Annotated in this window: 56 protein-coding genes (1 of these 56 only partly in view); 27 read left to right on the plus strand and 29 right to left on the minus strand. The window is 69.5% G+C overall.

The window, feature by feature from the left end; genetic code table 11:
- Nucleotides 1–146 precede the first annotated feature (146 nt).
- The 3 genes from ADK36_RS14760 to ADK36_RS50155 all read left to right on the plus strand — a co-directional run bounded on the left by ADK36_RS14760 (nt 147) and on the right by ADK36_RS50155 (nt 3112).
- The gene (locus ADK36_RS14760) at nt 147–629 is read left to right on the plus strand and encodes a hypothetical protein (RefSeq protein ID WP_234329765.1); all 483 of its coding nucleotides are present in this window, start codon (nt 147–149) and stop codon (nt 627–629) included.
- Between the two features lie 90 nt (nt 630–719).
- Complete coding sequence (locus tag ADK36_RS14765) at nt 720–1451, plus strand: hypothetical protein (protein WP_159391155.1); 732 nt, start codon at nt 720–722, stop codon at nt 1449–1451.
- Nucleotides 1452–1948: 497 nt separating this feature from the next.
- Entirely contained in the window at nt 1949–3112 is a 1164-nt protein-coding gene (locus tag ADK36_RS50155; protein ID WP_234329766.1) for a TIGR02391 family protein, read from the plus strand.
- A 513-nt stretch (nt 3113–3625) separates the two neighbouring features.
- Here ADK36_RS50155 and ADK36_RS14775 read toward each other — a convergent pair.
- Nucleotides 3626–4090, minus strand: coding sequence for a hypothetical protein (locus ADK36_RS14775; protein WP_048585428.1), 465 nt, complete (start codon nt 4088–4090; stop codon nt 3626–3628).
- A gap of 283 nt (nt 4091–4373) precedes the next feature.
- Here ADK36_RS14775 and ADK36_RS14780 point away from each other — a divergent pair, with 283 nt between their 5' ends.
- The gene (locus tag ADK36_RS14780) at nt 4374–4997 is read left to right on the plus strand and encodes a DUF6000 family protein (RefSeq protein ID WP_048585427.1); all 624 of its coding nucleotides are present in this window, start codon (nt 4374–4376) and stop codon (nt 4995–4997) included.
- Nucleotides 4998–5211: 214 nt separating this feature from the next.
- On the opposite strand, the gene ADK36_RS48855 is transcribed toward ADK36_RS14780, so the two are convergent.
- A complete protein-coding gene (locus tag ADK36_RS48855; protein WP_159029292.1) occupies nt 5212–5541 on the minus strand; it encodes a hypothetical protein in 330 nt (109 codons plus the stop codon).
- Nucleotides 5541–6023 (minus strand): hypothetical protein, encoded by a 483-nt coding sequence (locus tag ADK36_RS14785; protein WP_159029291.1) that lies wholly within the window; start codon nt 6021–6023, stop codon nt 5541–5543. Before ADK36_RS14785 ends, ADK36_RS48855 begins: the two co-directional genes overlap by 1 nt.
- Before the next feature lie 256 nt (nt 6024–6279).
- Between ADK36_RS14785 and ADK36_RS14790 the strand changes: the two genes are divergently transcribed.
- Together ADK36_RS14790 and ADK36_RS14795 are read left to right on the plus strand one after the other, a co-directional pair.
- The gene (locus ADK36_RS14790; protein ID WP_425315349.1) at nt 6280–7365 is read left to right on the plus strand and encodes a tyrosine-type recombinase/integrase; all 1086 of its coding nucleotides are present in this window, start codon (nt 6280–6282) and stop codon (nt 7363–7365) included.
- A gap of 378 nt (nt 7366–7743) precedes the next feature.
- Complete coding sequence (locus tag ADK36_RS14795) at nt 7744–7923, plus strand: hypothetical protein (protein ID WP_048585425.1); 180 nt, start codon at nt 7744–7746, stop codon at nt 7921–7923.
- 100 nt (nt 7924–8023) lie between these two features.
- On the opposite strand, the gene ADK36_RS14800 is transcribed toward ADK36_RS14795, so the two are convergent.
- The gene (locus tag ADK36_RS14800) at nt 8024–8785 is read right to left on the minus strand and encodes a phosphoglyceromutase (protein ID WP_030050298.1); all 762 of its coding nucleotides are present in this window, start codon (nt 8783–8785) and stop codon (nt 8024–8026) included.
- Between the two features lie 200 nt (nt 8786–8985).
- On the opposite strand from ADK36_RS14800, the gene ADK36_RS14805 reads away from it, so the two are divergent.
- On the plus strand, nt 8986–10263 hold the full coding sequence (locus ADK36_RS14805; RefSeq protein WP_053197843.1) for an MDR family MFS transporter: 1278 nt from the start codon (nt 8986–8988) through the stop codon (nt 10261–10263).
- A 179-nt stretch (nt 10264–10442) separates the two neighbouring features.
- On the opposite strand, the gene ADK36_RS14810 is transcribed toward ADK36_RS14805, so the two are convergent.
- Nucleotides 10443–10871, minus strand: a complete 429-nt coding sequence (locus tag ADK36_RS14810; RefSeq protein WP_053197845.1) for a DUF2000 domain-containing protein — start codon at nt 10869–10871, stop codon at nt 10443–10445.
- Nucleotides 10872–10920: 49 nt separating this feature from the next.
- Between ADK36_RS14810 and ADK36_RS14815 the strand changes: the two genes are divergently transcribed.
- On the plus strand, nt 10921–11730 hold the full coding sequence (locus ADK36_RS14815) for a helix-turn-helix transcriptional regulator (RefSeq protein ID WP_053197847.1): 810 nt from the start codon (nt 10921–10923) through the stop codon (nt 11728–11730).
- A 19-nt stretch (nt 11731–11749) separates the two neighbouring features.
- On the opposite strand, the gene ADK36_RS14820 is transcribed toward ADK36_RS14815, so the two are convergent.
- On the minus strand, nt 11750–12262 hold the full coding sequence (locus tag ADK36_RS14820; protein WP_048585421.1) for a YbjN domain-containing protein: 513 nt from the start codon (nt 12260–12262) through the stop codon (nt 11750–11752).
- Nucleotides 12255–13595 (minus strand): D-inositol-3-phosphate glycosyltransferase, encoded by a 1341-nt coding sequence (gene mshA / locus ADK36_RS14825; RefSeq protein ID WP_048585420.1) that lies wholly within the window; start codon nt 13593–13595, stop codon nt 12255–12257. The genes ADK36_RS14820 and mshA overlap by 8 nt, the downstream gene beginning before the upstream one ends.
- 241 nt (nt 13596–13836) lie before the next feature.
- Here mshA and ADK36_RS14830 point away from each other — a divergent pair, with 241 nt between their 5' ends.
- The 3 genes from ADK36_RS14830 to ADK36_RS14840 all read left to right on the plus strand — a co-directional run bounded on the left by ADK36_RS14830 (nt 13837) and on the right by ADK36_RS14840 (nt 17487).
- A complete protein-coding gene (locus tag ADK36_RS14830) occupies nt 13837–14655 on the plus strand; it encodes a class I SAM-dependent methyltransferase (protein ID WP_199830179.1) in 819 nt (272 codons plus the stop codon).
- Between the two features lie 173 nt (nt 14656–14828).
- Entirely contained in the window at nt 14829–15902 is a 1074-nt protein-coding gene (locus tag ADK36_RS14835; protein ID WP_053197849.1) for a C40 family peptidase, read from the plus strand.
- A gap of 283 nt (nt 15903–16185) precedes the next feature.
- Nucleotides 16186–17487: a PP2C family protein-serine/threonine phosphatase gene (locus tag ADK36_RS14840; protein WP_048585418.1), complete on the plus strand. Its 1302-nt coding sequence runs from the start codon at nt 16186–16188 to the stop codon at nt 17485–17487.
- A gap of 159 nt (nt 17488–17646) precedes the next feature.
- Here ADK36_RS14840 and ADK36_RS14845 read toward each other — a convergent pair whose 3' ends face one another.
- The 3 genes from ADK36_RS14845 to ADK36_RS14855 form a co-directional block, all read right to left on the minus strand.
- Nucleotides 17647–17979: a DUF2516 family protein gene (locus ADK36_RS14845; RefSeq protein WP_030052179.1), complete on the minus strand. Its 333-nt coding sequence runs from the start codon at nt 17977–17979 to the stop codon at nt 17647–17649.
- A 162-nt stretch (nt 17980–18141) separates the two neighbouring features.
- Nucleotides 18142–18855 (minus strand): hypothetical protein, encoded by a 714-nt coding sequence (locus ADK36_RS14850; RefSeq protein ID WP_048585417.1) that lies wholly within the window; start codon nt 18853–18855, stop codon nt 18142–18144.
- 119 nt (nt 18856–18974) lie between these two features.
- Complete coding sequence (locus ADK36_RS14855) at nt 18975–19655, minus strand: helix-turn-helix domain-containing protein (protein ID WP_053197851.1); 681 nt, start codon at nt 19653–19655, stop codon at nt 18975–18977.
- Between the two features lie 260 nt (nt 19656–19915).
- On the opposite strand from ADK36_RS14855, the gene ADK36_RS14860 reads away from it, so the two are divergent.
- From ADK36_RS14860 to ADK36_RS14885, 7 genes are all read left to right on the plus strand, one after another.
- Entirely contained in the window at nt 19916–20698 is a 783-nt protein-coding gene (locus ADK36_RS14860) for a TnsA-like heteromeric transposase endonuclease subunit (protein WP_053197852.1), read from the plus strand.
- Nucleotides 20664–22748 (plus strand): Mu transposase C-terminal domain-containing protein, encoded by a 2085-nt coding sequence (locus ADK36_RS14865; protein WP_078942740.1) that lies wholly within the window; start codon nt 20664–20666, stop codon nt 22746–22748. The genes ADK36_RS14860 and ADK36_RS14865 overlap by 35 nt, the downstream gene beginning before the upstream one ends.
- Nucleotides 22739–23626 (plus strand): TniB family NTP-binding protein, encoded by an 888-nt coding sequence (locus ADK36_RS14870; protein WP_338060781.1) that lies wholly within the window; start codon nt 22739–22741, stop codon nt 23624–23626. Before ADK36_RS14865 ends, ADK36_RS14870 begins: the two co-directional genes overlap by 10 nt.
- Nucleotides 23623–23775, plus strand: coding sequence for a hypothetical protein (locus ADK36_RS51220; RefSeq protein ID WP_338060782.1), 153 nt, complete (start codon nt 23623–23625; stop codon nt 23773–23775). Before ADK36_RS14870 ends, ADK36_RS51220 begins: the two co-directional genes overlap by 4 nt.
- Entirely contained in the window at nt 23775–24689 is a 915-nt protein-coding gene (locus tag ADK36_RS14875) for a hypothetical protein (RefSeq protein ID WP_048585414.1), read from the plus strand. The genes ADK36_RS51220 and ADK36_RS14875 overlap by 1 nt, the downstream gene beginning before the upstream one ends.
- A 31-nt stretch (nt 24690–24720) precedes the next feature.
- Nucleotides 24721–25419: a Clp protease N-terminal domain-containing protein gene (locus tag ADK36_RS14880; protein WP_234329767.1), complete on the plus strand. Its 699-nt coding sequence runs from the start codon at nt 24721–24723 to the stop codon at nt 25417–25419.
- Between the two features lie 329 nt (nt 25420–25748).
- Nucleotides 25749–26462 carry an N-acyl homoserine lactonase family protein gene (locus tag ADK36_RS14885; RefSeq protein WP_053197853.1) on the plus strand — a complete coding sequence of 238 codons (714 nt, stop codon included), beginning with the start codon at nt 25749–25751 and terminating at the stop codon, nt 26460–26462.
- 63 nt (nt 26463–26525) lie between these two features.
- Here the strand turns inward: ADK36_RS14885 and ADK36_RS14890 are convergent, their stop codons facing one another.
- Entirely contained in the window at nt 26526–30239 is a 3714-nt protein-coding gene (locus ADK36_RS14890; protein WP_053197855.1) for a helix-turn-helix domain-containing protein, read from the minus strand.
- Between the two features lie 132 nt (nt 30240–30371).
- On the opposite strand from ADK36_RS14890, the gene ADK36_RS14895 reads away from it, so the two are divergent.
- From ADK36_RS14895 to ADK36_RS14905, 3 genes are all read left to right on the plus strand, one after another.
- Complete coding sequence (locus ADK36_RS14895) at nt 30372–31580, plus strand: acyltransferase family protein (protein WP_048585411.1); 1209 nt, start codon at nt 30372–30374, stop codon at nt 31578–31580.
- 118 nt (nt 31581–31698) lie between these two features.
- Entirely contained in the window at nt 31699–32703 is a 1005-nt protein-coding gene (locus tag ADK36_RS14900; protein ID WP_048585410.1) for an alpha/beta fold hydrolase, read from the plus strand.
- A gap of 95 nt (nt 32704–32798) precedes the next feature.
- On the plus strand, nt 32799–33734 hold the full coding sequence (locus tag ADK36_RS14905; RefSeq protein ID WP_048585409.1) for an NAD-dependent epimerase/dehydratase family protein: 936 nt from the start codon (nt 32799–32801) through the stop codon (nt 33732–33734).
- 198 nt (nt 33735–33932) lie between these two features.
- Here the strand turns inward: ADK36_RS14905 and ADK36_RS14910 are convergent, their stop codons facing one another.
- Complete coding sequence (locus ADK36_RS14910; RefSeq protein WP_048585408.1) at nt 33933–34280, minus strand: winged helix-turn-helix transcriptional regulator; 348 nt, start codon at nt 34278–34280, stop codon at nt 33933–33935.
- Between the two features lie 51 nt (nt 34281–34331).
- Between ADK36_RS14910 and ADK36_RS14915 the strand changes: the two genes are divergently transcribed.
- Nucleotides 34332–35225, plus strand: coding sequence for an NAD(P)-dependent oxidoreductase (locus ADK36_RS14915; protein ID WP_048585407.1), 894 nt, complete (start codon nt 34332–34334; stop codon nt 35223–35225).
- Here ADK36_RS14915 and ADK36_RS14920 read toward each other — a convergent pair.
- Nucleotides 35185–35748 carry an HAD domain-containing protein gene (locus ADK36_RS14920; protein ID WP_053197857.1) on the minus strand — a complete coding sequence of 188 codons (564 nt, stop codon included), beginning with the start codon at nt 35746–35748 and terminating at the stop codon, nt 35185–35187. The genes ADK36_RS14915 and ADK36_RS14920 overlap by 41 nt on opposite strands.
- 201 nt (nt 35749–35949) lie before the next feature.
- Here ADK36_RS14920 and ADK36_RS14925 point away from each other — a divergent pair, with 201 nt between their 5' ends.
- Nucleotides 35950–36792 carry a nitroreductase/quinone reductase family protein gene (locus ADK36_RS14925; protein WP_053197859.1) on the plus strand — a complete coding sequence of 281 codons (843 nt, stop codon included), beginning with the start codon at nt 35950–35952 and terminating at the stop codon, nt 36790–36792.
- Between the two features lie 44 nt (nt 36793–36836).
- Here the strand turns inward: ADK36_RS14925 and ADK36_RS14930 are convergent, their stop codons facing one another.
- From ADK36_RS14930 to ADK36_RS14960, 7 genes are all read right to left on the minus strand, one after another.
- Nucleotides 36837–38870: a HelD family protein gene (locus ADK36_RS14930; protein ID WP_053197862.1), complete on the minus strand. Its 2034-nt coding sequence runs from the start codon at nt 38868–38870 to the stop codon at nt 36837–36839.
- Nucleotides 38871–38926: 56 nt separating this feature from the next.
- On the minus strand, nt 38927–39553 hold the full coding sequence (locus ADK36_RS14935) for a TetR/AcrR family transcriptional regulator (protein WP_053197864.1): 627 nt from the start codon (nt 39551–39553) through the stop codon (nt 38927–38929).
- Nucleotides 39554–39632: 79 nt separating this feature from the next.
- Nucleotides 39633–41822: a phosphotransferase family protein gene (locus tag ADK36_RS14940; protein WP_053197866.1), complete on the minus strand. Its 2190-nt coding sequence runs from the start codon at nt 41820–41822 to the stop codon at nt 39633–39635.
- Nucleotides 41823–42069: 247 nt separating this feature from the next.
- Nucleotides 42070–42843: an HAD family hydrolase gene (locus tag ADK36_RS14945; RefSeq protein WP_048585401.1), complete on the minus strand. Its 774-nt coding sequence runs from the start codon at nt 42841–42843 to the stop codon at nt 42070–42072.
- A 29-nt stretch (nt 42844–42872) separates the two neighbouring features.
- Nucleotides 42873–43763 carry a winged helix-turn-helix domain-containing protein gene (locus ADK36_RS14950; protein WP_053197868.1) on the minus strand — a complete coding sequence of 297 codons (891 nt, stop codon included), beginning with the start codon at nt 43761–43763 and terminating at the stop codon, nt 42873–42875.
- A 190-nt stretch (nt 43764–43953) separates the two neighbouring features.
- Nucleotides 43954–44853: a FadR/GntR family transcriptional regulator gene (locus tag ADK36_RS14955; RefSeq protein WP_053197870.1), complete on the minus strand. Its 900-nt coding sequence runs from the start codon at nt 44851–44853 to the stop codon at nt 43954–43956.
- A 45-nt stretch (nt 44854–44898) separates the two neighbouring features.
- Entirely contained in the window at nt 44899–45783 is an 885-nt protein-coding gene (locus ADK36_RS14960) for a winged helix-turn-helix domain-containing protein (protein ID WP_053197872.1), read from the minus strand.
- Between the two features lie 186 nt (nt 45784–45969).
- Between ADK36_RS14960 and ADK36_RS14965 the strand changes: the two genes are divergently transcribed.
- Nucleotides 45970–46158, plus strand: a complete 189-nt coding sequence (locus tag ADK36_RS14965) for a hypothetical protein (RefSeq protein WP_048585397.1) — start codon at nt 45970–45972, stop codon at nt 46156–46158.
- A 36-nt stretch (nt 46159–46194) separates the two neighbouring features.
- On the opposite strand, the gene ADK36_RS14970 is transcribed toward ADK36_RS14965, so the two are convergent.
- Entirely contained in the window at nt 46195–47163 is a 969-nt protein-coding gene (locus ADK36_RS14970) for a GntR family transcriptional regulator (protein ID WP_199830180.1), read from the minus strand.
- 154 nt (nt 47164–47317) lie between these two features.
- On the opposite strand from ADK36_RS14970, the gene ADK36_RS14975 reads away from it, so the two are divergent.
- On the plus strand, nt 47318–47497 hold the full coding sequence (locus ADK36_RS14975; protein WP_048585395.1) for a hypothetical protein: 180 nt from the start codon (nt 47318–47320) through the stop codon (nt 47495–47497).
- Nucleotides 47498–47782: 285 nt separating this feature from the next.
- Here the strand turns inward: ADK36_RS14975 and ADK36_RS14980 are convergent, their stop codons facing one another.
- The gene (locus tag ADK36_RS14980) at nt 47783–48406 is read right to left on the minus strand and encodes a hypothetical protein (protein WP_048585394.1); all 624 of its coding nucleotides are present in this window, start codon (nt 48404–48406) and stop codon (nt 47783–47785) included.
- 205 nt (nt 48407–48611) lie between these two features.
- Between ADK36_RS14980 and dtd the strand changes: the two genes are divergently transcribed.
- Nucleotides 48612–49037 (plus strand): D-aminoacyl-tRNA deacylase, encoded by a 426-nt coding sequence (gene dtd, locus ADK36_RS14985; protein WP_030052154.1) that lies wholly within the window; start codon nt 48612–48614, stop codon nt 49035–49037.
- A 34-nt stretch (nt 49038–49071) separates the two neighbouring features.
- Here dtd and ADK36_RS14990 read toward each other — a convergent pair whose 3' ends face one another.
- From ADK36_RS14990 to ADK36_RS15015, 6 genes are all read right to left on the minus strand, one after another.
- Nucleotides 49072–50037 (minus strand): YgfZ/GcvT domain-containing protein, encoded by a 966-nt coding sequence (locus ADK36_RS14990; RefSeq protein ID WP_048585393.1) that lies wholly within the window; start codon nt 50035–50037, stop codon nt 49072–49074.
- 10 nt (nt 50038–50047) lie between these two features.
- Nucleotides 50048–50485 carry a Fur family transcriptional regulator gene (locus ADK36_RS14995; protein WP_048585392.1) on the minus strand — a complete coding sequence of 146 codons (438 nt, stop codon included), beginning with the start codon at nt 50483–50485 and terminating at the stop codon, nt 50048–50050.
- A 15-nt stretch (nt 50486–50500) separates the two neighbouring features.
- Nucleotides 50501–51076: an FABP family protein gene (locus tag ADK36_RS15000; RefSeq protein ID WP_048585391.1), complete on the minus strand. Its 576-nt coding sequence runs from the start codon at nt 51074–51076 to the stop codon at nt 50501–50503.
- A 241-nt stretch (nt 51077–51317) separates the two neighbouring features.
- On the minus strand, nt 51318–52169 hold the full coding sequence (locus ADK36_RS15005) for a hypothetical protein (protein ID WP_053197875.1): 852 nt from the start codon (nt 52167–52169) through the stop codon (nt 51318–51320).
- Entirely contained in the window at nt 52166–53056 is an 891-nt protein-coding gene (locus ADK36_RS15010) for a hypothetical protein (RefSeq protein ID WP_234329768.1), read from the minus strand. The genes ADK36_RS15005 and ADK36_RS15010 overlap by 4 nt, the downstream gene beginning before the upstream one ends.
- Nucleotides 53053–53808, minus strand: coding sequence for a hypothetical protein (locus tag ADK36_RS15015; protein ID WP_234329769.1), 756 nt, complete (start codon nt 53806–53808; stop codon nt 53053–53055). Before ADK36_RS15015 ends, ADK36_RS15010 begins: the two co-directional genes overlap by 4 nt.
- A gap of 171 nt (nt 53809–53979) precedes the next feature.
- Between ADK36_RS15015 and ADK36_RS15020 the strand changes: the two genes are divergently transcribed.
- Nucleotides 53980–54342, plus strand: a complete 363-nt coding sequence (locus ADK36_RS15020) for a DsrE family protein (protein WP_053197877.1) — start codon at nt 53980–53982, stop codon at nt 54340–54342.
- Between the two features lie 27 nt (nt 54343–54369).
- On the opposite strand, the gene ADK36_RS15025 is transcribed toward ADK36_RS15020, so the two are convergent.
- Nucleotides 54370–54504 carry the 3' portion of a DUF3099 domain-containing protein gene (locus tag ADK36_RS15025; protein ID WP_048585388.1) on the minus strand. 126 nt of this gene lie beyond the right edge of the window, so only the last 135 of its 261 coding nucleotides appear in the window; the start codon falls outside the window, past its right edge; its stop codon occupies nt 54370–54372.

Raw genomic sequence — 54504 nt, forward strand, 5'->3', positions numbered from 1 at the left:
GGACGGGGGCGGGGGTAGAGACGGGGGCGGGGGTAGAGACGCGGGCGGGGGAAAGGGACGGGGCAGGGCCCTTGGTCAGGTTGTGGATCTCCAGGGGTGACCTTCAGGCGTAACAACTCTGTGGCGGTTGCACAGAGTCCTGCCTGATGATCGAGCCCATGGATGCTGTCGTTCAGCGAGTGCGGACGTCGTGGACGAAGAGGTCGCGCGGCGGCCCTGAAGCTGCCCGGAGGAACGCCGCCCCGACGGCCTTCCCGCTGCCTGAGCGCCTGAGTTGTGCGCTGCACGAGGTTGCCATGGGGGAGTCCGATTCCTTCGAACCGCGTATGCGGGTGGGGGATCTGTCGGCCCCCGGGACAGTCCTCCGCGAGGTCGACGGGCTGCTGCGCGTGGATCCACCAGAGGTGACCATGTTCGGTATGCCTCGACGCAACCGGCGTCCGCCTGCTGTTCGTCTGGCTCCCGGCGAGTGGCTGCAGTGGCAGATCAACTACCGGTTCGTCGGCAGTTGTGGCGGGGACTGGTCCTATCGGTTGGATACGTTCAACATCCTCTACGGCCCTGCGGAGCGCGACGTGTTCCTCAGAGTGTCGACACGGCGTGTGGATGAGCGTCGTTCTCTCCGCTGAACTCCGCGGTATCTGAGCGCTCTTGGGCCCTTGCAGGCGTGAGTATGTGTACTCATGTGCGCAGTTGTCAGCATCCTGCAGGGTGCGTGCATGCGATCGATATCTCTCCCCAAGCCTGCGCTGGTGGCCGCCCTGGGCTGCGTGCTCCTTTCCGGCTGCGTACTCCTGTCCGGCTGCGGCACTCAGAACGCCACCGCCGATCAGACCCCCGCAGGCGAAGCCGTCCCGTCGGCAACCCCGCTGGGGGCTTCACCGAGCGCCGGCGATCCGGAGCTACGGTTCCTTGAGTTGATGAGACGGATCCTGCAAGGCTGCGCTCCGGACGCCCCCGACGGCAGCGGTGGCGCGCCCAAGCCCGAGGACCTGCCGGGTTACGAGGGTGAGCCCACACCGAGGTACGGGCCGGGCGAGACCCCGCCGTCTGTTCCGGGCGACGAGGCGGATACACCGGTTCCCGCCGACTCCACCGGGCCCAGGCCGGTCAAGGAAGTACCGCTGACCGGTGCCGAGAAGTGCAACGGCAGCGAGCACGCAGAGCGCGTCAGCGGGGCGTTCAAGAACACGAGGACATCCGCCTGCGAGGCGATACACCGGAAGCTGACAGATCTTGACTACCCGGCATCACGGATCCACCAGATGCCGGACCACGCGGGCGCGCCCCGCGCCAGGCTCGACTTGCGCCTGATGGGCGGCCACTTGGCCTTGGAGATCACCGGCACCGGCAACGGGGTGATCGTCGAAGCGTTCGGGGCTCCGGAGACGGAGGACGTCAAGGTGACCGATGTGAGGCGGAAGCAGCAGCTGGACGCGCCTACGTCCTGACCGGGTCGCACGGGTCGACAGCGGCAAGGGGCAACGACAAGCCCCCCACCGGCGAAGAATCCGCAGGCAGGGGGTTTGATCAGTCAGGGGTGCCCGGCTACTTCTTCTTGCCCTGGGTCTAGCCGGGGATTTTGGTGACCTGTGTTTTCCCTGTTCAGGGACGGTGGGTTTGTGTGCCTGGTGGTCGTCGTTGGTCATCTTCGGCCCCTGTTCAGCGGCCTCGGACGGCCCAGAGACGGCCCAGCGTTGCCGCGCTTGCCTGAGGGGGGGACCTCTCGATGCGTCCCCAGTCTGGCTCTGTGCCAGGTGGTGGGAGACCGCAAGCCGTGCACAGAGCAGGGGGTCTGATGTACGCGAGGGAATACGCCGCCACCCCGTAGCAGCACGGCCCGCAGTGCACGATGCTCGTGATCAGCTGCACCAAAACCCCAACCGACGAGGCAAGGCACGGTAGTAGCCTGCGGGAATCGCTCAAACTAGGACGCCGGGGGCAGCACGTGATCGTTCGGACCATCGCGCCAGAGGGTATGCCGCGCCCGACGGGAGATGAGGGCCACGTCCTCCTCGACGCGATCTGGGCGTACTTCAGCGAGCACCGTCGCTGGCCGGTTTTCGACGACATCGACCGCACGTTGTACGCGCAAGGCCTGCAGTTCGAGGAGGTCGTACAGCAGCTGTGTCCTGCACTGCTGCTCGGAGTTGCCTCCGACCTCTCGCAGTTGCCGCAGGGCTCACAGGATCTGGCCCTGACCATCGCTGGCGCTGCGAACTGCACCGGCACCGGACTGGCCATCGACCAATTCATCAAGATGGTGCAGACAGCGGCCGACATGGAGCCTGCCTGGCTGCCCGCGGACCGCGGTGATCTGCCATGGATGCAGCCCGGAGACATTGGGTGCCGCCTCCCGACGAGCCTGAGGGCCGAGATACTCCTCGCGGAGGCCGCGTTTACCGCCGCCGCGATCGGGATGCGTGAAACCTGCTTCCGTGGTGGAAGCATCAACCGGGAGCAGTTGGACTGGTCGCTCAACTTCGACCGGGGCATCCGGCCGTTCGCTGACGTGCAGCGGCTGGAGGACTACTGGCGCATTCGCGAGCAGGTGTTGGGGCCCGAGCGGACCGAGGTCGACAATCGGCCCTTCTCGATTCAGGGCGCGTCGCACAACCTGGCGGCTTGGTCGCCAGAAACGCCAGCCATCCCGGCCCCTGCCGAGGAGTCACCGAAGCCGCTGACGGTCGAGTGCGTCCTGCACCCCCTGATTGCGGAGGTCGCTGCCGAGCGGTACGCCCGAGGCTCCTACAACGACGCGGTGATGAGTGCATACAGGGCAGTGGAGTACCGCATACAGCGGCTGCTCGGCAGCCATGTGGTCGGCATGCCGCTGATGAGCGATGCGCTGGCGGGCAATCCACCGAGGATCAAGGTGACCCGGTCTACAAGCCCAGGCTCGCTGGACAGCGAGCGGAAGGGCATGCACTTCTTGTTCATGGGTGCTGTGGGCGCACTGCGCAACCCTCGGGCTCATGGTCCGGACGAGGCGGACGACCGCGACGAGGCCGACGAAATGTTGGCGTTCGCCAGCTTCCTCATGCGGCGCCTCGACATCGAGGAGGCGGAACGCCAGAAGGCCGCCGAGGTGGAGGCCCAGTCGGCGCAGTGATCACGCACCAACTCGTTAGAAGCGCGACCACCGATTTCGGAGAGTGGCTGGGTGATCTGCGGGCTGAGCTGCGACTTCGCGGACCGAGGAAGCAGGCGGCTACTCGACCGCGAGGCACCGGTGTTGACCGTGACTGACCCTGCATCTGGCACGGTTGTGGCACGAACCCCAGCCAACGGCAGTCAGCCACGACGGCGGGTGCGCCGAGCGACCAGGCGCGCGTGTGTCTCGCTGCACCCCTACGGGCCTCAGCCACGCTATCGGGCTTTTTGTCGAGCAGAGTAAGCGGCTACGGCCGGCCCGCGACGACGATCAGAGCCCTCAGCTGGGGAAGCTGCGGTCACCTGGTGCTGGTTCGGGCGCTGACCTGCGTGAACGATCGGGATGGGTCCTAACTGGGCCGGGCTGCTTTCACCGTGATTCCCCGCTGTTCCCCGCCTCATCTGGTGCGCTTATGGTGCGGCGCACGGCTCTGACGGGCTGTCCCTACGTGCAGACGTGTTGGCAGGCGCATCAAAGGTGGCGCTTGGACGCTCTGACCAGTCGGCTGATGTCGTCGCGGGTCTTCACCCTTCGCTGGTCCAGTTCGGTCCTGCTGTCTGTCTTGGGCAGGGCTGTGACGTCCGCGAGTACAGCTTCTGCCGCCTCGCTCAAGGCGTCGTCATCGGTGAGCATCTGAACTCGGAACAGGGCTTCTTGGGCGTTGGAGCGCAGGTCGTAGGCGCGGACTCGCACCACGCTGGGGTCCTCGTGTGGTGGTTGTTCGTGTTCGCAGAACCAGAGATGCACCAGGCAGCGGCGGTAGTTGATGAGTGCGCCGGCGTAGGCGGAGTAAGCATCGAGTCGCTCCTGCCGGAGCCTCTCATGGCGGGTGAACTGATGCCCCTTGTCGGTGGTGCGCTGCTGAAACGCCAGGGTGAGCCCCGAGCCGAGCAGGGTCCCCAGAACGGCTATGGCACTGGCGATGATGGTCTCCACACCCAAAGCTGATCACGTATCGCCGACTGGGCGCAGTACCCGCTCTGCGCTCCCGCCAACACGCTTTCCAACTGTGGTGGTGGGGAGCTGGGCGGTGTGCAGGGGCGTTCACCTGCGTTCATGGGCGGCTGGCGGCCGGTACGGAGACGGCTTCGAGTCTCGCCTGAACGGCCGTGAACGGGGCTGAATGAGACGGAAACTGAGACGGATGGTCACGCAGCGCTGAGGGGCCCGACCTGCCAATTTACTGGTCTGACAGCTTCGCCCATACGAGGATGCTGCCATGCGCCGCGCAGACGAAGAGGAAGAGCCCCTCAAGTTGATCCGCCGCTACGTCACGCCCGACCGGCGGTACCTCAAACTGGGCGGCAGCCTCCTCGGGATGAGCGAACGTGACCGAACCAAGTTCCTCCGGAAGCTGGGCCAGGCTGCCGGTGAGATCAGTCCTCGTGAACTGGACACGCTGCTTGACCGAGGGTGGCGTGAGCGCACGACGGCAGCCTGGCTCGTCGCCGTGGCCGGCAGATCCGAGTTCCGGGATCGTCTCGGCGAACTCCTGCTCGCCAGTGAAGGGCCCTACGCGGGGCAGGCGTACTGCGTCGCTCTGGCCGTCTTCGGAACCCGGGCTGATGCTGACCTCTTGGTCGCTTACCTCGACCGCTACCTGCGTCGCCCCGACCTCTACTACGACCAGACGGCCGCCCTCGGCGCGCTCCTGTTGCTCGACGCCAACCTCGGTGCTGACTACGCGGCCCGTTTCCTTGCACCTGAAGGACTCTGGCAGCAGTGGATCGACGGGCCGCCTAGCAAGGACCGCGAGGCCCCAGACCGCTATCGCGAATTCATCGGCGAGCTCTGCGCTTTCGCTGATGAGGCTGCCGAGTTCTGCCCCGACAGGCTGACATGAGTCCCTCGCCGAGGGTGGTCACCACCATCGCCCAGCGCGTTGTGCCCTCAGCTTGGGAAGCTGCGGTCATTTGAGGGCGGCTCGGGCGCTGACCTGGGCGAAAGCCCAGATTGCACCCTCCTTACGCTGAGCCGCTTTCACCGTGATTTCCCGCTTTTCCCCGCTCTATCTGGTGCGCTTGTGGTGCAGCGGAGGGCCAAGGGCACGAGCGTCCTTACTCAGCCACATCGTCGGTTCGCATAAGAGGCACCGTGGGTGTGCTGCTGCCCTGTTCCTGCGACGCTGGCGGCATCTCATTCTCGATGATTCTCCTTAGTTCAGCGAACTGATCGCTAGTAAGGAGCTGGGCATCGGAAATATTGATCACCCGCCCATTGCCTTCAATCGTGATGTTTGTCCTCTGGTCTCTGACAGATGCGAAGCGTGCCTCCTCGGCCTCGCGCCGTGATCGGCTGGCAATTCGCAGGGTGAAATAGGCGAACGCTGCAGCCAAGACGGAGCCAGTGGCTGCTCCCACCACGGCAATGAAATCAGTAGCTTCCATCACTCTTCCACCTCAGCGAGCACGGTGCTAGCACCTGTAGTGATTAGGGTGATCGCGAAGAACCAGAGCGAAAGTTCCGCCATGACATCGCGACGCACTTCAGGGTCATTCGCAGCGTTCGGAGCCACCGCGTCTGCATACAGGAATGACGTCAGAAAGAACAGGCCGATGTTCGTGAACGTCAAAATGGCATGGAGGAAACGATGTTTGTTGCTCTTCTTCATGAAGGATTGCCCAACTGCCGCCGCAGTTAGACCAGCAGACACGATATAGAGCTCACCGTGGCTAATGAGATCAGAGAACGACCGGTCTCCCTGGCGAGTAGCGTCAATTAAGTAGCCAGCCGCAATTGGGAGTACGGCGAAGATGACGCTGAAAAATGCCCAGTGAAGAACCTTCATCCAGGGGTCATGCGCGCTGGTAGTGCCGGCGGCCGTCGCTGCGCCGCTCGTCTGTGGAGTCTCACCGTCTGCGGTTGTCACAGTGATGACCGCGGACGGCTCCCCCGTAGCCGGGTGTGAGCCGCCCGTGGAAGCTTGCGCCGCCTGAGTTGGCGGTGTTGGGCTAGTCATCGATGCCCCCGCACCCTCTGGAACCTAGTCCGAACGTTTGACGCACAAGCGTCCCCCCCCCCATCTCCCTCAAGTCACCTTCAAAGGGCCCTAGTTCAGAGACTGAGGAAGGAGTCTACCCACGGGGCTGACTGCCAACGGGCATCGTTCGGGGCACATACCATCTATGTCGTCACGGTCATTACGGGCGCCTGAACATGGACGCACGCTGGGGCGAGCTTCGGTGCGTGGTGGTGGCGCGGAGATCGGCGTACAGCTTCTCGCTGGCAGGACCGTACCCGAGAGCTGGGTGACCCACGCGCCGGATCCGAATACCCAGGCTTCGATGGAGTCTCAGCTTCGGCTGCACGCCTTTCCGTACCTGGGCTCGCGTCCTCTCGGCTCCTTCCAGCCTGCTCACATACGTGACTGGGTGAGGCAGCTACAGGAGAACGGTGTCCGTGGCTCGTACGCTCGGACGATCTACTCCAACGTGCGAGCAGCTCTGAGCGCGGCCGTGGACGACGGGCACCTTCCCCGTAACCCGTGCGCTGCACGCTCGGTCCGGCCGCCCACCGTGGACAACAAGCGCGTCGTCCCGTGGACAGCGGAACGGGTCTTCGCCGTCCGGGCCGGCATGCCCGAGCGGTACCAAACCATGGTTGACCTGGGCGGCGGTTGCGGGCTTCGTCAGGGCGAGATCCTGGGCGTCGCCGTCGATGCCATCGACTTCGCGGCGAACACGCTCCACGTGGTCCAGCAGCTGAAGCTGAGCCGCAGCAAGCCCGTGTTCGCCCCGCCCAAGGGCGGCAAGCTGCGGGACGTACCGCTTCCCGGGCCGGTCGCCGATGCGCTCCGGGAGCACATGAAGCGGTTCCCGCCGGTCGAGATCACCTTGCCGTGGAAGGTGGCAGACGGGCCTCCGGTGACCAAGCGACTGATCTTCACCGGGCCGCGTGGTGGGCACGTCTGGCGGACTTCCCTCGACGGGGAGGTCTGGAAGCGTGCGCTGGCCTCGGCCGGGGTGATCCCCGAGCGCAAGCCGGGTGGGTCGTACGCCGAGTCCCGCGAGAACGGCATGCACGCCCTCCGCCACTTCTATGCCTCGGTGCTCCTGGACGCCGGGGAGAACATCAAGGCCCTCGCCGAGTACCTCGGTCACTCAGACCCGGGCCTGACGCTCCGCGTCTACGCGCACCTCATGCCGTCCAGCCAGGAGCGCACGCGAAATGCGGTCGCTCACGCATACGAAGAATTTAGGCACAGAATCTGAGCATCGCTGGTTTCCGGGGCTCTAAAAGAGAGCCTCCGATGCCGCATTCCCCACCTGGTTTGCAATCTTGCAAGCGAGCAAGATTTGGGGGTTACAACCCGGTGCAAGATTGCACATCCAGGGACAGAGAGTCTTCCTCGACAGGCAGAGTCCTCGCTGTTCAAGCCGCTGAACAAACCATCCAACTCACGGAACGCCACGACCTTCGACTTTTCTACTGTGGAAGTAGAATCCATCTCCTAGCTGCGCGTTTGTCCTGCGAAGCACAACTGTGAAAAAGTCTCGCCACATGCGAATGCCGCCCGGCCAGGGGCGGCATTCGTTTCCATTTCCGCGTTCGGAAGCCGTAACAAGAAACCGAGCACAGAAGGAGGCCTCATGGTCCCACGCCTGAGTGTCACCGTCGACATCTCCCCGCGAGACCTGCCACTCCCACTCATCGGCGTAGCCGGCGGTGCCCTCGCCCTCTGGGCCGACGCTCCCCCCGAGATCGCCCTCCCCGTTGCCCTACTGATCGTCCTCGACATCCGCGTCCACCGCTGGCGTCGCCCCACCTGACGGCCCGATCCAGCAGCTGACGGCCCAGAGACGGCCCCAGCACAGCAACAAGGCCCCTACCCGTGGAGAAACCGCAGGTAGGGGCCTTGATCAGTTCCGGTTACTTCTTCTTGCCCTGGTTCTTGACCGCCTCAATAGCCGCCGCAGCAGCCTCCGGGTCCAGGTACTTCCCTCCCGGGGTCACCGGGTTGAAGTCGGCGTCGAGCTCGTAGTAGAGCGGGATGCCCGTCGGGATGTTCAGGCCCGCGATGTCGGCGTCGGAGATGCCGTCGAGGTGCTTGACCAGGGCGCGGAGGCTGTTGCCGTGGGCGGCGACGAGGACCGTCCGGCCGGTCAGGAGGTCGGGGACGATGCCGTCGTACCAGTACGGGAGCATGCGGACGACGACGTCCTTCAGGCACTCCGTGCGGGGGCGCAGCTCCGGGGGGATGGAGGAGTAGCGCGGGTCGGACGCCTGGGAGAACTCCGAGTCGTCCTGGAGCGGGGGCGGCGGGGTGTCGTAGGAGCGGCGCCACAGCATGAACTGCTCCTCGCCGAACTCGGCGAGGGTCTGGGCCTTGTCCTTGCCCTGGAGGGCGCCGTAGTGGCGCTCGTTCAGGCGCCACGAGCGGTGGACCGGGATCCAGTGGCGGTCGGCGGACTCCAGCGCGAGCTGCGCGGTGCGGATCGCGCGCTTCTGGAGGGACGTGTGGACCACGTCGGGGAGGAGGTCGGCGTCCTTCAGGAGCTCGCCGCCGCGGACTGCCTCCTTCTCGCCCTTCTCGTTGAGGTTGACGTCCACCCAGCCGGTGAACAGGTTCTTCGCGTTCCATTCGCTCTCGCCGTGGCGGAGGAGGATCAGCTTGTACGGTGCGTCGGCCATGCGTCTGAGCGTAATCCAAGGCTTTGGCCGGGTGCGCCCCCCGCCCGAAGAGCGGACGGTTGACGGGATCTGTTAATTGAGTGGCCTCGTCGAGCTCCACGCTTGTAAGTTGCGTATGCCGCATTGGGTTCTTACATCCGTGCATGCGTCAGTGCTTACGTCCGTGCTTCATCTGCGCTTACATCCGTGGGGGATCCTCCATGCCCGTCGCCGCCCTGAGACGTGCCACCCGAGAGACCGTCTCCGGGCTCCCCCGCGAGTTCTGGTGGCTGTGGACCAGCACGCTGGTGAACCGGCTGGGGGCGTTCGTCGCCACGTTCATGGCCCTTTACCTCACCCTCGACCGTGGGTACTCCGCCACCTACGCCGGTCTCGTCGCCGCCCTCCACGGGCTCGGTGGCGTGATCTCCTCCCTCGGTGCCGGCGTCATGACCGACCGGCTCGGGCGGCGACCCACTCTGCTCGTCGCCCAGGCGTCCACCGCGGTCTCCGTCGCACTGCTCGGGTTCATGCACCACCCCGTCGCCATCGCCGCCGTCGCCTTCCTGGTGGGTGCGGCCTCCAACGCCTCCCGGCCCGCCGTGCAGGCGATGGTGGCCGACATCGTGCGGCCCGAGGACCGGGTGCGCGCGTTCTCCCTCAACTACTGGGCCATCAACCTCGGGTTCGCCGTCTCCTCCATGGCCGCCGGGTTCATCGCCGAGGTCAGTTACCTCTCCGGGTTCCTGATCGAGGCGGGGATGACGGCCGTCTGCGCGGTCGTGGTGTTCGTGAAGCTGCCGGAGTCACAGCCCCGGCACACCCGTACGGAGAAGGGCGGTGACGAGGTCCGGCTCGGGACGGTGCTGCGCGACCGGCGCTTCATGGGCGTCGTGGGGCTGTCCTTCCTCGTCGCCCTCGTCTTTCAGCAGGGGTCGGTGGGGCTGCCGGTGGCCATGGGCGAGGCCGGGTTCTCGCCCGCCGACTACGGCCTCGCCATCGCCGTCAACGGCGTACTGATCGTCGCGCTCCAGATCCCGGTCACCCGGTTCATCGAGCGCCGGGACACCCGCCGGATCCTCGTCGTCTCGGCCCTGCTCGTCGGCTACGGCTTCGGGCTCACCGCGTTCGCCGGGTCGGTCGGCGTCTTCGCGCTGACGGTGTGCGTGTGGACGCTGGGCGAGATGCTGAACGCGCCCACGCAGACCGGGCTCGTGGTGCGGCTGTCGCCCGCGCACGGTCGGGGGCGCTATCAGGGCATGAACACCATGTCCTGGTCGGTGGCGGCCCTCGTCGCGCCCCTGATGTCCGGCCTCGTCATCGACCGGTTCGGTGCGGAATGGCTGTGGGGGCTGTGTGCCGTGATCGGGACGGTGGCGGCGGTCGGGTACGGCGCCCTGATGCGCCACCTGCCGGCGCAGGAGCCCGCCGCCGACGGAACCCCGGCCGGGACGAAGCCTGAGACGACCGCGGCGAAGCCCGAGGGCAGCCCTGCCTGACGGGCCGACGGGCCGACGGGCCGACGGGCCGACGGGCTGGCGGGGCGACGGGCCTGACAGGCCGACGCGCCTGACAGGCCGACGCGCCTGACGGGCCGACGCGCCTCGCGGGGGCGCCGCCCCGTGCACCGGCCATCCGCCCGCGGCCCCGCGGCCCCGCCCCTCCCCCCTCCGCCCCCTCAGGGATGCATCCGCGCCCCCTTCATCACCTTGTCCACCGCGTTCCTCGGCCCATACACCGCGATCCCCACCAGATCCAGCCCGTCCGTCGACACGGCCCGCACCGCTGCCCGGTTGTCGCGGTCGTTGCCCGTGGTGAAGAGGTCGGAGGTGAACAGCGCGCGCGGCAGGGCGCGGGACAGCACGCGCGCGTGGGCCGTCGTCAGGGTCTCCTTCGTGCCCTCGAAGACCAGCACGGGCTGGCGGAACATCGGCAGGTAGCCGACGCCGTCCGCGTCCTCGTAGGGGTCGCCGATCACCTCGGGGAGCTGGGTGCCCAGGCCGCTGACCAGGAACGCCGTGACGTTCAGCCGTTGCCAGATCTCCAGGTCCTCGCGCAGCAGGACGGCGATCTTGGTGTCGAAACGAACAGGTGCCTCATCGCTCATGCGTCGAGACTGGCGGTCGCCGTACGACCGCGTCTTGTACGTTCTTTGCATGGCCGCCGCTCGGAACCGCCAGGAAGTCTCCGCGTGGCGCCCCTCCGTACCGGGCGTCACCGAGGTCTTCCACGCCCACTTCACCGAGTACGCCTATCCGATGCATGTGCACGAGGCGTGGACGCTGCTCATCGTGGACGACGGGGCCGTACGGTACGACCTCGACCGGCACGAGCACGGCACCCCGCACGACACCGTGTCCCTGCTGCCGCCGCACGTCCCGCACAACGGCTCCCCCGCCACCCCGCACGGCTTCCGCAAGCGTGTGCTGTATCTGGACAGCAGCCGGCTCGGCGAGGACCTGATCGGCCGGGCCGTGGACTCCCCCGACCTCCGCGACCCCGTACTGCGGCTGCGCGTCGGCCAGTTGCACACCGCTCTCGCGCACCCCGGTGACGAACTGGAGGCGGACAGCAGGCTGACCCTCATCGGGGACCGGCTGCGCGCGCATCTGCGGCCCGACGCCGTCACGGACGACATACCGCGGCGCGACCCCGCCCTCGCCCGTCGGCTGCGCGAGCTGCTCGACGAGCGCGTCGTGCGGGGCCTCGCCCTCGACGAGGCGACCGGGCTGCTGCACGCCCATCCCGCCCATCTCGTACGGTCGTTCAGCACCGCCTACGGCATCGCCCCGCACCAGTACCTGATGTCCCGCCGGGTCGATCGCGCCCGGCGGCTGCTCCTGGAAGGCCGGTCGCCGGCCGAGGTGGCCACCGCTACCGGCTTCTACGACCAGTCCCATCTCACCCGCCACTTCCGGAAGCTGGTGGGGGTGCCGCCGGGGCGCTATCGCGACAGCGCGCGCTGAGCGTCGTACGGGCCTGAATTCAGTCGGCCGGACGCTGGGTCAGATGAGCGAACGCGTCCAGGTTGCGCGTCGACTCGCCGCGCGCCACCCGCCACTCGTACTCCTTGCGGATCGCGGAGGCGAACCCGAGCTCCAGGAGGGTGTTGAAGGCGCCGTCCGCCGCCTCCAGGACCTGGCCGAGGAGGCGGTCGATCTCGTCGGGGGTGACGGCCGAGAGGGGCAGCTTGGCGGTGACGTAGATGTCGCCGAGCCGGTCGACGGCGTAACTCACGCCGTACAGCTTGAGATTGCGCTCCAGGAGCCAGCGGTGGACGCCGGGCTCGTTCTCGTCGGGGTGGCGGATGACGAAGGCGTTGAGCGAGAGGGAGTGGCGGCCGACGAGGAGGGAGACCGTCGTCGACAGCTTGCGGGTGCCGGGGAGCTTGACGACGTAGTTTCCGGGGGCGGGCGTCTCCCAGTCGAGGTCGGCGTCCTTCAGGGCTCCCTCAAGCACCTGCGCGGCGACCTGCGTCGCCTTCTGTGCGTCAGCCATGGTGGGAGCGTACGCGACGCCTGTGGGCCTGGGTCGCTGCCGTGTAGACGTCCGCCGTGGCGGCGGCCGCGGTGTCCCAGCCGAAGGACTGGGCGTGCCGGGCCGCGGCCTCGCCCATCCGCGGGGCGAGGTGCGGGTCGTCGGCGAAGGCGTGGAGCACGCGCGCGTAGTCGGCCGGATTGTGGCCCTGGACCAGGAAGCCGGTACGGCCGTCGCGGACCGCCACCGGCAGGCCGCCCACCGCCGCAGCGAGGACGGGTGTGCCGGCCGCCTGTGCCTCTATGGCCACCAGGCCGAAGGATTCGCTGTACGACGGCATGACCAGCACGGATGCCGCGCGGAACCAGTCCGCGAGCTGCTCCTGGCCGACGGGTGGGCGGAACCGTACGACATCCGCGATGCCCAGGCGGGCGGCCAGCTTCTGGAGGCCTTCGGGCTTGGCCATGCCGCTGCCGCTGGGGCCGCCGACGATCGGCACGAGGATGCGGGAGCGGAGGCGGGGGTGCTCGTCCAGCAGGACGGCTACGGCGCGCAGGAGGACGTCCGGCGCCTTCAGGGGCTGGATGCGGCCCGCGAACACGGGGATCAGCGCGTCCTGCGGGAGGCCGAGGCGGGCGCGGGCGGCGGCTCGGCCGTCGGCGGGCGAGAAGCGGGTGAGGTTGACGCCGGGGTGCACCACGGCGACCTTGTCGGGGGTGGCGGCGTAGTGGCGTACGAGTTCGTCCGCTTCTTCGGCCGTGTTGGCGATGAGGCGGTCGGCGGCCGTGACGATCTGGGTCTCGCCGATGACGCGGGCGGCGGGCTCGGGGGTGTCGCCGTCGGCGAGGTTGGCGTTCTTGACCTTGGCCATGGTGTGCATGGCGTGCACCAGGGGGGCGCCCCAGCGCTGGGCTGCCAGCCAGCCGACGTGGCCGGAGAGCCAGTAGTGGGAGTGGACCAGGTCGTAGTAACCGGGGCGGTGGCCGGCCCACGCCTGCATCACGCCGTGCGTGAAGGCGCAGAGCTGGGCGGGGAGGTCCTCCTTGTTGAGGCCCTCGTAGGGGCCGGCGTCGATGTGGCGGACCAGGACGCCGGGGGCCAGCTCGACGACGGGCGGGAGGTCGGCGGCTGTGGTGCGGGTGAAGATCTCGACCTCGATGTTGATCGCGGCGAGGCGCTGCGCGAGCTCGACGATGTAGACGTTCATGCCGCCGGCGTCGCCGGTGCCCGGCTGGTGGAGCGGTGAGGTGTGCACGGAGAGCATGGCGACGCGGCGCGGGCGGCGGTGCGGCAGGCGCAGCCGCGGGTGTGCCGCCGGAGAGCGACGCCCGAGCCTGCTGACGTACTGGCTCACGTGGCGTTCCTCCTTGCTGCGGGCATGCCGGCCGGAGGGTGCGGACGCCCTCCAAGGCGGTCCAACGCCGGAGAGAGGGGTTCCCATTCCGGGCGCGGGGGTTTTTGCCGAGGCATTACCGGGGGTCGCTCAACTGTTCGGGGTGGGGGTGCGTTGGGGGCCTGGGCGTCGGGGGTCGGGCCGGTGCGCCGGTGCGGGTGGCCGGGACGGGGTGTCGGAGCGGGCGCATACCCTCTTGTGCATGACCTCCCGCGCCTTCGCCCGACCTGTGGGCACCGTCACGCGTGGGACCACCAATCCCAATCGGCTGCGCCGGATGGACCGCTGGATCGCCCATACGCATGGTGCTGAGCTGCGGCGGGCCGCCGATCCCGTCGCGGTCGATCTCGGGTACGGCGCCGCTCCCTGGACGGCCGTGGAGTTGCTCGGTCGGCTGCGGTCCGTCGCGCCCCGGGTGCGGGTGGTCGGTGTGGAGATCGAACCGGCGCGGGTGCTGGGCGCGAAGCCGTACGAGCGGGAGGGGCTCGTGTTTCGGCATGGGGGGTTTGAGATTCCCGTGGCTGAGCGGCCGCTGCTCGTGCGGGCGGCCAATGTGCTGCGGCAGTACGAGGAGGGCGAGGTCGGCGGGGTGTGGGAGCGGCTGTGCGCGCGGCTCGCGCCGGCCGATCCGGTGGGCGGTGCCCGTGGGGGGCTGCTTGTCGAGGGGACCTGTGACGAGATCGGGCGGCGGCATGTGTGGGTCGCGCTGGGGCCGGAGGGGCCTCGTACGGTGACGTTTGCCGCTCGGTTGGGGTCGCTGGAGCGGCCGTCGGATCTGGCCGAGCGGCTGCCCAAGGCGCTTATTCATCGCAATGTTCCCGGTGAGGCGGTGCATGCCTTTCTGCGTGACTTCGACCGCGCCTGGGCGGCTGCCGCGCCCTACGCGTCGTACGGCGCCCGTCAGCGGTGGATCCGGGCGGTGCGGGCGCTTGCCGTCGACTGGCCGGTGGTGGACGGGCCGGGGCGGTGGCGGCAGGGGGAAGTGACGGTGCGGTGGGAGGCGTTGGCGCCGTCGGCCTGAGTCGGTGACCTGCGGGGAACGATCTCCGGGAGTTCTTCGTCACAAAGACGGGGAGATCGTCATGACGGGGAGGGAAAGGGGGGAAGCAGACCTCTGTCACTTTCCGCGCCGACGTGGCACGATCCCCCGGAGCTCGTAAGTTACTGACGGGACATCAGTTTGGGGGCAGTGGTATGGGTTCGGGCAAGCACGGCCTGATCGCAGCGGCCGTGACCGTCGTCTGCGCGGTCACCGTTCTGGCGGCACCAGGCACGGCGTTCGCGGCACCTTCCCCCACCCCTAGCCCGAGTGCCTCCTCGTCCACCGTGACCAACCAGGACCTTGAGGCCGTTCGCAAGAAGCTGGAGAAGCTCTACCACGCCGCGGCCGTCGCCACCGACGAGTACAACGCCGCCGAGGAGGCGGCCGAGAAGCAGTCCTCCGAGATCGTCGCGCTGGCGAAGAAGATCGTCGAAGGCCAGGAGAAACTGGCCGAGTTGAAGAAGCGCGCGGGCGCCGCGGCCGCCGCCCAGTATCGCTCCGGCGGGCTGCCCGACGAGGCCCATCTGCTGCTCAGCGACGACCCGCAGGCATTCCTCGACGGCACGGGCCGGGTACTCCAGGGGCAGCGCGCGACCAAGGGGCTGCTGGCGGAAATGACCCGCACCCAGCAGGACTTGGAGCAGTACGCCAAGGACGCCTCCGCCCAGTGGCAGAAGCTGGAGACGGGCCGCAAGGCCAAGGCCACCGCCAAGAAGAAGATCAAGAAGCAGATCGCGGCGGCCGAAAAGCTGGAGTCCCAGCTGGAGGAGGAGGAGAAGGAGCGCCTCGCCAAGCTGGAGGCGCAAGCCGCGCACAAGGCGCAGACCGCCTGGCTGGACTCGGGCATCCTGAAGGACATCAAGGGCAAGGCGTCGGAACAGGGCCGCAAGGCCGTCGAGTACGCCACCGCCCAGCTGGGCAAACCGTACGAATGGGGCGCCGAGGGCCCGGCGACCTACGACTGTTCAGGACTCACGTCACAGGCCTGGGCCAGCGCGGGGAACGGCATTCCGCGGACCTCGCAGGAGCAGTGGAAGCAGCTCAAGCGGATCGACATCGAGGACATGCGCCCCGGCGATCTCATCATCTACAACGACGACGCCAGCCATGTCGCCCTGTACGTCGGCGACGGCGCGATCATCCATGCCCCGCGACCTGGGCGGACGGTGACGGTCGCCGGGGCCGGTTCGATGCCGATCCTCGGGGTGGTTCGACCCGATGCATGAGTGTTGAGGGTGACTTGTGACGGGTGAGCCGTGACTCCCGCCACGTGACCCACCCCACGCCCTGTCGCCCCCAAACGCAGCACCGACGTGACGTTCGTCATCCCTGACCGTCCCCCGCCGTGTCCAACTGCGGTACGGAACGCGGCATATGACAGAGGCCAGCGTCGATGCGGCGTGCTCTACACCATTCCGTTGCGGCGCCGACAACCGCTATGGTCCCCGTCGGTGGATCGAGGACCCTCGTTCCCACCATGCCCTCGGGGGGAGGGAAGGAACTCAGACGATGCCCGTACCCATACCGCGGCAGAGAGCGATCCCGGCCGTGGAGAGTGGTCAGGCGCAGGCCGCGTCCCCAGGCGGCACCTCCACGGAAGAGGCCCCGCGTAAGGAAGCAACGGTCGAGAACACCGCCCACACCAACCTGACGCTGCTGCTGATCGAGGACGATCCCGGCGGCTCCGCGATCGTGCCCGAGCTGCTCGACTCGGCCGGCAAGCCGATCCGCGTGCGCACCGCCCGCAACCTCACCGAGGCCGAGCGGCTGCTCACCGACGACGTCCACTGCATCCTGGTGGACCTCGCGCTGCCCGCGCCCGGCCGGACCGACGACGAGGACGAGCTGGGCGTACTCAAGCACGTCCTGGAGCTCGCGCCCCGGCACGCCGTGCTCGCCCTCACCGCCTCCGGCGACACCGAGCGCGCCGCGGAGGCCGTGCGCGTCGGCGCCCAGGACTACCTCTTCCGGGACGAGCTGGACGGGCGGCTGCTCAGCCGGGCGATCCGGTACGCCGTGGAACGGAAACGTTCCGACACGGCCGAGCGACGACTCGCCGAGGGCCGGATGCGGGCCCAGGAGAACCGTCGTCTGGAGCGCGGTCTGCTGCCGACGCCGCTGCTGGAGGGCTCGTCGCTGCGGTTCGCCGCGCGGTATCGCCCGGGCAGGTCGCGTGCGCTGCTGGGTGGTGACTTCTACGACGTCGTCCGTACCGCGGACGGCACCGTACACGCCATGATCGGCGACGTCTGCGGCCATGGGCCCGACGAGGCGGCGCTCGGCGTGGAGCTGCGGATCGCCTGGCGCGCGCTGACGCTGGCGGGGCTGTGCGGCGATCAGCTGCTGGGCACGTTGCAGCAGGTCCTTGAGCACGAGCGGGCCGACGACGAGATCTTCGCGACGCTGTGCACGGTGGACATCGCGCCGGACGGCCGGCGCGCCGGGCTGTGCCTGGCGGGCCATCCGTCGCCGCTGCTCGCCCGGCCGGGGCGGGCGGCCCGGCTGCTGCCGTACGACAACAACGGGCCCGCGCTCGGGCTGCTGCCCGGGGCTCGGTGGCCCAGGATGCAGGTGGAGCTGGGGCCGGAGTGGTCCCTGATGCTCTACACCGACGGCCTGATCGAGGGGCGCGTCGGTGACGGTCGGGAGCGGCTCGGGCAGGACGGGATGGTGTCCATGGTCCGTCGGCAGCTGTCCGAAGGGCTGCGCGGGGAGGCGCTGCTGCGGGCCGCGGTCAATGAGGTCCGGGACCTCAATGGGGGCGAGTTGGCGGACGACGTGGCGGTGTTGTTGCTCGACCGGACGCTGTGAGCGCGACCACGCGGTGCGGGTCGCGCCGCGTAGCCAGCTGCGGGTTCGTTATGGCTGGTCACACCCACGCGGTGGAGCAGGCGGGCGAGTGCTGCGGTGGAGCCGCGAACTGACACGGCCCCGCGCCGCTGGAAGAGGGCGTTGCCCTACGGGCGCGGATCAGCGGCCGCCGTTCCAGGGGCCGTAAGGGCCGTCGCTGCTGGAGCCCTTTCTGCTGCGGCCGCCGCCCGGCAGGCCCTTGATCGCGGGGCGTACGTCCACCATGTAGACGATCGTCGCGATGAGGCCGATGATCGGCAGGAACGACAGGATGTTGAAGATCAGGTTCACCACGAAGGCGAGCCCGAGGACGATCATCCAGAACGGCTTGGTCTGCTTGTCGGCCGCGCGATAGGCGTCCTCACGGCGGATGGCCGCGTCGATCAGCGCGAAGCCGCTGAAAAGGATCAGGGCCATGCTCAGCAGCCACATGAACCCCGCGAAGCCCTGCATCAGCACAACGTCCACCACCTGGCTCGGCTCGTACCTACGCGGTCACCGTACCCGCAACCGCGGGACCGCTACCCGAACAACGGGCCGAGCACTCGTTAAGTGCCCGGCCCGTGCCTGAGGATCCCGTTTCACCCGCCCGTGTTACTTGGGCGCCGCCTGGCGTTACTTGGCGGGCGGAGTCGTCTTCTTGGCGGTGGTCTTGCGCGCGCCCGTGGCCTTCTTGGCCGGGGCCTTCTTCGCCGCGGCGGCCTCGGCGGCGGGCGCGGTCCCGGCCGGCTTGGCCTCGACCTTGTCCGCCTTGACCGCCTTGTCCTCCTTGACCTCGACCGGCTCGGCCTTCGGCTCGACGGCGATCGCGAGGTCCTCGATCTCCTCGGCCGCCTCGCCGCGCCAGGTCTTCACGGCCTGCTCGCCGTGCTCGGCGACCTTCTCGTAGGTCTCACGGGCCTTCACCGCGTACTCGGCGGCGACGCCGATGGTGCGCAGCGCGATGTCCTGGGCGCTCTCGCCGAACTTCTTCAGATCGGCGTCGAGGTTGCTGCCGAACTTCTTGAAGTCCGCGTCCAGGTTGGTGCCGAGCTTCTTGATGTCGGCGTCCAGGTTGCTGACGAGGTCGTTGACCTTGCTCTGGAAGCTCTCCTGAGCCTCCTTGGCCTTGGCACCTGCCTCCTTGGCACGGGCCGTGGCCTTCTCCTGGACGGCCTTCGGGTCGGTGTTGCGAACGGCCTCGAACCGGGCCGGCGCCTCGGCGCGCAGCTGCTCCACCAGGCCGGGCACCTTCCGGGCCTGCTGAAGGGCCAGGTCGGCGGTGCCGGCCGCGAAGTAGAGCGGGGTCGGGTCGCTGAGGGTCTTACGCAGGTCGTCGGTGATGGCCATGGTGATGGTCCTCCCGGGTTGCTTTGAGGTGAGGGTTTTGGGTCCCGCGGTCGGCCGGACGCCGTGCGCCGACGGAGGTCGTGCGTACGGTCGTGTACGGCAGCTGGTGGTCAGCCGGCCTACTGTTGCGGGTCGATCGGGTTCTCCGGGTCGGCGTCACTGCCGTCGGACGTACGGGTCGTGCGGGTCGGGCGTGTCGTGCGGGTGCTGCTGGTCTTGCGCGTACGGCGCGCGGCGGGCTTGCGGCCACCGTCGGCCGTGCCGTTCGTGCCGTTGGTGCCCTTCTTGCCGTTCGTGCGGGTCGTACGGCTGCGGCGTACGGCGGTGTCGCTTTCGTGCGCGTCCGCCGCGCCGTCGCTCTGCTCGGTGTCCACCGTTTCGTGGCCCGCCGAGACGGCCTCGGCCGCCCGCTGGAGTGCCTCGGCAGCCTCGTCCGCGTCGGGGGATATCCCGAACCCGTTCTCCTTGCGGAAGGATTCGTAGATCTGGAGCAGCACCTGCTTCTGCCGCTCGTTCAGCGTGGGATCGGCGAGTATGACGGCGCGCGTCTCCACCTCGTCCCGGTCCCGCTCGGCGTCGAGGATGCCGGCCCGCACGTACAGCGTCTCGGCGGAGATCCGCAGCGCCTTTGCGACCTGCTGCAGCACCTCCGCGCTCGGCTTGCGCAGCCCGCGCTCGATCTGGCTCAGATACGGATTGGACACCCCGGCGGCATCGGCGAGTTGCCGCAGCGACAGCTGCGCGGTGCGCCGCTGCTCGCGCAGATATTCGCCGAGATTGCCGACGTTGAGCGATGCCATGTCTCCACCTTGCCTCACCGTCGCTAACTATTGCAAGCACCCGCTTGCAAAAGTGCGCCACGCCACGTGTCCTCTGCCCCGAGCGGCAGCTCGTGTCCTGTCTCCGTGATGTCCGGGCAGTCTCGGAGATCTCCGGGAATCCGAGTTGACGTCTCAGTCATCTCCGGGCATTTGGTGGGGTGTCTCGGTCTTCTCCGGGTACGCCGCTCTGGTTGTACCTACGGTCGTTGTGGCTGGTCGGCGTCGTCCCGGAGGCCCGGATGGATGTGAGTGAGGTGGCGGCGGAGGACATCGAGCTGGAGTACGTCAGCGCGGGCGGGGTCCGTGAGCGCGGGCCGCTGGGGCGTCTGTGGTCGGTCCGGTTCGAGTCGGTACGGCCTGAGCGCCGGTTTCCGGCGTTTCGGGGTCAGGGCAACTGGTGCGGCTGGTACTGGTCGGCGACGTGTGGCGGGCATGTGGGCTACGAGTCGTGGCTGGAGCGGGACCGCTTGATGCTGCTCGACTTCGATCCGCTGGTGACGGGCATGGCATCGCAGCCCTTCCGGCTGTCCTGGATTGGGCCGGACGGGAAGCGGGTGCGGCACACGCCGGACTTCTTCGTCCGCCGCGCCGATGGCACGGCCCTGGTGGTGGATGTGCGTCCGGATGAGCGGATCGAGCCGCAGGACGCGGTGAAGTTCGCAGTGACTGCGGCGGCCTGCCAGTCCGTGGGCTGGGACTTCGCACGCGTCGGGGCTCCGGATGCGGTGCTGATGGCGAACGTGCGGTGGCTGGCCGGCTACCGGCATCCGCGGGTACACCGCCCTGAGGTCGCCGGTCGTCTGGTGGACGTGTTCGCTGACGGTTCCGGTCTGCTGGACGGGGCTCGGAGTGTGGGTGATCAGATCGCGGTGCTGCCGGTGCTGTTCCACCTGCTCTGGCGCCGGATTCTGACCGCGGACTTGGAGACCGGGCTGCTGTCGGCGGACACGCGGGTCCGGCTCGGCCTGGTCCGGGAGGGAGGCGGGGATGCCGTCGCGTCCGCGACTGCTGCGAGCGGGTGACCTGGTCCGCTTCGATGGGCGGCTGCACAGGGTCGCCGCGTTGGCGGGGACTGCGGTCCGGCTGGTCGACGAGGGCCAGTCGGCGAGCGTGGTGATGCTGGCCCACCTACTCTCCTCGGACGGCTTCGAGGTGGTCACCCCGGCCTCGGTGCGGACGGTGGTCCCACCGGCTGGAGCACTGGAAGGGCTCCCGGCCAAAGCAGTTGAGCGGGCCGAGTGGTGGCAGCGGCACCTGGTGGAGATGCTCACCGGCCGGCCACTGGACGATCCGCATGGGCCGGTGAAACCCGAGTACGACCCAGCGGTCTGGTCCCTGCGGCAGCGGGAACTGGCGAAGGCTGGGGAGCTGGCGGCGACGGGGACGGCGGTGTCGCTCACCGTGCTGCAAGACATGCGGGCCCGGTTCGAGCGGGAGGGGGTGCTGGGCCTGGTCGACCCGCGGCTGCGGAGCGTCTCGGACGGCACGGGCCGCACCGACCGGCGGGTGGTCGAGGCCTTACGGAAGGTCGTGGATGAGCAGACAGACCGGTCCACGGTTTCCGCGCAGGTGCTGCGTCGCCGAATGGAACGCCTCCTGGAAGCCGAACACGGGCCCGGAGTGGTGCAACTGCCGTCGCGGGCAACGTTCTACCGGCTGCTGAAGCCGGTCACGTCCGGGCGGCACACGCTGGGCTCGGCCCGCACCCGCCGCTCGCTGGCCAAGCAGCCGGACGGCATGTTCGGCCAGCTCACCGCGGCCCGGCCGGGCGAGGTGATGGAGATCGACTCGACTCCGCTGGATGTGTTGGTCGTTCACCACGACGGCACGGTGGACACCGTCGAACTCACCGGCATCGTCGACATCGCCACCCGCACGCTGGCCGCGGCGGTGCTGCGGCCCTCGACGAAGGCGGTGGACGCCGCACTGCTGCTGGCGCGGGCGATGACGCCGGAACCCATGCGGCCAGGCTGGTCCGACGCCCTGCGGATGTCCCGTTCGGTGCTGCCGCACGCCTCGCTCACGGCGCTCGACGAACGGCTCGCCCAGGCGGCGGCCGTTCCCGTGATCACGCCGGAGACGATCGTCTGCGACCGGGGCAAGGCCTACATCTCCGACACCTTCCGCTCGGCCTGCCAGTCTCTGGGCATCTCCTTCCAGCCAGCCCACCCCGATACCCCGACCGACAAGCCGCATGTCGAGCGAACGCTGGAATCGGTGGCCACGATGTTCGTCCAGCACCTTCCCGGCCACAAGGGACGCAGCACCGAACACCGCGGCGCCCATCCAGCCACGGAGGCAATCTGGACGATCCACCAGCTCCAAGAACTGCTGCAGGAATGGATCGTCCACTGGCAGAACCGGCCGCACGACGGGCTCCGCGATCCGCTGATGCCCGGCAAGGCCTTGAGTCCGAACGAGAAGTACGCCGCCCTGGTCGCCGCGGCCGGACACGTTCCGGTCGCCCTCAGCCCGGAGGAATACATCGAGTTGCTGCCCCGGTGTCGGCGGGCGATCAACTCCTACGGCATCCGTCTTGGCCATCGCACCTACGACAGCATCGAGTTGGACCCGTTCCGCCGCCAGCCGTCCGGCATCGGCCCGTCCAGGCGGAGCTGGGAGATCCACTACGACCCCTACGACATCTCCCGCATCTGGGTACGCGACCACGGCGGCAGCGGCTGGATCACCGCGGTCTGGCGGCACCTGCGCACCGCCCCGACTCCCATGGGCGAGTTGGCCTGGGATCACGCCCGCCGCGTCCTGGCCCGACGTGGCACGGATCCGGCGACCGAGGACGAGATCGCCCAGGCCGCCGTCGCTCTGCTGGACCGGGCCGCCGACGGCCCGGAGGACAAACCCCAGAAGCCGCCCGGCACATCGCGCCGCAGCCGCCGGGATCGCAAGGTAGCCGCCCGCACCCGGGCGACCGCCGAACCTTCCTGGCCCCGCCCTGACGAACCGGCTGAAGAGCCCGCTGCCGAGCCGGTGGAGTCGGACGAGGACGAACTCGCCGACGTGATCCCGCTGGAGATCTTCGATGCACGCAAGGAGGCCCAGAAATGGTGGTGAACGTCGAGGACTCAGCTGGGGAGGGGCCGCAGGACAGTTGGACTGATCCCTCGACACGGCTGGAGGGCTGGCGGCGTTTCGTCGAAGCCGACCCGGCCGTCCTCGATCTGCTGCCCGAACAGCAGTGGGAGGCGCTGTCGCCGCAGCTGCGTGATGCCTATGACGAGGCTCGCATCGCCTATCACTCCGAACTCCAGGTCGTGCGGACGTCCACGGTCAAGGAGATCGCCCACGAGGGGCGGTTACTGACCCTGCTCAACCAGCGTGAGCACGGCGCCCGCCGCGGGATGATCGTCTCCGGTCAGTGGACGACCGGGAAGACCACCGCGCTCAAACAACTCGGCCGCACCCACGAACTCCGTGTCCGGCAGCGTTATCCGGACAGCGACCGCATCCCGGTCGTCTACATCACCGCCCCGCCCAAGGGCTCGCCGCGAAAACTAGCCCTGGAGTTCGCCCGGTTCCTCGGACTGCCTGTGATCAGCCCGCGGCACAACACCACGGACGTCACCAGCGCCGTCTGCCAGGTGATGATCGAGGCACGAACCGACCTGGTCCTGGTCGACGAGATCCACCTGCTCAACCACGCGACCACCGCCGGCGAAGACCTTTCCGACCACCTGAAGTACTTCACCGAGCACCTGCCCGCGACATTCGTCTATGCCGGCATCAACGTCGAGAAGTCCGGGCTGTTCACCGGCCTCCGAGGCAAACAGTTGGCCGGCCGCTGCATCATGGTCCGCACCGGCGCCTTTCCCCTAACCCCGAGTGGCAGTCACTGGTCGCCTCCCTGGAGAACACCCTCCGCCTGCACCGGCACCAAGCGGGCAGTCTGGTCAAGCAGTCGAAATACCTGCATCAGCGAACCGGCGGCATGATCGGAAGTCTCTCCCATCTGATCCGGGCAGCCGCGATTTCCGCCATCCTCGACGGCAGCGAACGCATCACCAAAGCCGCCCTGCGAAGCATCCGCATCGACCACAACAGCGAATCAGACGGCCCGCCAGAGCCGCGCAGGGCAGCCTGATGAGCCCGCGGTTCGAACCCGTCGTCTTCCGCCCGCTGCCACGGCCCCTCAAGCCGTTCCCGCAGGAAACCGAGTCCTCGTTCCTGAACAGACTGGCCACGGCGAACGCGATCCCCGTTCAGCGTCTGCGGCAGCCGTCCCGCTGGCTGACCTCCCGTCTGGATCCGATCGACCAGCTCAGCGTCCTGAGCGGGCAGCCCCGCACCGTGTTCCAGTACGCCATCCCGCGCTGGGAGAACAAATCGTGGAACGTCTCGAACGGGCCTCTCGCACTCACTCCTCGTTGGGCATGCCGCCGCTGCGTCGCCCGCAGGACCGGCAACCCGCAACAGGACGTCATGGTCTGGATGTCGAAACACCACGACCAAGTCTGCATCCCCCACCGTCTCTGGATCGGCCGGGCAGTCGAAAACACCGCCCGCCAACTGGACCTCACCGACCTGCCTGAGGTCGTCCAGGCTCAGCGACGGCACTACCGGCTGCTCCGCCGCCGCGGACCAGCCACCATCGCCGCCTGCTACGAACACTGTTCCGCGTTCTGGCACAGCCTGTTCCAGCGGGGTTACCGCCTGAGCGATCGAGCCGAACGACTCCGCAGGCTGTCCCCGAACGACCGCCAGGTCCGTCCTTGGGAACCACAGCGATACGCCGCGGTCTATCCGGAGATCGTTGAGGCCATGTCGCTCTATGCGTCCCCGCACTGGCGCAGCCTCGCACTCTTCCGCGAGAGATTTGAGCTGTTCAGGGCAGAGTTCAACAGGCGTCTTCCCCAGGAGAGTGCGCTTCGCACCACGGCCAGGCAATGGTTCCTCACTGAGCTGATACGAACCGCCCTGCGCATCGAGCGATCCATAGAAGCTGCCGAACTCAAGGTGATCGTCGCCCACCATCAGCATGAGGCAAGTACGCCTTGACAATTCCAAACTGTCAAGGCGTACTTGCCTCATGGCTCTTCCAGACCTGGACGATCTCATCGCGGAAGTCGACCGGCGCTGCGACACCGCACACCGCCCCGGCGGACAAGAACAGCCCGACTGGCTCGCTCTGCTGACCGTCGCCGCCCAACTCGCAGGCCAGATGCAGGCACTGGCAGACGATTTGGTCGAGGACTACGTCGAGCACTGCCGGATGCACGGCTCCTCATGGACCGACATCGGCGCTGCCTTGGGCGTGACCCGACAGGCGGTGCAGCAGCGCTTCCACGCGCCGCACAAGCGCTACAGCCCCGACACGATGACCGACGACCTCCGACAGGCGATGGTCCACGTCAAGCAGGCAGCGGTGCACCACCGCAACAACTACATCGGAACCGAGCACCTGCTCTGGGGACTGACCGCGGAGGACAACAGCGCCACCCGGCTCCTGCAGGCCGCCGGTGTGTCGCCGGAGACGATCCACCGGTCCGTCGGCACCAGGCTGAGCATGGGCGCCTCCCAGGCAGCCGAACGCATCGCCTGGACGCCCTACTCCCGCAAGGCCATCGCCATCGCCGAGGCAAGATCCGAACAGAACGGCTCCGACCACATCGACTGCGACGACCTGCTCATCGGCCTCGCCCAGGTCGGCCGCGGAGTTGCCGCCGACGTCCTGACCGAGGCCGGCTTCGACCCGGCCGCCCTCGACGCCACCACTGCCGACGCCTGAGCCCACCACAGCCCCGGCGAGAGCACTCCGACGGACCTGCGAGACCGCGGCTCTCTGCCCGGACTTGAGTGAGACGCACCGTCGAATCCCGTCTCACTCAAGTCCGGACACCGCAGGTCAGCGCAACACGATGCCCGGACTTATCCGAGACAGGACACCCGAGCGGCAGCTCGACCTGGCCCGAACCCCTGACGTCATCCGCGCTCGGCGCCGCTACCGGCGGCTCCGACGAGCTACGGCCCGACCGTCACCGGTGTTCGCCAGGACGCCCTGGTTCTGCTGTCGGCAGACCGGCTGGATGTCATACGGCGACCTGCCACGATGGCCGCATGGGGAAGAGCATGGCGGTGCGTCGACTCGATCTCGGGTACTTCATCCGGCCTGCACCGGAGACCGGTGGCGCACAGCCACGAGTCGAACCTGTCCTTGCCTACCTGGTGCGACACGACAACGGGTTGGTCCTCTTCGATACCGGCATCGGCGAAGCAGACCCCGAAACCGAAGCGCACTACCGGCCCCGACGCCGCGCGTTACAGGACGCCCTGTCCGCGTCCGGAGTCGCCCTTGATGACATCTCCATGGTCGTGAACTGCCACCTGCACTTCGACCACTGCGGCGGCAACCCCCTCCTGGGCGGCAGGCCCATCGTGGTTCAGGACGTCGAACTGGCCACCGCTCGTCGGGGCGACCACACCTTCGACGAACTGATCGACTTCCCCGGCGCAACCTACGAGGAAGTCGCCGGCGAAAGCGAGGTCTGGCCGGGAATCTGGATCATTCCAACGCCCGGGCACACCCAAGGGCACCAGTCGCTGGTCCTCCGGCAGAACGACGGCACAGTGGTTCTCGCCGGCCAGGCACACGACTTCGCTTCCCACTTCGCGTCCGAGCAACTGGCCCGCCACGCGACACTTCACGGCGTGGAGCAGCCACTTCCTCCCTACCCGGACTGGCTGGACCGACTCGCCGACTTCGACCCACGACGCGTGCTCTTCGCCCACGACTGCTCGGTCTGGGAACCGGCGCGGACAGAAGGCCGCTGAAGCCGACGCCGGCGAGGTCACCGCCAGGGGCTGCCGTTCGGATCATGTCGGCAGCGCCGCACGCTACCCGCCCGCCCCGCAGGGCCCCTTAAGCGGGCCGAGACCGGCGTCAAGGGCCCCGCAGATGCTGCGGATCGCGTCGGACGGGTCGGGCAGGTCGATGGTCCACAACGCGACCGAGCTGCCCGTGCCGACGGCCAGGGTGTGTCCGTCCGGGCTGAACGCCACTGCCGGGTGCGAGCGGGTCGGCAAGGACATGCGGGGCCGGCCGGTCGCGAGATCCCGCAGTTCGACTCCTCTGGCGGTGCCGATGGCGAGGGTGTGTCCGTCGGGGCTGAAGGACGGCGCCGTCAGGGGCCCCGCCGCACCGGAGACACTGAAGCTGTCCAAGAGGCGACCGGTGCCCGCGTTCCACGTCTTCACGGATCTGCCGCTCGCGGTGGCCAGCGTGTGCCCGTCCGGGCTGAACGCGAGGGACAGCGGGCTCCCGGCGCCCGACCTGATGGTGCGCTGTGTGCGCCCGGTCGCGGCGTCGAGCAGCGTGACCCGGTCGTCGTCGGCCTCGATGCTCACGACGGCGAGTGTGCGGCCGTCCGGGGTGAACGCCATCGCCCTGACGGGTCGGTCGCGGCCGGTGCGGACGGTGTGCAGTGCGCCGGTGGAAAGGTGCCAGATCCGCACCGATTGCTCCCAGTCGACGACGGCGACCCGCCTCCCGTCGGGGCTGAAGACCGCCGTGTCGAGGGCGCCCAGGGCACGGCTTTGGCGAAGGCGGCCCGTGGCGAGATCCCGGACCTCGATCACCCTCGCCCACAGCCTGTGCCTGATGGCCGAGTTCTTGATGGCCGAGTTCTTCGTGGCGGCGTTGTCGACGACCCTGGCGGCCAGGGCGCGTCCCGCCGGGCCGAACCCCACGGCCCCGAGGCGGGAGCCCGGGAGCGCCAGTGTGGCTTCGTGATCGCCGGTCCTGGCATTGCAGAGCTGTACCGCCCCGCGGCCGGGCAGCTCCCCTTGGCTGACCGTGGCCACCGTGTGTCCGTCCGGGCTGAAGGCCATGTCGGTGACGGACGTGCCGGCCCGGCCCGGAAGCGTGGTCCGCGGCTGTTCCGCGGGCAGGCCGTGGACGCGGATGGCGGGGTCCCGATTGCTGCTGGTGACGAGGGTGCGGCCGCCCGCGCCGAGGGCCACGTGCATGGCGCCACGTCCCCGATGACCGGCGGTCACGGTTCCCCGCGCCGCGCCCGAGGCGGTGTCCCACAGCCGCACCCTGTCCCCCGGGCCCGGGACGGCGAGGGTCCGCCCGTCCGGGGCGAAGGCCATCCCGTTCATCCCGACGGCGACGTCCTTGATGGTGCGCCGGACGCCGCCGGTGGCCACCTCCCGCAGTTGCACCACCCCTTCGGTGGGAACCACCGCGTAGGTCCGGCCGTCAGGACTGAAGGCCGTCGCCCGGCCCTCGATCCGGCCGTCGCGGACGGTCCGGGCGCGGCCGGTGGCCATGTCCCACACCCGCAGCCGTCCGTTGAGGCCCACCGCTGCGACGGTCCGTCCGTCAGGGCCGAAGGCGACCGCCTGCGGGTCGGAGTGGCCGGTGAAGCTGCGCCGCTCGCGGCCGGTGCCCACGTCCCACACCCGTACGGCCGTCGGGGACGAGGCGGCCACCGTACGGCCGTCAGGGCTGAAGTCCATGCCGCGTACCGCGCCGTCGGGCACGGCGAGGGTTCTGGTCTTCCTGCCGGTGGCCGGATCCCACAGGCCCAGCAGTACGCCGGTGCCACCGGCGGAGGTGACAGCGAGGGTGCGTCCGTCGGGGCTGAACGCCATGACGTCGCCGACGGTGTCGCGGCCGGTGGAGAACGTACGTCGGAGCTCGCCTTCCGGCAGGTTCCAGATCCGCACGGTGCCGTCCGCGCTCTGGCCGGCGAGGGTGTGACCGTCCGGGCTGAGGGCGAGGGAGGACACGGGTTCGGTGCCGCCGGCCAGGCGCTCGCGCAGCGGCAGCGCGGCGGCGGTGTAAAGGGCGGCGGTGGCCTCACGGGTCGGGCTGGTGCGGTAGGCGCGGACGGCGAGCAGTGCGGCGCGGTCGGGATCGGAGTCCAGCAACGCGCCGGACTGGGCGGCCAGTTGGCGCGACTCGGCCAGGTGCTGGGCGGTGACCGCGCTCTGCCACTGCCGTACGGCGAGGCCGGCGGCGACGAGGGCGAGGCACAGGGCGGCGGTGACCGCGGTGAGCACCAGCCGGTACCGGCGGCGGCCCTTCCGCTCGTGGTCACGGCCCGCGTCGAGGAAGGCACGCTCCACTTCGGTCAGGTCCTCGCGCCGTGCGCCGCCGAAGTGTTCCCGCGCGACGGCGAGCCGGCTCCCCCGGTACAACGCGCCCTGTTCACGGCCCAGTTCCTGCCAGGCGTGGGCCGCCTCGGTCAGGTTCCGGTGCACACGCAGGCGTTCGCGGTCCTCCTCGATCCACCCGCGCAACCGGGGCCAGGCCGTGATCAGGGCCTCGTGGGCCAGCTCGACCGTGTCGCCGTCCAGGGTGAGCAGCCGTGCCCCGGCGAGTGCCTCCAGCACATGGGCGGTGTCCTCCCGGCCGCTGCCGGGCAGTTCCGCGCGCTCGACGGAACGGCGGGTGTCGGGGGTGCCGTCGCCGGGGGCGATCAGGCGCAGCAACACCCGGCGGGCGGCAGCCGCCTGGCCTTCGGTGAAGCGGCCGTAGACCTTCTCGGCGGTCTTGGCGATCGCGCCGTCCAGGCGTCCGGCCGCCTCGTAGCCCGCCAGGGTCAGGGTCTTGCCGCGGCGCAGACGCCAGGTCTCCAGCAACGCGTGGGACAACAGCGGCAGCCCGCCCGGCGCGTCGGCGACCTCCTCGACCAGCCGGGCGGTGAGCGCGCGTTCCACGGCCAGTCCGGCGGCCGTGGCCGGCTTGACGACGGCGTCGCGCAGTTCCGCCGGGCTCATCGCACCGGCCAGCAGGTTGGCGTCGCGCAGTCCGTCGGCCAGGTCGCGGTGCTCGGCGCAGCGGCCGTAGAAGTCGCCGCGCACCGCCAACAGCACCCGTAAGCGGCTCTCGGGCTCCCGGGCGGCCAGCAGCAGGTCGATGAAGCGGGCCCGTTCGGCGGCATCGTGGCAGAGGGTGAAGACCTCCTCGAACTGGTCGACGATCACGAGGGTGTCCGCCCCGGCGCCGCCGTCCCCGGGAACCGCGGGTGTGAGCAGGGGCGCATGGGTGCGGGCGGGGCGTTCGCCCGGGGTCAGGATCCGGATCGCGGCAGGACGCGGATCCGGCTCCCGAGCCTGCCGCAGGACGGGTATCAGGCCGGCCCGCAGCAGGGAGGACTTGCCGCTGCCGGAAGGGCCGAAGACCGCCGCGAACCGCCGGCGGCGCAGCAGGTCGACCAGGTCGGCGGTGAGCTGTTCCCGGCCGAAGAACAGGGCACTGTCACCGGTCTCGAACCGCGCCAGCCCCCGGTACGGCGGGACTGATCCGTCGTCGTTGGTGGCGCCGTCACCGGCGGACTCCGCCAGCGCCTCCTGCCACCGGGCCTCCCATTCCGCCGGGTCCCCGCCGCATGCCCGCGCATAGGCCAGGGCCACCGGCAGCGTCGGCAACCGCTCGCCGGCCGCCGCCTGCGACAGCGTGGTCACCGAGTAGCCCGCCCTCCGGGCCAGCGACCGGTAGGTGACCCCGCCCGCCTGTGCCCGCAGCTTGCGTAACTCGAACGCGAACCGCTGCACCGGCCCCGCCGCCGGATCCACCGGCCCCTCACGACGCCCCGCCACACCCTCACCCCTCCGGCCCGCCCCGGCATCAGCGCACCCCGGTCGTCGTTCGACCGGTCGTTGCCCAGCCGGTCATTGTTCGACCGCCGAAACGGTACTGCCGAACAATGCCCCGGCCGCTGAACTCGGTGAATGCAATCCCCACCCCTCGTCCCCGCCGCACGGCTGGGCTGGCTGGACGCGTTACGCGGCATCGCCGCGCTCGTCGTGGTGTTCGACCACTCGTCGTACACCTTCATGGCGGACTTCCGGCGGGAGTTGATGCCGCAGTTCAACACCAGCCGCTACGGCATCATGGTGTTCTTCCTGGTCAGCGGCTACATCATCCCCGCGTCCCTGGAGCGCCGGGGCTGCGTCCGGACGTTCTGGATCGGACGGCTCTTCCGGGTGTACCCGCTGTGGGCGGCGGTCGTCACCGTGCTCCTCGCCCTCCACCTCCTGGGCATCGCGGAGATGCGTGACTTCGGTGGGCAGAGCGCCGCCACCGTGGTCGTCGCCCACGCCACCATGCTCCAGGAGCTGCTGGGGACCCCCAATCTCCTTCTCATCCTGTGGACGCTCTCGTACGAGATGTCCTTCTACCTGCTCGTCGTCGCTCTCTTCACGGTCCGTCTGCACCAGCGGTCCGCGGTGGTCGCCGTCCTCCTGGCCGTGCTCGCCGCGGTGGGCGTGACGGCCGGGGTCGCGCTGCCGGCCTCCGCCCTGTCCGGCGTGGTCGGCACCGGCCCGCTGATCGCGGTCGCCTCGGTCGCCATGGCGGTCGCCCTCTGCTGTGCCGGCGCGAGGTCACCCGTACTCCGGTTGTTCGGGGGTGTCCTGGGCGGGGTACTGGCGCTCGTCCTGGTCCCGTTCAACGGCACGGTCCCCCTGTGGGAGGGCCTGGTGATCCTCGCCGTGATGTTCCTCGGCACCGCCGTCCACCGCGCCGAGAACGGTCAGAGCACCTGGGGGTGCGCGGCGGGCACGGCCGTCGTGGTGGTGGCCTGTGCCGTGGGGAGCGCGTACCGGTACGGCGACGGTGACCACTTCACCCGGCGCGGCTGGATCGTCGCCTTCCTGCTGGCTGTGCTCACCTTCGGCGCCGGTCTGGCGGCACGCCGCCGGCGCATACCGCGGCTGCTGACCGGACTGGGCACGATCAGCTACTCGGTCTACCTGGTGCATCCGGTGCCGCTGGCGGTGATCGACGGCACGATCGGCCGGCGGCAGCAGGACAGTCCCGCCCTCGAAGTGGCGTTCTTCACGGTGCTGCTGCCCCTGTGCGTGCTGACGTACCGCTACGTCGAAGCGCCGAGCCAGAGGTGGGGCAGCGGGTTGGCGCGCCGCACGCGGCCGCCGTGACGAGCGCCCGGGCCCCTCTGCGGCCTTGCCGAACCGGCAAACGAACTCGTCCTCCCGGGACGGACTTCCGCATGATCGGTGTCACACCGAAACGGGACCGAAGTCCTGGAGGAGGCCTATGTCACAGCACACCGCGGAGATCACCCATCGGTCGGTCTCCTCGCCTGCGGGCCGGATTCACCTCGCGGAGCAGGGATCCGGGCCACTGGTACTGCTCGTGCACGGCTTTCCGGAATCCTGGTACTCCTGGCGCCACCAGCTGCCGGTACTCGCGGCGGCTGGGTACCGCGCGGTCGCCATCGACGTCCGCGGCTACGGCCGCTCCTCCAGGCCGGCCGCGGCGGACGCGTACCGGATGCTCGACCTGGTGGAGGACAACGTCTCGGTGGTGCACGCCCTGGGCGAGGAGCCGGCGGTGGTCGTCGGCCACGACTGGGGTGCGGCCATCGCCGCGAACTCCGCGCTGCTCAGGCCGGACGTCTTCCGGGCGGTGGGACTGCTGAGCGTTCCCTACACCCCGCGCGGCGGGCCCCGGCCCAGCGACGTCTTCGCCGGGATGGGCGGGGACGAGGAGTTCTACGTCTCGTACTTCCAGGAGCCGGGCCGCGCCGAGGCGGAGATCGAACCCGACGTACGCGGCTGGCTCGCGGGCTTCTACGCGGCCCTGTCCGCCGACACCATGCCCCCGCCCGGCGCTCCCGACCCGCACTTCGTCAGCAAGGCCGGGAAGGCCGGGACCAGGGCCGGGACGCTGCGTGACCGGTTCCCCAGCGGCCGACTGCCCGCGTGGCTCAGCGAGAGGGACCTCGACGTCTACGCCGGGGAGTTCGAGCGGACCGGCGTGACCGGAGCGCTCAACCGCTACCGGAACATGGACCGCGACTGGGAGGACCTCGCCGCCTTCGACGGTGCTCCCGTCACCCAGCCGTCCCTGTTCATCGGCGGCAGCCTGGACGCGTCCACGACCTGGCTGGCCGACGCGATCAAGGCGTACCCGGTGACGTTGCCGGGCCTGGTCTCCTCCCATCTCCTCGACGGCTGCGGCCACTGGATCCAGCAAGAACGCCCCGCCGAGACCAACCGCCTGCTCACCGACTGGCTCGCCGCCCTGCCCGCCGCCTGACTCGTCGTCGCGCCCTTTCCCGGATGTCACAGAACAGGTGGGCCGGATCGTCCAAGGTTTCGGAGGTGTATCCCCGAATCGGGACGGTGAGTGTCATGCGGGTGTTCGTGGCAGGTGGGACCGGGGTCATCGGGCGGCGGCTGGTGCCTCGGCTCGTGGAGCGGGGGCATCAGGTGACGGCCACGACGACCGCCGCGGCCAAGCTGGGGCTGCTGAAGGAGCTGGGCGCGGACGGCGTCGTGATGGACGGGCTCGATGCCGGGTCGGTCGGTGAGGCGGTGGGCGCGGCCCGGCCGGACGTGATCGTGCACCAGATGACGGCGATCTCCATGCCGCACTCCGGCAAGCCCGACATCCGGCACTTCGACCGGTGGTTCGCCACGACCAACCGGCTGCGCACCGAGGGGACGGACCACCTGCTGGCCGCCGCCGAGGCGACCGGCGTCCCCCACTTCGTCGCGCAGAGCGCCGCCATCTGGAACGGCGTCCGCGAGGGCGGCTGGGTGAAGACCGAGGAGGACCCGCTGCCCGTGGAGACGGGGAAGCTGCGCGCGCTGGGCGACGCGATCCGGCACATCCAGGACGTGGTCCTCAAGGCCGACGGGACGGTCCTGCGGTACGGCGGGTTCTACGGTCCCGGCGCCACCGACGACCAGGTGGCACTCGTCCGCAAGCGGCAGTTCCCGCTGGTCGGGGGCGGCACCGGCTACTGCTCCTGGGTGCACTTGGACGACGCGGCGAGCGCCACCGTCCTGGCCGTGGAACAGCGGGCGAGGGGCGTGTTCAACATCGTCGACGACGAGCCGGCGCCGGCCAGTGAGTGGCTGCCGTATCTGGCCGCCTGCGCGGGGGCGAAGCCGCCGCTTCGGGTGCCCAGGTGGCTGGCGCGGCTGCTGGCCGGGGAGGTGGTCGTGACGATGATGACCGAGGGGCGCGGGTTCTCCAACGCCAAGGCCCGGCGGGAGCTCGGCTGGGAGCCGCGTTACCCGTCGTGGCGCCAGGGGTTCCGGGAGGAGCTGGCGCGGTCGTAGCCGTACCCCGTAGGCACCCGGGCACCCCGCAGGCACCCCGCCGATACCCACTTTTTTGTGGGTACTTGGCAGCACGCCGCCGTCGTCCGACCCTTGATGTGGGTGATCGACGAGGCGCCGGACGCGCCCGGTCACCCGGGGAGTCGTACGACGGCACCCACAACGGCACGGTGGAGCGGACGGAGGTGGCGTTTCGGTTCAGGAGACCGGCTGGGCCCCGGTCAGTCGTTCCAGGCGGCGATGGCCCCAGTCGGAGAGCGGGCCGAGAGCGTCGGCCAGGTCACGGCCGAACCCGGTCAGGGAATAGACGGTCTTCAACGGCAGCTCGTCGTACACCTCACGGTGCACCAGGCCGTCCGTCTCCATCTCGCGCAGCGCCTGGGTCAGCACCTTCTCGCTGAGGCCCGGCAGCCGGCGGCGCAGTTCCGCCGGGCGGAGCGGGCCGGACTCCAGCAGCCAGAGCAGCGACGTCTTCCACTTGCCGTCCACCACCGCGATCGCGGCGGTCACCCCGCAGACGTTCGGGTCGTGGCGCCGACGCGACATATCCCCACCCCTTTTGTCATCAATTATCTTCACTCTACAGGGAGTTGAGTCATGCCCACCTTCGACCACGAGTCCGCCGTCACCGTCCTCGGTCTCGGCCCGATGGGCCGGGCGCTGGCCGGTGCGTTCCTGGACGCGGGGCTGCGGGTCACCGTCTGGAACCGCACGCCGGGGCGGGACGGGGAGCTCCTCGGCCGCGGTGCCGCCTCGGCCGCGTCCCCGGCCGAGGCGGTCGCCGCCAGTCCGCTGACCGTCGTCTGCGTGGTGAACTACGACGCCGCCGACGCCGTCCTGCGCCAGGACGCCGTCGCCGACGCGCTCAAGGGCCGTACGGTCGCGAACCTCTGCGCCGACACTCCCTCCCGGGCCCGGGACGCGGCGGCATGGGCGGCCGCGCACGGCATCCGCTATCTGGACGGCGCGATCATGTCGATGACCACGACCATCGGGACGCCGGAAGCGGAGGTCATCTACAGCGGTCCCGAGGACCTGTACCGCGAGCACCTGCCCGTACTGGAGACACTCGGCGGCACCCACACCCACCTCGGCGAGGACTTCGGCCGGGCCGCCGCCTACGACGTCGCCCTGCTCGACATCTTCTGGACGGCCATGTCGGGCTACGCACACGCCCTGGCCATCGCGCGGGCCGAGGGCATCACCGCGCGGGAACTGCTCCCCCACGCCCAGGGCATCGGCGCGATCATGTCGCCGATCTTCGAGGCGTTCGCGGGCGACGCCGACGACGGCACCTACTCCGGCGAACTCAACCCGATCACCTCCGCCGCGTCCACCATGGCCCACGTCATCGAGACCTCCGAGTCCCACGGCATCGACGCGGGCGTGATGCGCGCGGCCGAGGGACAGGTCCGCCGGGTCATCGGGCTGGGCCACGGGACGGACGGGATCACCCGGGTGACCGAGGTCCTGGGCCGCGCCCGGCGGTGATCCGCTCGCCCTCGATCCACTCCTCCAGGACGTCGAAGTCCCGTTCGGTGAGCCCGTAGCGATGGTCGACGCGGTGGAGGAGGGCGGGCCCGGGGTGGCCGGCGGCCACCCAGGCCCGGTCGGTCTCGGAGATCTCGTCGTCCACCCAGACGAAGGGACGGCCGGCGGCCCAGGCCACCAGGGGCCGTGTCTTCCAGTGAAGGCCGCGGGGGCGACCGGGACCTGCCTGGCCGCCCCCGCCGCCCCCGTCGTCCTCGTCCGGCCAGTCCATCACGGGCAACGAGGGCAGCCCCAGCCAAGGAGCGACGCTCGTGTTCGCTTCGTCCAGCCACGTCGTGGCCCACACCAGCTCGCACCCGAGGGCCGCGAGCCGCGTGAGGCGGGGGCCGAACGCGGGGTCGATGCGGGCGAGGAGAGGGTGCTCTGCGCCCTGCGGCAGGGGGCGGGGCGGCTCGTACAGCTTGTACGGCCGACTCGCCCCGAAGGGAATCAGCGTTCCGTCGACATCGAGGAAGAGAAGCATCGGAAAAAGGATCTCCCCTGACCGGGGCGCTGCGCTACTGTCGAACACATGACTGCCGGGTCGGCCTTGTGCCGTGAGCGAGTTGGGTGTTGCCCGGCCTCTGATTGAGGCTGTGGCGGCGGGCCAGGAGCCCGCCTCTTTCTCTTCGCCTTTCCCTCCGTTCCCTCCGTACGGAATCCAGCGACAGAGAAAGAGAGAGAAATGCCCCACGACTTCAATCAGCAGGTCATCGAGGAGTTCCGCGCCAACAAGGGCCGCGTCGGCGGCTACTTCGAAGGCGCTCGGCTCCTGCTGCTCACCACCACCGGCGCCCGCACCGGCCGCCCGCACACCACCCCCGTCGGCTACCTCCCCGACGGCGGCGACCGCGTCCTGGTCATCGCCTCGGCCGCGGGCGCCCCCAAGCATCCGGCGTGGTTCCACAACCTTCTCGCGAATCCCCAGGTCACCATCGAGAGCGGCGCGTTCACCTACGAGGCGCGGGCCGTCGCCCTGGAGGGGGAGGAGCGCGACCGGGCGTTCGCGCGGGCCGTGGAGGCGGATCCGGGCTGGGCGGCGTACCAGGAGAAGACGGAGCGGGTGATTCCGGTGGTCGCCCTGCACGAGATCGCCCAGGGCGGACCCCCGAACATCAACGCCTCCTCCATGGGCGAGGCCATCAAGGTCGTCCACGACGCCTTCCGCCGTGAACTCGCCCTGATCCGCGAGGAGATGAGCAAGGGCGGCGGTACGACCCTCGGCGCCCAGCTGCGCGTCAACTGCCTGACCTTCTGCGCGGGCCTGCACAACCACCACACCGGCGAGGACATCGGCATGTTCCCCGTCCTGGCCGACCGCCACCCAGAGTTCGCGCCCGCGCTGGACCGGCTGGGCGAGGAGCACGAGCGGATCGCCGAGCTCGTCGAGGACCTGCGCCGCGTGGTGTCCGACGAGGACGCGGACCCGGCCGCCGCCCGCACCGAGGTGGAGCGCCTCACGACGGCGCTGGAGGCGCATCTGACGTACGAGGAGGAGCAGTTGATCCCGGTACTGGACGCCGTGTAACCGGCGGACGGTGGCACACGGGAGGGCGCCGCCCGCACAATCCGCTAGAACGGCAACGGCCTCCCGTGCACCACCTCCAGCCCCGCCACCGCCCGCGTCACCACCACATACAGCCGGTGCAGCCCCCGCTCCTCCGCCTCCACGATCGCCGCCGGCTCCACGGCGACGACATGGTCGTACTCCAGCCCCTTCACCACACTCGCCGGTACGACGGCCACCCGCGCCCCCAGCTCGTCCGCACCTCCCGCCTCGATCCCGGCCGCCCGCAGCGCCTCCCGCACCCGGTCCGCGTCCCCGTCCGCCGCGACGACCCCGACGGACCCCTCCCGGCCCAGCGCGTCCCGTACGGCGCCCACGACCGCAGCCGGCAGATCGCCGTCGGCCTCCCGGAACCGCAGCTCCCCGTCCCCCCGCAGCGAACGGGCGGCCGGCACCGCCACGTCCAGCCGCTCCAGCAGCCGATTGGCCAGCTCCAGCACCGCCCGGGGCACCCGGAACCCCGTGGTGAGCGCTACGACCACCGCGTCCGGCTTCCCCAGCTGCCCGAGCACCTTCTCCCAGGACCGCGCCGCCCACGGAGTCGTCCCCTGCGCCAGGTCCCCGAGGACGGTCACCGACCCGAATGCGGCCCGCCGCGCGATCGCCCGGCACTCCATCGGCGACAGGTCCTGCGCCTCGTCGACGACGACATGGCCGTACCCCTTCGGATGCTCGATGAGCCCCGCCACCTCGTCGAGCAGCACGAGATCGGCGGCCGACCAGCGCGCCGACTTCCACGACCGCGGCGGTTTCGCCCACAGCAGCGCCTTCTGCTCGTCCTCGTCCAGCAGCCCGTCGGCGGCCGCCGCCAACACCTCGGGATCGCCCAGCAGTTCGGCCACCACCTCCTCCGGCCGCACCCGCGGCCACACGGCGTCGACGTACGCGGTGACCGCCCGCGCCCGCGAGACCTTCTGCACCCACGCGTTGCTCCGCACGCCGCTGCGCCGCTCCGCCTGGTCACGGATGCGCCGCACCACCCGGGTCCGCACCCGCTCCCGCCCGACGGCATACGGCGGCTCCTCCTCCCGCGCTCCCGCCACGATCCGCGTGAGCTCGCCCACCGACACCCGCCAGCGGTACGAACCCTCGGCCACGACAAGGGAGTCGATCCCCTCCGTGGTCACCCGCGCGTACAACGCCCGCCGCAGCACCTCCGCCATCCGGACGTCGTGCTTGACGACGGCGGCCCGATCGTCGTCGACCCCGTTGACCGGATGCCGGGCGATCTCGTCCCGCAGCGTGGACTGCCGTACACCGGTCTCGCCGAGGGCCGGCAGCACCTCGGAGATATAGGAGAGGAAGGTCCGGTTGGGCCCGAGGATCAGCAGGCCGCCGCGGCGGACGCGCTGCGGGTGGGTGTAGAGCAGGTACGCGGCCCGGTGCAGGCCGACAGCGGTCTTGCCGGTGCCCGGGGCTCCCTGCACACACACGGAGAGGGTGAGATCGCCTCGTACCAGCTCGTCCTGCTCGGGCTGGATGGTGGCCGCGATGTCCCGCATGGGCCCGACGCGGGGCCGTTCGATCTCCCGCGCGACGATCTCGCTCGCCCGGGACTCGCCCCGGTCGAGGTGCTCGTCCTCCAGGCCGGCGAGATCGGCGGAGTCCCCGCGGCTGCCCGGCGCCCAGCCGAAGCGTCGCCGTACGGCCACGCCCTGCGGGTCACGGGCGCCGGCCTGGTAGAAGGCGCGGGAGACGGGGGCGCGCCAGTCGACGACGAGGGGCGGCTCGGCGGGGTGCTCGCTGATCCGCAGCCGCCCGATGTGCAGCGGCTGGTGTTCGCCCGCGCCGAAGTCCAGCCGCCCGAAGAACAACGGCCCTTCCGGCAACTCGTGCATCGCCTTGGCCTGGCTGCGCAGCTGGTAGCCGAGGACCTCGGCATCGGCCCCGGAGGCGGAGGCGTTCTCGCCGATGACGACCTGTTCGTCGGCGCCGTCGACCATGGCGGCGAGGGCGGTGCGGCAGCGGTCGTGGTGGGCGCGTTCCTGGACGAGGGCGTCGTGGAGAGTGCGGTGCGGGGCGGGGTCGGGTGACGTCATTCCATGGAGCGTACCGAAATAACGTTACCGAGTTAAATTTTTCACTCAGTTTCGACTCAGTGGGCGACCAGCCCCGGCAGCCCGGCCTCCAACAGCCCGAACGCCCGCTCAGCGGCCGCCACCGCGTCCTCCCGCACCTCGGCCGCCCGCTCCCCCGCCGCGATCCGCCGCCAGTTCTCCTGCGCGAGGATCCGCTGTACGGCGACGATCTGCCCCGCGGCCAGCCGTCCGTCCAGCCCGCCGCCGAGCGCCTCGGCGAGCGCGGCCTCCGAACGCTCCAGATAGCCGTACATACGGGCGACCAGCGCGGGAGTCCCGTACAGCAGCGACTGGTAGGCGAGCACCTCGGGATGGTCGTTGAGGCCCGTGACCGGGTCACACCGCTGAAGCCCGTCGAGGAAGTGCCGGCGCAGCGCCCGCACGGGCGAGGGCCCCTCCCGCACGACCCGCGCGGCCTCGTCCTCGTGATCGGCGAACCGGTACAGGACGAGGTCCTCCTTCGCCGGGAAGTACCGGAACAGCGTCGGCTTGGAGATCTCGGCCGCGGCGGCGACGTCCGCGACGGACACGGCGTCGAAGCCCTTCTCCAGGAAGAGGCGGATGGCGGTGTCCGAGACCGTCTGGTACATCCGCCGCTTCTTGCGTTCGCGCAGGCCGAGCTCGCCGGCGCCTGTCTCGCTCATGCCGGTGAGCCTATGCGCCCGCCGCATCGACCGCCGCCCGGCCGGACGGGAACCGTCGTTCGGCGCGGACGTCGTCCCCTCAGACCAGGGCGCGAGCCAGATAGGGGTTCGCCGTGGAGCGGGCCGGCATGCCGAGCGATCCCGTGGCCGCCGCCAGTGTCATCGCGTAGGAGTCGACGGCCCGGCGGACATTGGGGGCGTCCAGGCTCGCGCCGGTCACCAGCCGGTCGAGGTCCACATAGGCGGAACGCACGATCTCGATCCAGCGGTAGACCCGCCAGTCCCTGCGCCAGTCGGTGGTGTGTTCGGGGGGCATCCGCAGTTCCCAGCGACGGAACATACGGTCGCGGATCTCCGGGCGGGTGGGCGTCAGGTGCATGTGCCGGACCAGGTCGTAGAGCGGATCACCGACCACGGCCATCTCCCAGTCGATGATGGTCAGCGCCAGCGCGTCGTCGCGGCGGACCAGGTTCCACGGGTTCAGGTCGCCGTGCAGGAGGGCCGGTCTGCGCTCGCTCACCTCGTGCCGGGACAGGATCTCCCGCAGCCTGAGCGCGTCCGGCAGCCCGAGAAGCCGGGCGAGTTGCTGCGACTCCTTCGGCAACTCCGCCACCAGATGCACGAGTTGCTCGCTCAGCCAGGCGTAGTAGCGACCGTCGCCGGCCGCCGGGTCGAGCTGCTTGTAGTCCACCCACGTCAGCTGCACGAGCTGGTCGACGAGCCGGTCGGCCTCGTGCGGCAGCAGGCCGTGCACCGGATGGCCGGGCGGCTGGTCGATGTCCTGCGGCCCTTCGTAGGTGTGGATGGCGAAGGGTTCCCCCTGGTAGCTCGTACCGAGGGCGAGGAACTTCGGTGCCGCCACGCTGATCCGCGACACCTCGATGGCCCGCAGCACCGCGTGCTCGCTGAGAAAGCCGCGCTCACGCCGGCAGACGTTGGCGACCTTGCGCCGCACCACCACCGAAAAGTCGACGCCCGGAACCCTGACCACGGAATTGAGGTGCCCCGTGCCCTTGAACACCCGTCTGGCCGGTGCCGCCCCCTCCGCGAACAGGGCGTGCCGAACGGCGGACAGCGGGAACTCGGGGTGCTCCGGAACACGCAGGTCCGGATGCCAGTCCTCGCACGCCTTCATCTCGGCGGACAGGCCGACGCCTCCGTTGCGTGCGGCCCGCCACCGGAAGAGGATCCGCTGGATCTCACGCTCGTCCGGCAGGTTTCCGAGCCTGAGCGGCTCGGCCGCCGTCTCCAGCGCCCGGCGCACCGACACGACGGCCTCGTCCAGGCTCTTCTGGTCGCGCGAACCCTGCAGTGAGTTCGCGGCCCGCATCACGTCCGGGTAGACGGACTGCGCCCGCTCGAACGCGATGTAGTGACGCAGGTCCTTGGCAAGGCCGTTGACCGCCGCGGGACGGATCCGCTGCATCGCGTCCGCCCACGCGTCGATGACCTCGTCCCACTGGTGGGCCGGGTACCGCATGCGCACGAGGTGCGTCGCGAGATCGTGCAGCGGATCGCCGTAGGTCGCCAGCTCCCAGTCGACGCAGATGAGCGGTGGGTCACCGCCGTACGTCATGATCAGGTTGTCGCGGTGCAGGTCGGCGTGGAGCAGGCTGTAGGGCCGTCGGGTCAGCGCGGGTACCCGCTCCGCCAACCGGATCAGGGCGTCCTCGGGAATGCCCAGCGCCGCGAACAGCCCACCGAACTCGGCCCAGTTGGGCTGCCGGATCTGACGGTCCGCCATGATGGCCAGCGTCTGGAGAAAGGCCTGGCTGTCCGTGTCGTCATTGTTGGGCCAGCCGGCCGGAAGGGGCGGGAGCGCCCCCCTTCGCACCTGGGCCATCTGGGCGAGCAGACCGGCCAGCGCCTTGATGAGCAGGGTGTCCACGGGTTTGCCGTTGCCGCACACGCTGGAGAGCGGAACGCCCTCCACATAGCTGTGGAGAGCGAAATCGTCCCCTTTGACGAGACACTGCGGGACATGGGGCAGGGTTCCCCTGATGGCGCCGAGGATCTGCGCCTCGTCCTGCCAGGTTCTGATCACCACGGGCAGCGCCTCGGTACGCCTCATCCGCACGGTCACGGACGTACCGGCCTCACGGCCCAGCAGCCGGGCGACGTCGTCCGTCAGGGGCAGCACATAGTTCAGGTTGTGGTGCCCGCCGATCAGCTGCCCTTCGCGCCTGGCCCGTGCCAGGAACCACCGCAGGGCGACGGCAGTGGCGGCACGTTCCCCGAGGTAGGGACGGGGAAGAGGTCGTGGACCCACGGGCCGCTCCGAGTGATTCGCGCAAAACACGGAAGGTACGGCAACACTAGTTGCCGGAGGTAACAGGCACGACCGGAGTCAAGCTCAAGTAGCCAAAACGGACGATTCTGCCACTCTCGTACTGAGTCGTTCCCGAGGGCGTCCGAGAGTGGCCTGTTCGCCACCTCATACGCGCGGAACAGAGCGGTTGCTCAGGCGGTGCGCAGATGCTAGCGCACGGACCCGTGCCTCCTGGCCAGGCACCCGCCTACTCGCCGCCGTGACCGCCGCGGCCGCCACGCAGTTCGCCCTGCTGCTGGTTCAGGGCCTGCTGCCGCAGCGCCCGCAGAACCGGCTCCAGTGAGCCCACGATCGACGTGGCCCCGGCCTCGCGCAGCAGCTTCTCCTTGCGCGCATTACGCGCGTAGCCGAGGAACGGGACCCCCGCCTGCTGTGCGGCGAGGAAGTCGGAGGGGGTGTCGCCGATCATCAGCGCGGTGGAGGGCGCGGCGCCCATCGCGTTCAGGGCGCGGTTGAGGCAGTGCGGGTCGGGCTTGAGTTGGTGGAGGTCGTGGGTGCGGCCGTAGATATGGGGGGTGAAGCAGGAGACGAGGTCGCGGCTCGTCAGGTATCTGCGCACCACCCGTGGGGAGTTGTTGGTGGCGATGGCCAGACGGAGGCCCATCGCCGTCCAGGTGCGTATCAGCGGGTCGGCGTACGCGGTGGGCATCGCGGTGGCGGTCGCCCGGAGCTCCTCGTTGGTGAGACGTTCCTCCAGCTCCGCCACCAGGTCGCTGCCGGGGCGCCGGCGATCGACGGCACGCAGGACGACGTGCGGGTCGAGCGACTTGCGTTCGCGTTCGTTCAGCAGGCCGTGCAGGCCCCGGCCCGCGAGCCATTCCACCAGTTCGGTCGCCACCCGCTCCGCCGAGTGCCCCGCGAACAGCCGGCAGATCGGACCGTCGAAGTCCCAGAGGATGACCCGGGCACGCGTGATCGAATCCCGCAGTTCCGCGGCCTCGTCCTCGGAAGGGGACGCCATCGGTTCCGTCTGCCTCGCATCAGAAGTCACTAGGAGAGTGTCAGGTCCGTCGTGATGGTTTCCCAGAGGGCGTCGAACCACTTCTGGGATTCGGCCACGAACGCGGCGTCGCGCTCTCGGGCCTGCTTCTCGAAGGAGAAGAGAACGGACTTCGAGCCCAGCGCGTCGTACATGTCCAGATTCTTGCTCTCGTACTCCTCCTGACGCTCGGTGAGGACGTAGTAGCCGATCAGCGCCTCCTCACCGTTGAGCAGGTACAGCTTCACCGGCGGCGTGAACGGCAGGGCCCGGAAGGTGACATGGACGTCGATGCCGTGCGTGGAGCGTACGGCGCGCAGGTTGTGCCGCAGCACCCGCGCCTGGGCGTTGCGCATCTCCAGCCACCGTTGGTGGACCAGGTCGCCCTCGCCGCTGTCGCCCTCGCCGCTCTCGACCGGGACCGGGAAGGCGAGGTTGATGTTCCGGGACGGCAGCAGGATGCGGACGTCGATCGACTCGGGGCGAAGGGTGCCCTCATGGATCAGGCGGATGGGCTGCCCCAGGGCGAGCATCAGGCTCTCGGCCGTGAGACAGACGGCGTCGATGCGGACACGCGGCGCCGAGAACGCCTCCATGAGCCGGGGCGCCAGCCCGACCATCGTCGGCTGCGGCCCCTTCCGCGCCGCCGTCGACACGGCGATCCGCGGCGGGCTCCCCCTGCTCACGTTGGTGAGCAGACCGTCGTCCTGGAGAGTGCGCAGCGCCTGGCGTACGGTGCCGCGCTCCACGCCGAACTCCTCGGCGAGCTCGGCCTGGGTGGGCAGGCGGTCGCCCGCCTTGAGCTCACCGACACGGATCCGTTCCCGCAGAACCTCGGCGATCTCCTGGGGCGTGTGTCTCTTGCTGCCGTTCACGGTCACGTTCTCCTGGGTCACCACCAAACGCTGCAACTGCTGTCCATTTGACGGGAGTTGTCTGGAGTACGTTTACGACTAGGGGCAAGTTGAGACAACTTGATGACAGTTGGCCCGAGTTAGCCAAGTTGGCAGAAGTATTACTTCCATCCCCAGGAGCGCGCAGGCGGAAACACGCGCCCACCAGGCACCGCACGTCCGAGGCACCGCCCAGAGGTCATTCGGAGAGTGTCAGGTCGGTCGCGATCGTCCCCCACAGCGCGTTGAACCATTTCTGGGACTCCTCGGCGAAGGCCCCGTCGCGGCCGCCCCTGTTCCCCGGGAAGGGGAAGAGCATCGCCTTGTGGCCGCTGACGTCGTAGGTCTGGATCTCACCGCCCGCCGTCTCCCGCGGACGCTCACCGACCTGGTAGTAGCCGAACACCGCCTCCTCCCCGTTGAGCAGGTACAGCTTCACCGGCGTCGTGAAGGGCAGTTCCTTGTAGGTCACGCGCACGTCGCCGACCCTGTTCCCGCCCTCCCTCGTCAGCCTCTTCAGCGTGCTGCGCAGGACCCTCAACTGGCTGTCGCGCTGGTCCATCAGCTCCCGGTGGATGGCCCGCGCCCGTGCGGCGTCCCCCTCTTCGACCGGCACCGGAAAGGCGAGGGCGAGGCCGCGGGCGGGCACCAGACAGCGGAGCTGGATCGACTCGGGGCGCAGCCGGCCCTGGTGGATCAGCCGGAGCGGTCGGGCGAGCGCCAGGATCAGGGTCTCGGCGGTGAAGCAGATGACGTCGATCAGCACCTCCCGGGCCTCGAACGCCCGCTCCAGGCAGGTGTGCAGGATCGCTGTCGTCTGCTGGGGCACATCGGGCTCGGGTGCCGCCGCCTCGGCGATCCGGGGCGGGCTGCCCTTGCCCGTGTTGCTGAGCAGTCCGTCCCGCTGGAGCATGCGCAGTGCCTGCCGCACGGCGCCGCGTTCGACACCGAACTCCTCGGCGAGCTGTGCCTGGGTCGGCAGCTTGTCGCCCTTCTTCAGCTCGCCCTCGCGGATACGGCCCCGCAGGGTGTCCGCGATGTCCTCGGGCAACCCCTTGTCACTGCCGGTCACTACGTCGTTCTCCTGGGTCAGGTGCATGGCTGTGCGGTGTGCGCGGACCGGTGGGGTGGGTCGGGTCCTCCCTCAGCTCAGCTTCAGGTCCGTGGTGATGGTTTCCCACAGGGCGTCGAACCACTTCTGGGACTCCGTCACGAACGCGACATCGCGCCGGCCTGCCGCCTTCTCGAAGGAGAAGAGCAGGGACTCGGTGCCCAGGACGTCGTACACGTCCGTGGGCCCGGACCCGGACTCCAGGGACCCCTCGCGCCGGCCGATCATGTAGTAGGAGATCAGCGCCTCCACCCCGTTGAGGAGATACAGCTTCACCGGCGGTGTGAACGGCAGGGCGCGGAAGGCGACCTGGACGTCGATGCCGTGCGAGTAGCGCAGCGCCTGGAGGTTGTGCCGCAGGACCTGCCCCTGGGCGTTGCGCCGGGCCAGCCAGTCCTGGTGGACCGAATCGTCGTCGCCGTGACCCTCGACCGAGATGGGGAAGGCGAGGTTGATGTCCCGGGACGGCAGCAGGATCCGGGCCTCGATCGACTCGGGGTGCAGACGGCCCTCGTGGATCAGGCGGAGCGGTTCGCTCAGGGCCAGCATCAGGGTCTCGGCGGTCAGGCAGGCCGCGTCGATCCGCACCCGCGGGGCGGCGAACGCCTCGGCCAGCCGTGGGGCCAGCGCCACCATCGTCGGCTGGGGCTCCTCCCATGTCGGCGCCGACTCGGCGATACGCGGCGGGCTGCCCTTGCTCACATTGCTGAGGAGCCCGTCCTGCTGGAGCGCCCGCAGTGCCTGGCGGACGGCACCGCGCTCCACGCCGAACTCCTCGGCGAGCTCGGCCTGGGTGGGCAGGCGGTCCCCGGCCCTGAGCTCGCCGGTGCGGATGCGTTCCCGCAGGATGTCGGCGATCTCCTGGGACGAGGGTCCCCTGCTGCCGTTCACTGCCACGTCCTCCTGGGTCACGACCAAACGCTACAACTTCTGTCCATCTACGGGGAGTTGTCCGCAGGTTGTTTATGAGTAGGTACCAAGTGGGGACAACTTTATTAGAGTTGGCTACCAACTCGATCAAGTTGGCAGAGTCTTTGCCTTCTTGTCGCCCAACCCCCGTCGCTCCACGCCCGTCCTGTCCGGCAGCCCGAAGGGGGAAAGACCGTGCCTGCCATCGCCTTCATCTCCGCTGTCTTCGTTCTCGGCTTCGAGCAACTCGTCCAGTGGAAGTACGGCCCCATGGGCATCGTCGGCCTGCTGCTGCTCACCATCGGCATCAAGGCCAAGAGCCCGGCCCTCAGCACCATCGGGGCCCTGGTGCTCGCCGCCCTGGTCACGCGTCCCGCGCTATGACCGGCGAGTATCCGTTGTCAGACGCCGTGGGAGAGGTCAGGTCGTGAGCACCAGCTCCGAACTGATCGTCTCCCACAGTGCGTTGAACCAGAGGTGCGACTGCTCCACGAACGTCGCGTCACGCAGCCCGGCGCCCTGCTCGAAGGAGAACAGCATCGACCGGGTGCCCTCGGCGTCGTACATCTCCAGCTGCTCCTGGTCGACCTCCTCCTCGCGGCGCGTGACCGTGTAGTACGCGAAGAGCGCTTCCATGCCGTTGAGGAGGTAGAGCTTCACCGGCGGCGTGAAGGGCAGGGCGCGGAAGGTCACGTGCACGTCGATGCCGTGCGAGGAGCGCAGGGCCAGCAGGTTGTGCCGCAGTACCTGCCCCTGCGCGTTGCGATGAGCCAGCCAGCGGCGCTGCAGCCGGCCGTGCTCGGCCGGGGCGTCCACCGGGGTCGGGAAGGCCAGTTCGATGTCCCGGGACGGCAGCAGGACGCGGACGTCGACCTTGGCCGGTTTCAGTTCTCCGGCGTGGATACGGCGCAGCGGTTCGCCGATGGCGAGGGTGAGGGAGATCGACGTGAGGCACAGGGCGTCGACCTCGACGTGGGGCGCCGCGAACGCGGCCGCTACGCGTGGCGCCAGGGCCGCGGTGGTCGGCATCGGCGGGGCTCCGGGACCGGCCGGAACCAGCCCGGGTCCCGATGCCGGCCCCGCACCGAGTACCGGGCCTGGCATCGGGGCCACGGTGGCCGGGCTTCCCTTGGAGACGTTGGTGAGCAGCCGCTCCGACTGGAGGATGCGCAGCGCCTGCCGTACGGCACCGCGCTCGACGCCGAACTCGTCGGACAGCTTGGCCTGCGTGGGCATGCGCTGGCCCGGCCGCAGCACTCCGGACCTGATCCGCGCGCGCAGCTCGTCGGCCACCTCAAGGTGTGCTTTCTGTGGCCGCTGTGTCCTCTTCCGTCCATTGACGGAGGCGTGTTCCGGGTCCACGACCAGAACACTACAACTTCCCGCCATCTTCCGGCAGTTCAAGGATAGATGGTTATGAGACGCTTCCAAGTGGACATAAGTACAGTGAAGTTGGTCGCCAACTTAGGCAACATGGTCAAACTTCCTGAGGGGTTGGCCACCAGAGACGGTTCTGTCGACCATCGTCCCCAAGGAGGACGGCATGCCGCTGATCTACCTCGCCGTCGCCGCGCTCGCCATCGGATTCGAGCAGCTCGTCCAGTGGAAGTACGGGCCGATGGGCATCATCGCCTTCCTCGCCCTGTCCATCGGCATCAAGGCCAAGAACACCATGATCGGCGGCATCGGCGCGGTGATCCTCGTCATGCTGCTGGCCCAGTAGGGACCAGGTTCGGCTGATCGGGCTCCCTTCCGGAGGGGAGCCGGGAGCCCGGTCGGTCAGCACAGCCACAACTTCACATCGACAACCGAAGAGCGATCGCACAGCCACAACTGAAGAACAACCACAACCGCACAGCTCGCTACGGATGAGCAGACCTGTCGTCGACCCGAAGGAGGTTCAGAAGGTGTCCGGGCACCAAGACGCCCGGACATACGCAGCAGGGCGTCGGCCACCAGGCCGGCGCCCGCTCGCTCTTCCCGCACCCGCCCGGGCGCGCCGCGACGGCTACGTCAGCAGGTCGTCGACCACGGCCTCACCGTCCCGGTACCGCCGTGCGATCTCCCCGCTGCAGTCGTCCGCGGTCCGCTGCAGGCGTTGGCGGCGGCGGGACACCTGCTGCTCGTACCGGACGAGTCGCCCCATCGCGGTGCTGAGTTCGACGTCGGTGCGCGCCTCCAGGTCCGACAGTTCCACCTCGGCCAGCATGTCGGCCGCCAGCCGCCGGTACTCCTCGCTCTGCGGGGTGCCCAGCGTCACATGGCGGGCGGAGGAGCGGTGGCGGGCCGGGGCGTCGGTCAGGATCTCCGACAGGCGCTCCACGACGGACGCCGCGCCGGCCGGAGAGCGCCGCGCCAGCTCCGCCCGCAGGATGTCGATCCGCCCCTGCAGCAGTCGCCGTACATAACTCAGGTCCGCCTCGTCGCTCTGGGCGTCGCGGCGCAGGGTGCGCAGCTCTGGCAGGCTGAGCACGGTCAGGTCGTGCTCGGGCGGATCCGCGGGCAGTCTCGGATCCGCTCCCGGGCCCGGATCGTCCGCGGTGCGCTGTGTGGGCGGCCGGAGGCCGGCCGGCTGGCCCGCGTGGTTCAACACGACAGCCCCAGGGGGCTGCCCGGTACTCGGTGTGCTCATGTGCCTCTACCGTCCCCTCGACCGGCGTGTGGAAGCATGGTGCCATCCCAAGTGGCCGCTATGTGACCGAGTGCCCACGAACAGCCCCAGATGGGGGCTTAAGGATCAAAAAAAGAGTGCCCCGAAGAGGCCCCGAGGCAGCCTCGGACGGGGTCCGGGCAGGGCCCTTGCCCAGGCGGCGCCCCGCACACGGCATGATGGCGGCATGCGAGCTGTGGTGCAGAGGGTGGACGGCGCGAGTGTGGTCGTGGACGGGGAGACCGTCGGCGAGGTCGTGGGCGAAGGGCTGTGCGTGCTCGTCGGTGTCACGCACGAGGACACCAAGGAGAAGGCGGCCCAACTGGCCCGCAAACTCTGGTCGATCCGCATGCTGAACGACGAGAAGTCCTGCAGCGACATCGACGCCCCGCTCCTCGTCATCAGCCAGTTCACCCTCTACGGCGATGCCCGCAAGGGACGCAGGCCCACGTGGAACGCCGCCGCCCCCGGCGATGTCGCCGAGCCGCTCGTCGACGAGGTCGTCGCCCAACTCCGCGCCTTGGGGGCGACGGTGGCGACGGGCCGGTTCGGCGCCCAGATGCGGGTGGCGCTGACGAACGACGGCCCGTTCACGGTACTGCTGGAGATCTAGGGCCGCCCGGCACGGCGCAGACGCGGCCGCCTGGCTACGGCTCGACGACCACTTCCTGCGCGGCCGCCGTCTCTCCGGCCAGGAGCCTCGCGTCCACCGGCACGTTCCGCTTGACCAGCGCGAGCGCGACCGGCCCCAGCTCGTGATGGCGTACCGACGTCGTGATGAAACCGATCCTGCGGCCCTCGGGGCCCTCGTCGGCCAGCTGGATCTCCGTGCCGTGCGCGGGCAGGTGAACCTCGCTGCCGTCCAGGTGCAGGAAGACCAGCCGACGCGGCGGCTTGCCGAGGTTCTGGACCCGGGCGACCGTCTCCTGGCCGCGGTAGCAGCCCTTCTGAAGATGCACCGCGGTGCCGATCCAGCCCAGCTCGTGCGGGATCGTGCGGTGGTCGGTCTCGAAGCCGAGGCGGGGACGGTGGTGCTCGACGCGCAGCGCCTCGTACGCCAGGAGTCCGGCCGCCGGGCCCGCCTTCCCGGCGTACGACTCCAGCTCGGCGCGCGGGAGGAACAGGTCACGGCCGTACGCCGTCTCGCGTACGACGGCGCTCTCGGGCACCTCGGCGATGGACCCGGCGGGCAGGTGCACGACCGCGAACTCGGCGGTCCGGTCGGCGACTTCCACCTGGTAGAAGAACTTCATCGACTCCAGGTACGCGATCAGCGCGTCCTGGGTGCCGGGCTCGACATGGGCCCAGACCGTCGTGCCGTCGTCGACCAGGTACAGCGCGTGTTCGATGTGGCCGTGCGCGGAGAGGATCAGCGCCTCGGTGGACTCGCCCACGGGGAGGTCGCTGACGTGCTGGGTGAGCAGCAGATGCAGCCAGCTCAGCCGGTCCTGGCCGGTGACGGCGACGACTCCGCGGTGCGAGAGGTCGACGAAACCGGTGCCGTCGGCGAGGGCACGCTGCTCGCGGAACAGTTCGCCGTAGTGGGCGGCGACGCCTTCGTCCACGCCCTCGGCGGGCACGGCGCCGGGCAGGGTCAGCAGGGGGCTCTTCATATGCCTAAGCCTACGACTCGGTAGTTGAAGCCTTCAGCGAGCACTCCTTACAGCGGCCGAAGATCGCGAAGTGCTTCATGTCGGTCTCGAAGCCGAAGGTCCGGCTCAGCTTGGCCGTGAACTCGGCGGCCACCTGGACGTCCGCCTCGATGACGCTCTCGCAGTCCCGGCAGACCAGGTGGAGGTGGTGGTGGCGGTCGGCCAGGTGATACGTCGGCGCGCCGTGCCCCAGATGGGCGTGGCTGACCAGCCCGAGTTCCTCCAGGAGCTCCAGGGTCCGGTACACGGTGGAAATGTTGACCCCCGACGCCGTCTTCCTCACTTCCACGAGGATGTCGTCGGGGGTCGCGTGCTCCAGGGTGTCCACAGCTTCGAGGACAAGCTGGCGCTGCGGCGTCAGCCGGTAGCCGCGCTGCCTGAGGTCGCTCTTCCAGTCGGTGCTCACCACACTGGAAGTCTAGGACTACTTGAAGAACGCGATGCCGTCGTCCGGCATGTCGTCGGGCAGGGCCTTGGCCCAGCGCTCGACCTCCTCCGGGGTGACGACCTTCTTCAGGTGGGCCGACATGTAGGGGCGCAGCTCGACCTCGGGGGTCTGCTTCTCGCCGACCCACATCAGGTCGCTCTTGACGTAGCCGTACAGCCGCTTGCCGCCGGTGTAGGGGCCGGAGGCGGCCGTGCGCGCCACCGCGTCCGTGACCAGGTCGATCTGGGGCTTCTTGTCGGCGAGCTCGCCGTACCAGATCTCGACGACGCCGTCGTCGCGGACCATCGTCACCTCGACCTTGCGGTCGGCGTCGATCCGCCAGAAGCCGTGCTCGGACTCCAGCGGCCGCACCTTGTTGCCGTCGTTGTCGAGCACCCAGGTGTGGGACCGGTACTCCAGGAAGTCCCGGCCGTCGTGCGTGAAGGCGACCTCCTGCCCGAAGTTGCACTTCTCGGAGCTCGGGAAGTCGTGCACGCCCGCGCCCGCCCAGTTGCCGAGCAGGAAGGCGAGGGGGACGAGGTCCTTGTGGAGGTCGGACGGGATCTCGATCATGAGCAGCTCAGAAGTCTCGTACGTCGGTGATGGCGGTCAGCGCTGGCCCTGGTACAGCTTCTTCACGGTCAGCCCGGCGAAGGCGAGAACGCCGACGCAGACCAGGACCAGCAGGGCTTCGAAGAAGATCTCCACGGGGTGCTCCTCGATTGAGCGTGGGGAATGCTTTGCGTACACAGGGCCGGGCCCCAGCTTACGCGGCCGGGGCCCGGCCCTCTGTGTGAGGTACGCCCTCGCGGGCTCAGCCGAGGAGCTGGCTCTGGAGTGTCACGGTCTGCTGGAAGGGGACGGCCCGCGCGCTGCCCTTCCTGGACTGGACGATCAGGGCGATCACGTCTCCGGCCGACAGGTATGCGTGGCGGACCTGCTCGGCGCCGTACGGCTTGGCCTCGGCGTATGCGACACGGAGCGTCTCCCCGGGCCAGGGCAGTTCCGAGAAGTCCTCGTCCTGGGCGGATGCCTCGGTGCCGCGGACCCGGTAGGCAGGGCTGCCGTACACGGCGACATCGGCCATCAGCTCGTCAACGACCGCCGCGGTGTCGAACTGCAGCAGGTAGATCCGGGTGTGCGTGCCGTCCTGGGTGGTCCAGCCGCGGGCGGCGATGTGCCGCAGGCCGTGGTCGACGAGCTCCTGCCGGAACATGTCACGCTCCAGCTTGTCGGCGTACTCCGCGAGGAAGTCCTTCGTCGCCAGCCAGCCGTCGTCGCCGCGCAGCGCCTTGTCCTCCCCTGCCCCCTTGGGCGCGGGCAGGAGCAGGGCACGCAGGTCGGCGTAGTGGGTGCCGGCCTTGTTCTCCTCGGCGAAGGGCTGCGGGCTGCCGGAGGGCAGCGGCGGCTTGGTGAGCGTCGGGTACTCCCACCGCCCGTCCGACTCCGTCGCCAGCCCCGGTACGTCGGTCCGCTCCATCCGGGTGATCCCGTACGCGGTGCCCGCACCGATCGCGGCGAAGGCGACGACGGCGGAGGTCCAGCGCAGCGCTGCGCGCAGGACGCGGCGGTCCTTCCGAGCCGGGGGCTCCGCCTGGAGTGGTACGGGTGGCGGCGGTACGTCGGTCGGGGGAGCCGGGACGGTGGCGTGCTGCTGCTCGCTCATATCGCCTTCCCCGGCTCTGCGATGCGGTCGAGCTGAGTGGCGAGCAGCAACGCGGCCCCCTTGGTGTCCAGTGGCTTGATGCCGTCCGCCGTGGCGGTGACCAGGACGTCTCCGACGTAGGCGGTGCAGTACATGCTTTCGAGATCCTCGTCGGTGTCCTTGGGCGGCAGGAAGCACTTGGCGTTCTTGTGTCCCTTGACCTTCGGGCCCTCGCGGAAGATGTCCAGGGCGTCGAGGAACTCGCTCTCGAACCTCGACGTGTTCCGGACGGCCGCCGTGCTCTCCAACCGGCTCAGCACGATGCTCACGGTGTAGGTGTCCTTGGCCTCGTCCTCGTAGTAGCTGGTGCCCTCCGTGTTGTAGTAGCTGCGCATCGCCATGCCCTTGATGGGCCTTTTGTCCATCCGCTTCTCCAGCTGCCGGCGCTGGGAACGGGGCAGGTCGCGCAGAGACTCCTTGCGCAGGGCCGTGGCCTGGGCACCGCTGAGCTGCGCGTCCGAGCCGAACTCACCGAGGTCCGGGCCCCGCACCCAGCCGTCGGTGCCGTACGGCACGAGCATCCCGGCGAGCCCGGAAGCGGACGGCGCCTTCTTGTCGTCGGTCCTGTCCGCCGCAGGGAACTTCCACACGGGTGCGCCCGCGTCCCGGTCGGCGTCCCGCACGGTGACGACGGTGTGGCTGACGCCGGCGACGACCGCCCCGGCCAGGAGCAGGGAACCGGCGATCGTGGCGATGCGGCCCCGACGGAGGGGCTTCCCGGTGGGCGGAGCGGCGGGCGGCTCCATCAGGGCAACCGTGTCGGGAGCGGGCGGAGCGGCTTGCGGTGTGGTCTGCGTGGGGTCGGCGAGCGGTGCTGTCGGCCCCGTCGCGTTCTGGTTCTCGCTCACAGGCGCCCCATCTGCCGCTGGGCCAGGTCCATGATCTTCTTCTTGCTGATCGGCTTGTCGGCGTAGACCCAGATCTGCATGGCGATGTCGCCGCGCCAGGCATGTGCCTCCGCGCTGTACAGCGGGAGGTAGCCGGCCTCGGTCTCGGGCTTGTTGTGGACGTACGCCATACCCTCCCCGGTGTCAGGGATGGGCCAGCTGTCGGTGGAGTCCTCGTCCTCCGCCCAGTACTGGTCGTTGTCGGTGGTTCCCGGGGCCGAGACCCGCTCTACCTGCCGGAACTGGACCAGCCGGATCTCCACGGTGTACGAGCTGCCGACCTGCCAGCCCGTGACGGCCGCCCGGCGGAACTCGTCGCTGACGAGCTCCTCGAACATCATGTCCGGCTTGTCGTAGTTACTGGCGAACGAGGCCATGTCCTGCCAGCCGTCAGTGACCGTCAGCCACTCGGTGTCCTTCGCCCCGGCCGGCTTCTTCAGCAGCAGCTTGCGCAGGTCGCCGTCGGTCTTCACCCGGCGGTCCTGGGCAGCCGACAGCGGCTCGGGCGCCTCTCCCTCAGCCTGCTTCAGGGTCGGCTGGGAGAGCGAGGGCAGCCTGGTGGGCTCGCGCTCGGCCTGTACGAGGTAACCAGCACAGGTCCCGGCGACGAGCCCGAGCACGACGGCTCCGGCGATCAGGAGGGCCGTACGCCCACGACGCCGAGGCCGGGGCGAAGCGATCGGCTCGGCCGGTCCGGGCACCTCCGCAGGCACGGGCGCAGCCGAGGGAACCGGTATGACCGGCGCGTCAGCCGCTTCTCCTGTTTCTTCTGATACATCCAAGACGTCCCCCCACGGAACGTGAAGTGCGCATTCCGTATGCGCGCGCACAGGAGACCCATGGCCAACGCCGCAGGTTGTAAGGGAGTTGATTACGATTCGGCCATGGCGAAGAAGCTGGTGATCAAGGTGACGGCGGGGGCCGATGCCCCCGAACGCTGCTCACAGGCGTTCACGGTCGCGGCGGTGGCCGTGGCCAGCGGCGTCGACGTCTCGGTGTGGCTGACCGGTGAGTCCGCGTGGTTCGCCCTGCCGGGCCGTGCCGCCGAGTTCGAACTCCCCCACGCGGCCCCGCTCCCCGACCTGATCGACTCCATCCTCGCGACCGGCCGTCTCACCCTGTGCACCCAGTGCGCGGCCCGCCGGGACATCACGGAGAAGGACGTCATCGAGGGCGTACGGATCGCGGGCGCCCAGGTCTTCGTGCAGGAGGCACTCGGCGACGAGACGCAGGCGCTCGTCTACTGAGACAGCCGGGGCGCACAGGACCCGCACCTATCGCGGCCGCTTCTTGCCGTCCAGCTCGTCCCACCACTCGTCGGACTTCGGGTCGCCGGAGGGGTCGTCCCACCAGCGGTCCTCCGGCCCCCGCCGGTTGGCGACCATCGCGGCCAGCGGCGGGATGACCAT

This window comes from Streptomyces viridochromogenes, assembly GCF_001270495.1.
Taxonomy (GTDB): Bacteria; Actinomycetota; Actinomycetes; order Streptomycetales; family Streptomycetaceae; genus Streptomyces; species Streptomyces viridochromogenes_A.

Excerpts from the sequence above, each read along its gene's own strand:
- ADK36_RS14760 (WP_234329765.1), top strand. The coding sequence starts at position 147 with ATGATCGAGCCCATGGATGCTGTCGTTCAGCGAGTGCGGACGTCGTGG.
- ADK36_RS14765 (WP_159391155.1), top strand. The coding sequence starts at position 720 with ATGCGATCGATATCTCTCCCCAAGCCTGCGCTGGTGGCCGCCCTGGGC.
- ADK36_RS14780 (WP_048585427.1), top strand. The coding sequence starts at position 4,374 with ATGCGCCGCGCAGACGAAGAGGAAGAGCCCCTCAAGTTGATCCGCCGC.
- ADK36_RS48855 (WP_159029292.1), bottom strand. The coding sequence starts at position 5,541 with ATGGAAGCTACTGATTTCATTGCCGTGGTGGGAGCAGCCACTGGCTCC.
- ADK36_RS14790 (WP_425315349.1), top strand. The coding sequence starts at position 6,280 with ATGTCGTCACGGTCATTACGGGCGCCTGAACATGGACGCACGCTGGGG.
- ADK36_RS14795 (WP_048585425.1), top strand. The coding sequence starts at position 7,744 with ATGGTCCCACGCCTGAGTGTCACCGTCGACATCTCCCCGCGAGACCTG.
- ADK36_RS14800 (WP_030050298.1), bottom strand. The coding sequence starts at position 8,785 with ATGGCCGACGCACCGTACAAGCTGATCCTCCTCCGCCACGGCGAGAGC.
- ADK36_RS14805 (WP_053197843.1), top strand. The coding sequence starts at position 8,986 with ATGCCCGTCGCCGCCCTGAGACGTGCCACCCGAGAGACCGTCTCCGGG.
- ADK36_RS14810 (WP_053197845.1), bottom strand. The coding sequence starts at position 10,871 with ATGAGCGATGAGGCACCTGTTCGTTTCGACACCAAGATCGCCGTCCTG.
- ADK36_RS14815 (WP_053197847.1), top strand. The coding sequence starts at position 10,921 with ATGGCCGCCGCTCGGAACCGCCAGGAAGTCTCCGCGTGGCGCCCCTCC.
- ADK36_RS14820 (WP_048585421.1), bottom strand. The coding sequence starts at position 12,262 with ATGGCTGACGCACAGAAGGCGACGCAGGTCGCCGCGCAGGTGCTTGAG.
- ADK36_RS14830 (WP_199830179.1), top strand. The coding sequence starts at position 13,837 with ATGACCTCCCGCGCCTTCGCCCGACCTGTGGGCACCGTCACGCGTGGG.
- ADK36_RS14835 (WP_053197849.1), top strand. The coding sequence starts at position 14,829 with ATGGGTTCGGGCAAGCACGGCCTGATCGCAGCGGCCGTGACCGTCGTC.
- ADK36_RS14840 (WP_048585418.1), top strand. The coding sequence starts at position 16,186 with ATGCCCGTACCCATACCGCGGCAGAGAGCGATCCCGGCCGTGGAGAGT.
- ADK36_RS14845 (WP_030052179.1), bottom strand. The coding sequence starts at position 17,979 with ATGCAGGGCTTCGCGGGGTTCATGTGGCTGCTGAGCATGGCCCTGATC.
- ADK36_RS14850 (WP_048585417.1), bottom strand. The coding sequence starts at position 18,855 with ATGGCCATCACCGACGACCTGCGTAAGACCCTCAGCGACCCGACCCCG.
- ADK36_RS14855 (WP_053197851.1), bottom strand. The coding sequence starts at position 19,655 with ATGGCATCGCTCAACGTCGGCAATCTCGGCGAATATCTGCGCGAGCAG.
- ADK36_RS14860 (WP_053197852.1), top strand. The coding sequence starts at position 19,916 with ATGGATGTGAGTGAGGTGGCGGCGGAGGACATCGAGCTGGAGTACGTC.
- ADK36_RS14865 (WP_078942740.1), top strand. The coding sequence starts at position 20,664 with ATGCCGTCGCGTCCGCGACTGCTGCGAGCGGGTGACCTGGTCCGCTTC.
- ADK36_RS14870 (WP_338060781.1), top strand. The coding sequence starts at position 22,739 with ATGGTGGTGAACGTCGAGGACTCAGCTGGGGAGGGGCCGCAGGACAGT.
- ADK36_RS51220 (WP_338060782.1), top strand. The coding sequence starts at position 23,623 with ATGATCGGAAGTCTCTCCCATCTGATCCGGGCAGCCGCGATTTCCGCC.
- ADK36_RS14875 (WP_048585414.1), top strand. The coding sequence starts at position 23,775 with ATGAGCCCGCGGTTCGAACCCGTCGTCTTCCGCCCGCTGCCACGGCCC.
- ADK36_RS14880 (WP_234329767.1), top strand. The coding sequence starts at position 24,721 with ATGGCTCTTCCAGACCTGGACGATCTCATCGCGGAAGTCGACCGGCGC.
- ADK36_RS14885 (WP_053197853.1), top strand. The coding sequence starts at position 25,749 with ATGGGGAAGAGCATGGCGGTGCGTCGACTCGATCTCGGGTACTTCATC.
- ADK36_RS14895 (WP_048585411.1), top strand. The coding sequence starts at position 30,372 with ATGCAATCCCCACCCCTCGTCCCCGCCGCACGGCTGGGCTGGCTGGAC.
- ADK36_RS14900 (WP_048585410.1), top strand. The coding sequence starts at position 31,699 with ATGTCACAGCACACCGCGGAGATCACCCATCGGTCGGTCTCCTCGCCT.
- ADK36_RS14905 (WP_048585409.1), top strand. The coding sequence starts at position 32,799 with ATGCGGGTGTTCGTGGCAGGTGGGACCGGGGTCATCGGGCGGCGGCTG.
- ADK36_RS14910 (WP_048585408.1), bottom strand. The coding sequence starts at position 34,280 with ATGTCGCGTCGGCGCCACGACCCGAACGTCTGCGGGGTGACCGCCGCG.
- ADK36_RS14915 (WP_048585407.1), top strand. The coding sequence starts at position 34,332 with ATGCCCACCTTCGACCACGAGTCCGCCGTCACCGTCCTCGGTCTCGGC.
- ADK36_RS14920 (WP_053197857.1), bottom strand. The coding sequence starts at position 35,748 with ATGCTTCTCTTCCTCGATGTCGACGGAACGCTGATTCCCTTCGGGGCG.
- ADK36_RS14925 (WP_053197859.1), top strand. The coding sequence starts at position 35,950 with ATGCCCCACGACTTCAATCAGCAGGTCATCGAGGAGTTCCGCGCCAAC.
- ADK36_RS14930 (WP_053197862.1), bottom strand. The coding sequence starts at position 38,870 with ATGACGTCACCCGACCCCGCCCCGCACCGCACTCTCCACGACGCCCTC.
- ADK36_RS14935 (WP_053197864.1), bottom strand. The coding sequence starts at position 39,553 with ATGAGCGAGACAGGCGCCGGCGAGCTCGGCCTGCGCGAACGCAAGAAG.
- ADK36_RS14945 (WP_048585401.1), bottom strand. The coding sequence starts at position 42,843 with ATGGCGTCCCCTTCCGAGGACGAGGCCGCGGAACTGCGGGATTCGATC.
- ADK36_RS14955 (WP_053197870.1), bottom strand. The coding sequence starts at position 44,853 with ATGCACCTGACCCAGGAGAACGACGTAGTGACCGGCAGTGACAAGGGG.
- ADK36_RS14970 (WP_199830180.1), bottom strand. The coding sequence starts at position 47,163 with ATGGCGGGAAGTTGTAGTGTTCTGGTCGTGGACCCGGAACACGCCTCC.
- ADK36_RS14975 (WP_048585395.1), top strand. The coding sequence starts at position 47,318 with ATGCCGCTGATCTACCTCGCCGTCGCCGCGCTCGCCATCGGATTCGAG.
- ADK36_RS14980 (WP_048585394.1), bottom strand. The coding sequence starts at position 48,406 with ATGAGCACACCGAGTACCGGGCAGCCCCCTGGGGCTGTCGTGTTGAAC.
- dtd (WP_030052154.1), top strand. The coding sequence starts at position 48,612 with ATGCGAGCTGTGGTGCAGAGGGTGGACGGCGCGAGTGTGGTCGTGGAC.
- ADK36_RS14990 (WP_048585393.1), bottom strand. The coding sequence starts at position 50,037 with ATGAAGAGCCCCCTGCTGACCCTGCCCGGCGCCGTGCCCGCCGAGGGC.
- ADK36_RS15000 (WP_048585391.1), bottom strand. The coding sequence starts at position 51,076 with ATGATCGAGATCCCGTCCGACCTCCACAAGGACCTCGTCCCCCTCGCC.
- ADK36_RS15005 (WP_053197875.1), bottom strand. The coding sequence starts at position 52,169 with ATGAGCGAGCAGCAGCACGCCACCGTCCCGGCTCCCCCGACCGACGTA.
- ADK36_RS15020 (WP_053197877.1), top strand. The coding sequence starts at position 53,980 with ATGGCGAAGAAGCTGGTGATCAAGGTGACGGCGGGGGCCGATGCCCCC.